Origin of the sequence: Pedobacter caeni, from assembly GCF_900129215.1 — a bacterium.
Taxonomy (GTDB): Bacteria; Bacteroidota; Bacteroidia; order Sphingobacteriales; family Sphingobacteriaceae; genus Pedobacter; species Pedobacter caeni.
Map to the genome: position 1 here is coordinate 980,413 of NZ_FQUQ01000004.1, position 57,671 is coordinate 1,038,083.

52 protein-coding genes (2 of these 52 only partly in view) are annotated in these 57,671 nt (G+C 41.6%); 29 read left to right on the top strand and 23 right to left on the bottom strand.

Going from position 1 to position 57,671, the window contains the following annotated elements:
- The 8 genes from ispG to BUC20_RS23665 all read right to left on the bottom strand — a co-directional run.
- Nucleotides 1-1,187: the 5' portion of a (E)-4-hydroxy-3-methylbut-2-enyl-diphosphate synthase gene (gene ispG / locus BUC20_RS23630; protein ID WP_073233705.1), read on the bottom strand. 757 nt of this gene lie to the left of the window's left edge; 1,187 of the gene's 1,944 nt are visible here — the first part of the coding sequence; it begins with the start codon at nucleotides 1,185-1,187; its stop codon lies off the left edge, out of view.
- A 27-nt stretch (nucleotides 1,188-1,214) separates the two neighbouring features.
- Nucleotides 1,215-2,186, bottom strand: coding sequence for a polyprenyl synthetase family protein (locus BUC20_RS23635; protein WP_073233707.1), 972 nt, complete (start codon nucleotides 2,184-2,186; stop codon nucleotides 1,215-1,217).
- Nucleotides 2,187-2,585: 399 nt separating this feature from the next.
- Nucleotides 2,586-3,596, bottom strand: coding sequence for an NAD(P)/FAD-dependent oxidoreductase (locus BUC20_RS23640; RefSeq protein ID WP_073233709.1), 1,011 nt, complete (start codon nucleotides 3,594-3,596; stop codon nucleotides 2,586-2,588).
- 181 nt (nucleotides 3,597-3,777) lie between these two features.
- Nucleotides 3,778-4,410: a peroxiredoxin-like family protein gene (locus tag BUC20_RS23645; protein ID WP_200800993.1), complete on the bottom strand. Its 633-nt coding sequence runs from the start codon at nucleotides 4,408-4,410 to the stop codon at nucleotides 3,778-3,780.
- A 3-nt stretch (nucleotides 4,411-4,413) separates the two neighbouring features.
- A complete protein-coding gene (locus BUC20_RS23650) occupies nucleotides 4,414-5,685 on the bottom strand; it encodes a spondin domain-containing protein (protein WP_073233711.1) in 1,272 nt (423 codons plus the stop codon).
- Nucleotides 5,686-5,768: 83 nt separating this feature from the next.
- Nucleotides 5,769-6,617 (bottom strand): helix-turn-helix domain-containing protein, encoded by an 849-nt coding sequence (locus tag BUC20_RS23655; RefSeq protein ID WP_073233713.1) that lies wholly within the window; start codon nucleotides 6,615-6,617, stop codon nucleotides 5,769-5,771.
- Nucleotides 6,618-6,758: 141 nt separating this feature from the next.
- Nucleotides 6,759-7,832 carry a hypothetical protein gene (locus BUC20_RS23660; protein ID WP_073233715.1) on the bottom strand — a complete coding sequence of 358 codons (1,074 nt, stop codon included), beginning with the start codon at nucleotides 7,830-7,832 and terminating at the stop codon, nucleotides 6,759-6,761.
- Between the two features lie 22 nt (nucleotides 7,833-7,854).
- Entirely contained in the window at nucleotides 7,855-9,654 is a 1,800-nt protein-coding gene (locus tag BUC20_RS23665; RefSeq protein ID WP_073233717.1) for a serine hydrolase, read from the bottom strand.
- Between the two features lie 171 nt (nucleotides 9,655-9,825).
- Here BUC20_RS23665 and BUC20_RS23670 point away from each other — a divergent pair, with 171 nt between their 5' ends.
- The 5 genes from BUC20_RS23670 (at nucleotide 9,826) to BUC20_RS23690 (ending at nucleotide 18,644) form a co-directional block, all read left to right on the top strand.
- Nucleotides 9,826-10,416, top strand: a complete 591-nt coding sequence (locus tag BUC20_RS23670; RefSeq protein ID WP_073233719.1) for an RNA polymerase sigma factor — start codon at nucleotides 9,826-9,828, stop codon at nucleotides 10,414-10,416.
- A 106-nt stretch (nucleotides 10,417-10,522) separates the two neighbouring features.
- Nucleotides 10,523-11,680, top strand: a complete 1,158-nt coding sequence (locus BUC20_RS23675; RefSeq protein ID WP_084529204.1) for a FecR family protein — start codon at nucleotides 10,523-10,525, stop codon at nucleotides 11,678-11,680.
- 230 nt (nucleotides 11,681-11,910) lie between these two features.
- Nucleotides 11,911-15,267 carry a TonB-dependent receptor gene (locus BUC20_RS23680; RefSeq protein ID WP_159441153.1) on the top strand — a complete coding sequence of 1,119 codons (3,357 nt, stop codon included), beginning with the start codon at nucleotides 11,911-11,913 and terminating at the stop codon, nucleotides 15,265-15,267.
- A gap of 10 nt (nucleotides 15,268-15,277) precedes the next feature.
- Nucleotides 15,278-16,936: a RagB/SusD family nutrient uptake outer membrane protein gene (locus tag BUC20_RS23685; RefSeq protein WP_073233722.1), complete on the top strand. Its 1,659-nt coding sequence runs from the start codon at nucleotides 15,278-15,280 to the stop codon at nucleotides 16,934-16,936.
- A gap of 142 nt (nucleotides 16,937-17,078) precedes the next feature.
- Nucleotides 17,079-18,644 carry a discoidin domain-containing protein gene (locus BUC20_RS23690; RefSeq protein WP_073233725.1) on the top strand — a complete coding sequence of 522 codons (1,566 nt, stop codon included), beginning with the start codon at nucleotides 17,079-17,081 and terminating at the stop codon, nucleotides 18,642-18,644.
- Nucleotides 18,645-18,740: 96 nt separating this feature from the next.
- Here BUC20_RS23690 and BUC20_RS23695 read toward each other — a convergent pair whose 3' ends face one another.
- Nucleotides 18,741-20,420, bottom strand: coding sequence for a PNGase F N-terminal domain-containing protein (locus tag BUC20_RS23695; protein WP_073233726.1), 1,680 nt, complete (start codon nucleotides 20,418-20,420; stop codon nucleotides 18,741-18,743).
- A gap of 30 nt (nucleotides 20,421-20,450) precedes the next feature.
- Nucleotides 20,451-21,275 carry a DUF6266 family protein gene (locus tag BUC20_RS23700; protein WP_073233727.1) on the bottom strand — a complete coding sequence of 275 codons (825 nt, stop codon included), beginning with the start codon at nucleotides 21,273-21,275 and terminating at the stop codon, nucleotides 20,451-20,453.
- A 349-nt stretch (nucleotides 21,276-21,624) separates the two neighbouring features.
- Here BUC20_RS23700 and BUC20_RS23705 point away from each other — a divergent pair, with 349 nt between their 5' ends.
- From BUC20_RS23705 to BUC20_RS23730, 6 genes are all read left to right on the top strand, one after another.
- Nucleotides 21,625-22,275: a phosphatase PAP2 family protein gene (locus tag BUC20_RS23705; RefSeq protein ID WP_073233728.1), complete on the top strand. Its 651-nt coding sequence runs from the start codon at nucleotides 21,625-21,627 to the stop codon at nucleotides 22,273-22,275.
- Nucleotides 22,276-22,468: 193 nt separating this feature from the next.
- Nucleotides 22,469-22,789 (top strand): ArsR/SmtB family transcription factor, encoded by a 321-nt coding sequence (locus BUC20_RS23710; protein ID WP_073233729.1) that lies wholly within the window; start codon nucleotides 22,469-22,471, stop codon nucleotides 22,787-22,789.
- A gap of 1 nt (nucleotide 22,790) precedes the next feature.
- Nucleotides 22,791-23,258: an SRPBCC family protein gene (locus tag BUC20_RS23715; protein WP_073233730.1), complete on the top strand. Its 468-nt coding sequence runs from the start codon at nucleotides 22,791-22,793 to the stop codon at nucleotides 23,256-23,258.
- 6 nt (nucleotides 23,259-23,264) lie between these two features.
- Nucleotides 23,265-23,633 carry a DoxX family protein gene (locus BUC20_RS23720; RefSeq protein WP_073233731.1) on the top strand — a complete coding sequence of 123 codons (369 nt, stop codon included), beginning with the start codon at nucleotides 23,265-23,267 and terminating at the stop codon, nucleotides 23,631-23,633.
- An 87-nt stretch (nucleotides 23,634-23,720) separates the two neighbouring features.
- Nucleotides 23,721-24,287: a DUF4256 domain-containing protein gene (locus tag BUC20_RS23725; RefSeq protein ID WP_073233733.1), complete on the top strand. Its 567-nt coding sequence runs from the start codon at nucleotides 23,721-23,723 to the stop codon at nucleotides 24,285-24,287.
- A gap of 23 nt (nucleotides 24,288-24,310) precedes the next feature.
- Nucleotides 24,311-24,907: a YdeI/OmpD-associated family protein gene (locus BUC20_RS23730; protein WP_234994584.1), complete on the top strand. Its 597-nt coding sequence runs from the start codon at nucleotides 24,311-24,313 to the stop codon at nucleotides 24,905-24,907.
- Here the strand turns inward: BUC20_RS23730 and BUC20_RS23735 are convergent.
- On the bottom strand, nucleotides 24,871-25,713 hold the full coding sequence (locus BUC20_RS23735; RefSeq protein WP_073233737.1) for a helix-turn-helix domain-containing protein: 843 nt from the start codon (nucleotides 25,711-25,713) through the stop codon (nucleotides 24,871-24,873). The two genes, BUC20_RS23730 and BUC20_RS23735, sit on opposite strands and share 37 nt — an antisense overlap.
- A gap of 250 nt (nucleotides 25,714-25,963) precedes the next feature.
- On the opposite strand from BUC20_RS23735, the gene lat reads away from it, so the two are divergent.
- Nucleotides 25,964-27,295 (top strand): L-lysine 6-transaminase, encoded by a 1,332-nt coding sequence (gene lat, locus BUC20_RS23740; protein ID WP_073233739.1) that lies wholly within the window; start codon nucleotides 25,964-25,966, stop codon nucleotides 27,293-27,295.
- A complete protein-coding gene (locus BUC20_RS23745; protein ID WP_073233741.1) occupies nucleotides 27,296-27,700 on the top strand; it encodes a hypothetical protein in 405 nt (134 codons plus the stop codon).
- A gap of 1 nt (nucleotide 27,701) precedes the next feature.
- Here the strand turns inward: BUC20_RS23745 and cysC are convergent, their stop codons facing one another.
- The 5 genes from cysC to BUC20_RS23770 form a co-directional block, all read right to left on the bottom strand.
- Nucleotides 27,702-28,229 (bottom strand): adenylyl-sulfate kinase, encoded by a 528-nt coding sequence (gene cysC, locus BUC20_RS23750; RefSeq protein ID WP_073233743.1) that lies wholly within the window; start codon nucleotides 28,227-28,229, stop codon nucleotides 27,702-27,704.
- Between the two features lie 89 nt (nucleotides 28,230-28,318).
- Entirely contained in the window at nucleotides 28,319-29,680 is a 1,362-nt protein-coding gene (locus BUC20_RS23755; protein ID WP_073233745.1) for an acyl-CoA dehydrogenase family protein, read from the bottom strand.
- 75 nt (nucleotides 29,681-29,755) lie between these two features.
- Complete coding sequence (bshB1, locus tag BUC20_RS23760) at nucleotides 29,756-30,472, bottom strand: bacillithiol biosynthesis deacetylase BshB1 (protein ID WP_073234076.1); 717 nt, start codon at nucleotides 30,470-30,472, stop codon at nucleotides 29,756-29,758.
- A gap of 25 nt (nucleotides 30,473-30,497) precedes the next feature.
- Nucleotides 30,498-30,995 carry a glutathione peroxidase gene (locus BUC20_RS23765; protein WP_073233747.1) on the bottom strand — a complete coding sequence of 166 codons (498 nt, stop codon included), beginning with the start codon at nucleotides 30,993-30,995 and terminating at the stop codon, nucleotides 30,498-30,500.
- A gap of 3 nt (nucleotides 30,996-30,998) precedes the next feature.
- Entirely contained in the window at nucleotides 30,999-31,616 is a 618-nt protein-coding gene (locus BUC20_RS23770) for a DUF4294 domain-containing protein (protein WP_073233749.1), read from the bottom strand.
- A 314-nt stretch (nucleotides 31,617-31,930) separates the two neighbouring features.
- Here BUC20_RS23770 and BUC20_RS23775 point away from each other — a divergent pair, with 314 nt between their 5' ends.
- The 3 genes from BUC20_RS23775 (at nucleotide 31,931) to BUC20_RS23785 (ending at nucleotide 36,015) form a co-directional block, all read left to right on the top strand.
- Nucleotides 31,931-34,141, top strand: a complete 2,211-nt coding sequence (locus BUC20_RS23775) for a RelA/SpoT family protein (RefSeq protein ID WP_073233750.1) — start codon at nucleotides 31,931-31,933, stop codon at nucleotides 34,139-34,141.
- A gap of 63 nt (nucleotides 34,142-34,204) precedes the next feature.
- Nucleotides 34,205-34,696 carry a Fur family transcriptional regulator gene (locus tag BUC20_RS23780; RefSeq protein ID WP_073233751.1) on the top strand — a complete coding sequence of 164 codons (492 nt, stop codon included), beginning with the start codon at nucleotides 34,205-34,207 and terminating at the stop codon, nucleotides 34,694-34,696.
- A gap of 41 nt (nucleotides 34,697-34,737) precedes the next feature.
- Nucleotides 34,738-36,015 carry an adenylosuccinate synthase gene (locus tag BUC20_RS23785; protein ID WP_073233753.1) on the top strand — a complete coding sequence of 426 codons (1,278 nt, stop codon included), beginning with the start codon at nucleotides 34,738-34,740 and terminating at the stop codon, nucleotides 36,013-36,015.
- Between the two features lie 81 nt (nucleotides 36,016-36,096).
- Here the strand turns inward: BUC20_RS23785 and BUC20_RS23790 are convergent, their stop codons facing one another.
- On the bottom strand, nucleotides 36,097-37,413 hold the full coding sequence (locus BUC20_RS23790; RefSeq protein ID WP_073233755.1) for an MATE family efflux transporter: 1,317 nt from the start codon (nucleotides 37,411-37,413) through the stop codon (nucleotides 36,097-36,099).
- 134 nt (nucleotides 37,414-37,547) lie between these two features.
- Between BUC20_RS23790 and BUC20_RS23795 the strand changes: the two genes are divergently transcribed.
- On the top strand, nucleotides 37,548-38,801 hold the full coding sequence (locus BUC20_RS23795; RefSeq protein WP_073233757.1) for an anthranilate synthase component I family protein: 1,254 nt from the start codon (nucleotides 37,548-37,550) through the stop codon (nucleotides 38,799-38,801).
- A 40-nt stretch (nucleotides 38,802-38,841) separates the two neighbouring features.
- On the opposite strand, the gene BUC20_RS23800 is transcribed toward BUC20_RS23795, so the two are convergent.
- The 4 genes from BUC20_RS23800 to BUC20_RS23815 are packed head-to-tail and all read right to left on the bottom strand — an operon-like array spanning nucleotide 38,842 to nucleotide 41,656.
- Nucleotides 38,842-39,672, bottom strand: coding sequence for a M48 family metallopeptidase (locus tag BUC20_RS23800; protein WP_073233759.1), 831 nt, complete (start codon nucleotides 39,670-39,672; stop codon nucleotides 38,842-38,844).
- Nucleotides 39,673-39,684: 12 nt separating this feature from the next.
- On the bottom strand, nucleotides 39,685-40,332 hold the full coding sequence (gene plsY / locus BUC20_RS23805; RefSeq protein WP_073233761.1) for a glycerol-3-phosphate 1-O-acyltransferase PlsY: 648 nt from the start codon (nucleotides 40,330-40,332) through the stop codon (nucleotides 39,685-39,687).
- A 52-nt stretch (nucleotides 40,333-40,384) separates the two neighbouring features.
- The gene (gene nadC / locus BUC20_RS23810; protein ID WP_073233763.1) at nucleotides 40,385-41,227 is read right to left on the bottom strand and encodes a carboxylating nicotinate-nucleotide diphosphorylase; all 843 of its coding nucleotides are present in this window, start codon (nucleotides 41,225-41,227) and stop codon (nucleotides 40,385-40,387) included.
- 36 nt (nucleotides 41,228-41,263) lie between these two features.
- Nucleotides 41,264-41,656: a DUF4783 domain-containing protein gene (locus BUC20_RS23815; RefSeq protein ID WP_073233765.1), complete on the bottom strand. Its 393-nt coding sequence runs from the start codon at nucleotides 41,654-41,656 to the stop codon at nucleotides 41,264-41,266.
- 151 nt (nucleotides 41,657-41,807) lie between these two features.
- Here BUC20_RS23815 and gpmI point away from each other — a divergent pair, with 151 nt between their 5' ends.
- The 4 genes from gpmI (at nucleotide 41,808) to BUC20_RS23835 (ending at nucleotide 45,840) form a co-directional block, all read left to right on the top strand.
- Nucleotides 41,808-43,328 (top strand): 2,3-bisphosphoglycerate-independent phosphoglycerate mutase, encoded by a 1,521-nt coding sequence (gene gpmI / locus BUC20_RS23820; protein ID WP_073233767.1) that lies wholly within the window; start codon nucleotides 41,808-41,810, stop codon nucleotides 43,326-43,328.
- A complete protein-coding gene (locus tag BUC20_RS23825) occupies nucleotides 43,328-43,861 on the top strand; it encodes a hypothetical protein (protein WP_073233769.1) in 534 nt (177 codons plus the stop codon). The genes gpmI and BUC20_RS23825 overlap by 1 nt, the downstream gene beginning before the upstream one ends.
- 303 nt (nucleotides 43,862-44,164) lie before the next feature.
- Complete coding sequence (locus BUC20_RS23830; protein WP_073233771.1) at nucleotides 44,165-45,394, top strand: PAS domain S-box protein; 1,230 nt, start codon at nucleotides 44,165-44,167, stop codon at nucleotides 45,392-45,394.
- A 62-nt stretch (nucleotides 45,395-45,456) separates the two neighbouring features.
- The gene (locus BUC20_RS23835; protein WP_073233773.1) at nucleotides 45,457-45,840 is read left to right on the top strand and encodes a response regulator; all 384 of its coding nucleotides are present in this window, start codon (nucleotides 45,457-45,459) and stop codon (nucleotides 45,838-45,840) included.
- 65 nt (nucleotides 45,841-45,905) lie between these two features.
- Here the strand turns inward: BUC20_RS23835 and BUC20_RS23840 are convergent, their stop codons facing one another.
- Nucleotides 45,906-46,532 carry a tetratricopeptide repeat protein gene (locus BUC20_RS23840; RefSeq protein ID WP_073233775.1) on the bottom strand — a complete coding sequence of 209 codons (627 nt, stop codon included), beginning with the start codon at nucleotides 46,530-46,532 and terminating at the stop codon, nucleotides 45,906-45,908.
- A 380-nt stretch (nucleotides 46,533-46,912) separates the two neighbouring features.
- On the opposite strand from BUC20_RS23840, the gene lon reads away from it, so the two are divergent.
- The 3 genes from lon (at nucleotide 46,913) to BUC20_RS23855 (ending at nucleotide 50,959) form a co-directional block, all read left to right on the top strand.
- Nucleotides 46,913-49,384, top strand: coding sequence for an endopeptidase La (lon, locus tag BUC20_RS23845; RefSeq protein WP_073233777.1), 2,472 nt, complete (start codon nucleotides 46,913-46,915; stop codon nucleotides 49,382-49,384).
- A gap of 40 nt (nucleotides 49,385-49,424) precedes the next feature.
- The gene (locus tag BUC20_RS23850; protein ID WP_073233781.1) at nucleotides 49,425-49,934 is read left to right on the top strand and encodes a hypothetical protein; all 510 of its coding nucleotides are present in this window, start codon (nucleotides 49,425-49,427) and stop codon (nucleotides 49,932-49,934) included.
- Between the two features lie 62 nt (nucleotides 49,935-49,996).
- Complete coding sequence (locus tag BUC20_RS23855; protein ID WP_073234079.1) at nucleotides 49,997-50,959, top strand: lipid A deacylase LpxR family protein; 963 nt, start codon at nucleotides 49,997-49,999, stop codon at nucleotides 50,957-50,959.
- Nucleotides 50,960-50,974: 15 nt separating this feature from the next.
- Here the strand turns inward: BUC20_RS23855 and arfB are convergent, their stop codons facing one another.
- A complete protein-coding gene (gene arfB, locus BUC20_RS23860; RefSeq protein WP_073233784.1) occupies nucleotides 50,975-51,385 on the bottom strand; it encodes an alternative ribosome rescue aminoacyl-tRNA hydrolase ArfB in 411 nt (136 codons plus the stop codon).
- Between the two features lie 81 nt (nucleotides 51,386-51,466).
- Here arfB and cmk point away from each other — a divergent pair, with 81 nt between their 5' ends.
- From cmk to BUC20_RS23885, 5 genes are all read left to right on the top strand, one after another.
- The gene (gene cmk / locus BUC20_RS23865) at nucleotides 51,467-52,147 is read left to right on the top strand and encodes a (d)CMP kinase (RefSeq protein WP_073233787.1); all 681 of its coding nucleotides are present in this window, start codon (nucleotides 51,467-51,469) and stop codon (nucleotides 52,145-52,147) included.
- Nucleotides 52,148-52,420: 273 nt separating this feature from the next.
- The gene (locus BUC20_RS23870; RefSeq protein ID WP_073233790.1) at nucleotides 52,421-53,008 is read left to right on the top strand and encodes a TetR/AcrR family transcriptional regulator; all 588 of its coding nucleotides are present in this window, start codon (nucleotides 52,421-52,423) and stop codon (nucleotides 53,006-53,008) included.
- Between the two features lie 29 nt (nucleotides 53,009-53,037).
- Nucleotides 53,038-54,198, top strand: a complete 1,161-nt coding sequence (locus BUC20_RS23875; protein WP_073233793.1) for an efflux RND transporter periplasmic adaptor subunit — start codon at nucleotides 53,038-53,040, stop codon at nucleotides 54,196-54,198.
- Nucleotides 54,199-54,207: 9 nt separating this feature from the next.
- Nucleotides 54,208-57,384, top strand: coding sequence for an efflux RND transporter permease subunit (locus BUC20_RS23880; RefSeq protein WP_073233796.1), 3,177 nt, complete (start codon nucleotides 54,208-54,210; stop codon nucleotides 57,382-57,384).
- Between the two features lie 22 nt (nucleotides 57,385-57,406).
- Nucleotides 57,407-57,671, top strand: partial view of an efflux transporter outer membrane subunit gene (locus BUC20_RS23885; protein WP_073233799.1) — the 5' portion only. The gene runs 1,142 nt beyond the window's last position; 265 of the gene's 1,407 nt are visible here — the first part of the coding sequence; it begins with the start codon at nucleotides 57,407-57,409; its stop codon lies beyond the right edge, outside the window.

A 57,671-nucleotide genomic window follows, 5' to 3' on the forward strand; every position in this document is an offset into this window, starting at 1 on the left:
CACACCTGAAATGGCAAAATCATGCCCATCATTCCTGGGGGAGAAAAAGACAAAGGGCGGTCAAGAAAAATATAATCCGCAGCGGCATGGCCGATATTCCATTTATCGGTAAGCTCATTATAGCCATATCCGATCGCTGCAAAATCAGCACTGCTGATCTCTTCTATTCCTGAAAAATCAGCCACTACAATTGGTGGACGATCTGCCCCGATATTTAAAATTTTAGCAGTGGAAACCCGGTCCTGACGAAAACTATGGTTCAATTTTTCTTCAGGAGATCGGGTGGCTGAACCTGATCGGGGGCTATACCTTTGCACAATGCTGCGGCAAACGGGCAGCTCAAATTCCGGAGCTTCCGTAAGTGATACCCTGATGGTATCGCCGATCCCGCTTTCCAGTAAAGTCCCTATTCCAATTGCAGATTTAATCCTGCCTTGTTCGGTATCTCCTGCCTCAGTAACTCCCAGATGTAAGGGATAACAATGTTTCAGTTCCTGTTGCATGTTCTCAACGAGCAAATGATAGGCACCGATCATCACCAATGGATTACTGGATTTCATGCTCAATACGATGTTGTAAAAATTGAGGTCTTCAGCAATGCGGAGAAATTCCATGGCACTCTCCACCATTCCGATTGGAGAATCCCCATATCTGCTCATGATCCGGTCGCTTAGGGAGCCATGGTTTGTACCGATACGGAGTGCGGTGCCATATTCCTTGCAAATCTTAATCAATGGAACAAACCTGCTTCGGATTCTGTCCAGCTCATACTGATAAGCATCATCGTTGTAATCAATGGATTCAAACTTCTTTTTATCGGCATAATTACCAGGATTGATCCTTACTTTTTCTACAATTCTCGCTGCCGCTTCCGCTGCGTTAGGGGTAAAATGAATGTCTGCAACAAGCGGGACAAAACATCCGTTTTTACGTAAACTCTGCTGAATATTTAACAAGTTTTCTGCGTCACGCAGACCAGGTGCTGTGATCCGGACCAGATCGGCCCCTGCATCGACACACTTCATCACCTGATCAACAGTAGCAATCGTATCCATGGTATCGGTGGTGGTCATGGTTTGAAGCCTGATAGGAAAAGAGCTTCCTAAAAGCAAATTTCCGGCTTTCACGTCAACGGTGGTTAGTCTGTTAGATGGCCTGGCATCTAAACTCAAAACTTCAGATTGCATATCGATTTCAGATAAAAAGGTGAGTTTTTAAGATTGACGGACCAACAGGGAATTAGCTAATTCTGCTAATTTTTCTTTCTTGTATACCGGTATATCGATCAGGTCAAGGCTTTTAAAAGCAATTTCGGTATAGTGTAAAATGGCAGTACTGGCCCATTCATCTACTTTCAGATTTTTATACAGTCCAATAACTGTATGAATCCTTTCTTCTCCGATGAGCAGCATTGCTGCTTTCAGTTCCATCTTCTGTAATGGATCTGCCAATTCAAAAGCCTTTAACAGGAGTGCTGTTTTTTTATTCTCCAGAATATCGCTACCTACCTGTTTCCCTGTGATGGAAACATCTCCGAAAGCATCCAGAAAATCATCCTGGATCTGAAAAGCAATTCCTATGTTTTCACCAAAATCATAAATGTTATTTTGCTGTTGAGGGTTTGCTAAGCCAATAATGGCCCCGATCTGAGCTGCAGTACCTAGTAAAACAGATGTTTTGAAGGTGATCATCCTGAGGTAGTCCGTATATTTCAGCGTTTCAATTTCCCGCTTTTCAAAATCAATATCCATTTGTTGTCCTTCACAGATCCGGCAGGCCATTTCTGAAAATAAATGAGTAATCTGCTCACGGTAAGAGATGTTGATTTTATTCAGCTGCATGTAAGCATGGATCAACAGGATATCGCCGGCTAAAATGGCTGTATTTTCCCCATACTTCAGGTGTAGAGTGGGACGGCCCCTGCGTAAAACGGAATGATCCATAATGTCGTCATGAACTAGCGAAAAGTTATGAAACAACTCGACCGCATTGGCAACATGATAAGCGTCGGCATGGACTTCCTTAAAAAGTTCATTACTCATAAGACATAAAACCGGCCTTATTTTCTTGCCTGGACTACGCAGGAAATAGGTAATTGATCCGTATAAATTTTCCGGTTGGACAGGAAAAATGATTGAATCTGTTTGAGTCTGGTAGGACTCAAATATTTCTGAGAAAGAGCGCATATGTTTATGATTAAGTAAACAAAAGGGATTGGATTACAATAAAGACAACTACATAGATAAAATTTTAAACAAACAAATAAGACTGCCACACAAATGTAAAGGGCTGCAGCTCAAAATACATTCATTCATTTTATTCCTTATTGCTCTATTTTGGCATAAACCGACTTAATCCATTAAAAAGACGCATTACCTCATTTACAAACAGTCATCACCAATCAGTGACATTTTTTTTCAAAAACCTCATTCATTCTATTCACAATTAATGAACAACCCGAAACGAAGTCTTAAACCAGGTTTAAAGCAGTATTTCACACAAACAGCGTAAAAAGAATAAAATCGACAAAATGAATAAATTGTACACAGAAAAATGAATAAACAAAAAGGAAATCAAATTTTCAACTAAAACTCAGTAACCCCATTTACAGTCGTGTACTTCATCGTATATTTCACACCGGGGTTAATGTACTGGTAAGCGCTATGGCTCATCAGTGCTGCTTCATGAAACCCGCAAAGAATAAGCTTAAGTTTATTCTTATAGGTATTAATGTCACCAATCGCATAAATACCTGGAATGTTTGTAGAATAATCCTCTGTATTGACCTCAATTGCGCTCTTGTTGATGTTCAGGTTCCAGGCTTCGATAGGTCCTAGTTTTGGACTTAAACCATACAGAGGAATCAAATGGTTTGTGGCCACACTGATTACCTCATTACTCTCATTGTGGATGAGTTCGACATTTTCAAGCCGGTCATACCCTGAAATAGAATGCAGGTTACTGTTCAGTGCAAGGTTTATTTTTCCGCTCCCTGCAAGTTCCATAACCTTATTAACGGAGTCCGGAGCCCCGCGGAAATTCTCACTTCTATGAACCAGCGTTAATTCTTCTACAATATCAGATAAAAAAATAGTCCAGTCTAAAGCAGAATCCCCGCCTCCGGCAATGACCATTTTTTGTCCGTTATATTGTTCAGGATTGAGGATCATATAGTTTACTCCCCCTCCGTTTTCAAATCGTTCAATCCCCGACAACACGGGTTTACGCGGTTCAAAACAACCTAAGCCTCCGGCAATTACGATCACCTTAGCCGAGATCACTGTCCCCATGTTCGTTGTCAGGATAAAATCAGCTTCTCCCCGTTTTTCGAGCATTTCAACCCGTTCCCCCATGGTAAAACCCGGATGAAAAGGCTTTGCCTGCTCCAGAAGATTCTCCACCAGGTCCTGGGCAAGAATACTTGGATACCCCGGAATGTCATAGATGGGCTTCTTAGGATACAATTCGGACAGTTGTCCTCCAACCTTAGGCAGGTAATCAATTAAATGGCAACGCATTTTGAGCAAACCTGCTTCAAAAATGGCAAACAGCCCAACGGGGCCTGCCCCGATAATGGCTAAATCAGTTGAAATCATAGCGCGTTAATTTTTATTTTATTAAAATTAACACATAGACTATCAGAATTACCAATTCATTTCATTCATCCCGTTTTGCAGGAAAATTCAAGCTGAACAGCAACGATCAGGCAAAATATTAAAAAAAAAACAGCCTGAAATATCAGCAAAAAAACAGCTGTAAGAGGTTCTATGCAAAAGCTCAATTGCTTTTTGCATAGAATTCTGCTACCACTTTCACCAGATCTGCAGGTATCCTTTTACTATAATCAGGGTTTATATATTCAAATAAGATCTCTCCCGACCTGCTCACAATAAATAAGGAGGGTACAGGTAAAAAGTCTTTATTGAGCCCACCGGACGATTTACTGATCAAAGACTTGTACTTCTCCGGTGATTGATAAGCAATGCCCACCGCCCTGGAGAGCAAACCTTGGCTATCAGAATAAAGCCCATATCCGAGTTTGTCTTTTATTGTTGCCGCTTTTAACTCCGCAGCAGCATCCGGGCTAATGGCCAGCACCTGATATCCCATTGATTTCAAGTGCGCTTCAATCGTTGCCAGTTCAGAAAGGTGTTTGTTACAATACGGGCACCAACCTCCCCTGTAAAAGATCAGAATCGTTGGCTTGTCTTTAAATAATTCCTTTGTATTCACAGTTCTTCCCTCCTTATCGGTCAGGTTTGTTTCCGGTATTTTTTGTCCCGTCAATAGCGGTTTAATGCCTGTTGCCTGTTCCGGAAGCTGTGCAAATGCTCCACCGGCCAGCATGACCAGCACGGTGGTTAACATCGTGAACACCAACAACAGCAATGTTTTTTGAATGGTTTTCATCTCTTACTTAGTAATGCTGACTTTAATGATATCTTTTGCCTGGAGTACCGGATATTTATTTCCAACTTCTTTGATTGCCTGTGCTTCAGGAGCCTTCTGATTCGGATTAAACTGAGGCTGGTTATTTCCTGCACCAGGATACTCATCAATTTCGGTTCCGTTATCCATCAGCTTAATCAAGCTGCTCAGATCGCCATTCAGGGCATTATAACTGATTCCTTTATCCTCAAAGGAATAGAACCAGTCATTGGAACTCCCAAACATAGATACAAAGGTCAGTTTATCACCAGGACCGATTTCGATCTTAGCTGAAGCACTTCCTCCCGGAACAATCGCTTTGGTTTGCGGTGCTTCGATCACATAGACTTGTTTAACCCCTTTCATTCCTTTCAACGCGGCAGCTAATGCAGTTGCATCTCCCTCCTGCGCAACCGAAGAAAGACCATTTCCCCTATCGTTTTCTCCGCCTGTAAATATCGGATTGGTATCCCCATTATACACCACTACCAATGCAGGGGATAAACCAGTGGTAATCCCTGTATTCGCTTTGGTATAATCCGCAAGGGGTTGATTATTTCCCATCTCTGCCAAAGGCTGAAGGCCATTTGCCGTTTTTTGTCCGACGGTAAACAAAGGATTTTCGTTCAATAGTTTTCCACCGAGGAAACCTGAGACCGTCCATACACCAGGGCTAAAAGGAGTCGCATTTGTGGTTCCACCTGAGATGTTCTCCAGCGTAATGGTAAATATAGAATTGCCATTGTACTTTAAGGTAGTGCGCATCAGCTGATCAGCCGAAAGGTAGCTGAACCCTTCCGCGTCTTTACCTTTAACTTCTGTAATCACTCCATTTTGAACTGCTCCGTTATGAGGATTTGTCATACCTGGTTGCTGATTGACCATACTCCCATTATCCCAGAGCTTTATTTGTGAAGAAACATCTCCCTCCACAGGTTTACCCGCTCCATCGTATAAAGCGATGCCCGGATTTGCCGGTGCAAAAAATAAATCATTGGACCAGCCATACATGGTTGCAAAGGAAATCGCCTGCCCTTTTCCTGCAGAAAAGCTGAAGCTGATTTTGCTGCCCGGCAGGATTACTGGTGGCGTCCCTTCCCCTTTAAAAGTTCCTGATTGAACAAAGGGTTTGGCTACAGAAATGTTTTCAATTTTAAAAGTAAGTTTAGCGGGATCAGGATCCGGCATGTTGTTTTTGTCTTTCTTGCAGGCAGCGAATGCTGTCAATGCGATAAAAGCACCGAGTAATTTTTTCATAAGCTTGATTTTTATTCCTTAAGGTGTAGGAACAAAGCTCATGAACGCCGCCCGTTTTATGCTTACCCTTATTTCCCCGGGTATTACCAATTTTCCCCGGGTTTTCTCAAACGTGCCTGGGTTCTGAAATCAAGTGGAGAAATCCCCAGGCATTTCTTGAAAAATCTGCTGAAATGAGCAGGCTCTTCAAAGCCCAGTTCATGCGTAATTTCTTTGGCCGATTTATCCGTATAATACAACAGGCTTCGTGCTTCCTGGATCAACCGGTCGTGAATGACTTTTAATGGAGTAGTTTTATGGTAGCGATTGAACAAATGAGCGATCGTTTTCGGCGATTTATGCAAGCTTACTGCATAAAATGAGACCTGATGTTGTGTCCTGAAATTCGTCTCTACCAGCATCCGGTAAGCACGGATCTCATTATAGGGGTCGTCTTCAATCCCATTTTCAAAATACTGTTGCCTGCCTAAACGGGTACAGGTAATAATGAAACGCTTGAGCAACATCCTCAGCATTTCCCCCTGTATATGGTCACGGTTGTCGAACTCATCCAGCATCACCTGGTACATGCCCGTAAATTTAGTAGTATCTTCTGCCTGCAGTTTCAGAATTAATGGATAACTGGTGCCATAAAAAAGAAAACCACTACAGGCAACTTCCGCATCGTGTAGTTCCAGACAATAAAACTCCCTGTTAAAGACCAGTGAAGACCAGGTAGAATCGCCGGCAATGCTGACCCGGCATTCCGGCCCGATACAAACGATTTGTTCTTTTTCCAGTATCACCGGAATTCCATCGATGATGATCTCCATTGACATCCCATGATGCCATAAAATTTTATAATGTGCTTTGATACATTCAAAGTCAGCTTTCTCCTGTTCAGATAACAAAAGAAAACTCGCCTGAATATTTGATTGTACAAATTGCTTCATTTTTCAATATGCAGATTAACTTTTTAAATCTACAATAATCGAAAGAAACCAATTATTATTGTAAAGTCATTATTTGCAAACAGAAACATTGTTTCAGTAACAAGACGCTACTTCCAGGTTGTTTCTTCAACAGATCTGGAATCAGGAAAGCCATTCAGGTAAATCATACCACTTTATACTGCCAGAGGTATGTTTAATCAGGAGTTGATGGTTTTTACTGAGTTTAACATCCAGAATTTCACCTTCATAATCAAATACCTCATCAGGATTATTCGTCAGTTTACCCGATTTATTATAAGCGTTAATCTGACATCCCTCAGGCAATAGCTCCCCTATACATTGCATCGTTTCCCTTTCCAACAGCAACAGGCGGTGGTATCGGGTAAAAACGAGCAGATAATGATCATTAAGGTAAAATACCTGATAATTCAGGCTATCCTCATCTTCTTCCGAAGGATACTCTTCTTGCCTTCCATCAAAAATAGCCTCCTGTTCAACTGATGCGACTTTTTCTATGACAGGAAAAGAAAAAATTTCAACACCTTCATCATAATGAGGAGCGGTAACAAACTCCTTCCCACCAGGTGCAAATGAACCCATTATTCTGTCGTTACATTGCGCAAGTTCACCCAGTTCTATTTTTCCATCTTTAATCTTTAGCAAAAGAATTTTCCCCTCATCCTGACCTGCAGCAGCATCAAGGATTACCGCATCATGATTTGGCGTGGGGCAAAAATTATAGATGTACTCATCTTCTGCTTTCAGGTGTTCGGAGGCAAGAACAGTAAAGCTACTGCGATCAAGAACATGTACCTGATCCCCCTTTTCAAAATCCGGAGCAATCAGCCAAATCAAATGATTATCATTTGAAAAATAGGAATCAGCTTCCTGATAAGGCGACAAACCGGTCAGTTTAAGTTCATAAAGCAAGTTCCCATCCAGGTCGATAATTCTAAACTCCTGATCATAAATTAGTCCAAGAAGCAGACCATCCGGACTTATGGTCAGTTTGTATCGCTCGGAAGTTGGAATATAATTCCCAAGATCTTTACGCCAGACTTCCTTTAGATCAGGATCAAGACGGGCGAATACGGGACTTGATTTAAATTGAAGTAAATAACCACTGTCTCCAATTTCATGAACATCAAGGGGGTTCAAGTCAGGGGTAATTTCTCTGGTTAGCCTCAGCCTGATTTGTTCAAAGGAATGTTTCATGTTTTAAAGTTGCGCTGGTTTGTTATTTTTTGCGGGTTGCTTTAAAATTACCATTAGGTTGTATAAATGTCAAAGATTCTGCTTTATTTCCGGTCATGTCAAACTTCACACTAAAGCCTTTTAAATTTTTGAGTTCAAAAGAATTCTCTTCTAAAAAAGTCGTTTCAAATTCCGGCTGTCCGGCGATGGATACAAAAAGGATTTTATCCTTAAGATACACTTTGACTGCAGTCTTAGCCAGATCATAGTCGCCTGTATAACGTGCTAACATTTCCTTCGTTAAAACCACTTTTTTTGGAAGAAAGGCAAAAGCAACATTCTTTCCATCCAAAGGCACACTCATGCTTTCCATCTTCCCATCTATTCCTGAGTTGAAACTGATTCTGAAAGTGTTTATTGCCGTATCAATTACTCCTTTTTTGTCAATGTCCCTTAGCTCAAAAACATCATAATGGTAATGCTTCAGGAAAATCCTGTTTTTTCCCAATACCGCAAACAGGGAATCGCCTTTTTGAGAGACATCAATTGTGCCTGCGATAGGGTTATGATAAAAGCCAACATAGTCTTTCGCCGGGTGTGAAGGTTTTGTATTTAAAACCTGTACCAGATCTTTTGATTGTTCCATTTTTTTATTTTTCAGGGCTTCTTCTTTCTTTTCATTTTGCCGGCCATTCCAATCTATATTGGCCAGCTTAAAGATCCTGTCGGCAATGCTGTTTCGCACCAAGCCGGGAACAGCAGAACCGTTCTGATTGGTTAAAACGACTATTCCAATCTTATCAACAGGAAAGAAAGCCGCATTTGCAGAAAAACCATCAATGTTTCCACCATGTTCTACCAGATAATGCCCACGATAAGAACTGATCATCCAGCCAAAGCCATAACTGGCCGAATAAATATCTTTAAACTCTCCTGGTAATGCGCCTTCCATCACCATTTGTGCCGATACAGCCTGTCCGACATAAGATGGAGGAAGGATTTCTTTTTTATGGTAGTAGCCACCAGTCATCCAAACCTGCAACCAATTGGCCATTTCGTTGACACTGCTATTGATAGATCCTGCTGGTCCCATACCGGAAATATCATAATAATCCACCTTTTTAATGATGCTGTCCTTTTCCAGGGTGTAAGGCAAAGAGGCATCTGCATCCTTCTGCATCTCATAGATACTGGTATTTGAGCGGGTCATCTCCAACGGAGTGAAAAACTTTTCCTTTATGTTCTGTTCCCAGGTTTTTCCTGTTAATTTTTCAGCAATCATCCCCTGAGCAAGAAACATGTAATTGTTGTATTGCCATTTCTCTCTTAAGCCTGCATTAGGCTCCATATACTTCACACGCTGGATGATGCTATCCCTGTTTGGGGTATTAAAGAGATACCAGGAATAATCATAACGGGACAATCCGGTACGGTGGCACATCATGTCGCGAATGGTGATCTGGTTATTCATGTTGTCATTGAAAAACTTCAACTGTGGCAGGTAAGTAGTGGCTTTGCCATCTAATGATAATTTCCCTTCTTTTTCCAGTTGGCCAAGCAATGCTGAAGTAAAAGCTTTCGAGCTGGAACCAATGGCAAAAAGCGTATTGGGGGTAACCGGTTTTTTATGTTCTACATCACGGTAACCAAATCCTTTACTATAAATCACCTTGTCTCCTTCTACTACAGCAACGGCGAAACCAGCTACCTTCTGATCTTTTAACACTTTATTCAATAACACATCCAGGTCTGCCAGCCGGCTATCTGGAACTGTTTTATTTTGCTGCGCAACTGCCGATAACACAAAAAAGGAAAGGAAAAGACAGGTAACTATTTTTTTCATATGGCTTAAGATTTGATGATCTGACTTCTAATTTAAAGGATATGTTACAAAAATATTCCAATCTCCTGATTTATCTTTTACCATCAGACCTTATTCAATTTTAGATCATCATGACACATAAACCTATTTTTTCATAAAAAATATACTAGTTTAGTAACTCGAACGTTACAAATGAAGCTAAACAGACAAAAAGGCCTATCTGATGAGGAGCTTCTAAAGGCAATTCAAAACGATGACCGTTCTGCTTTTGAGAGCTTATATCATAAATACTGGCAGAAACTCTACCTCTCTGCTTACCACATTCTTAAAGATATTCATGCTGCTGAAGATATCATTCAGGAAATCTTTGCACAATTGTGGTTAAAACGGAATCAGGTTTCTATAGATAATTTAGCTGCCTATTTATATACTGCAGTTCGTTTTCAAGTATTTAAAGCCATCCGTGATGGGAAAGCCAGAGTAGATTTATCCGGTCAGGCGGATGAATTTTTTGATAAGAACAGCATTGAAGATACCCTTCATGAAAAGGAACTGGACAAGCGTTTAGAGGAAAGCATTGCGACGCTGCCGGAAAAGTGTAAAGAAATTTTCATCCTGAGCCGTAAAGAGCACCTGAGTGTTAAAGAAATTGCTGCACGTCTCCAGATCTCTCCAAAAACTGTCGAAAATCAAATCACCATTGCATTAAGAAAACTTCGTACCCAAATGGGAGACCTCCTGTTCTGGGGGCTGATCCTGCTCCGGGTAATCACAAGACATTAGCCGGTTAAAATTTTCAGACCTAAACATATATTTTATTTTTTTTCAATTCTTTGGGGGATCGCAGCTCCTTATGGTACATACCTAAAAAGCAACAATTTTGAAAGAAGTGGAATTCAAGCATTTAATAGAAAAATATCTGGACGGAAAAGCCAGTAAAGCTGAACAGGTATTGCTATTTAACTTCTATGACCAATTACAGGAAGAAGAAGTGGAATGGGATCCCTCAGTGATGGGTGATGCGGAAGAGGTAGAACGGGTTATTTTGGGAAGGATCAATGTAAATGTCGATGCAAACGAGGTAAGGCCACTGATTAAAAGATTCCCATGGTGGTCAGTTGCTGCATCTTTATTGATTCTGTTAAATCTGGGCCTGTACTTCTACAGTTCGCAAGAAGCCCCTCACAAAGCAACTGAAGAGGCTATATCAAAGATTAAAGCAGGGGGAGACAAAGCTTTTTTAATTCTTGCAAATGGAACAAGGTTGAGCTTAACTGATGCAGATACCGGAAAAATCGCGGAGCAGATGGGACTAAAGATTTCAAAATCTGCGGATGGACAGCTGATTTATACAGTATCAGATACAAAATCATCCTTACAAACGACGAAACCTGTTTACAACAAAATTGAAACCCCTTTGGGTGGAAAATACCAGATTAACCTTCCTGATGGAACAAAAGTATGGCTGAATGCAGCTTCCTCTTTACGTTACCCTGTGGTGTTTACCGGCACAGAACGGAGGGTAGAACTTACCGGAGAAGGGTATTTTGAGGTCTCCAAAGATAAAAACAAAAGATTTATCGTGAGTACTGAAGGGCAGGAACTGAGTGTATTTGGCACTCATTTTAACATCAATGCCTATGCGGATGAGCCTGCTATAAAAACAACCTTACTGGAAGGCAGTGTCAAAGTAAGTCAAACCAACCAATCAGCCCAAGGTCAACCTGCCCTATCCCGTTTTCTTAACCCCGGCCAGCAATCGATCTTAAATGCAAAGACCTTTGAAGTGAAGAAGGTAGATACAGAAAGCGCGGTAGACTGGAAAAACGGACGGTTTATATTTAACAATGAAGACATTCAAAGCGCGATGCGCAAACTGTCAAGATGGTATAGTATTAAAGTTTCTTATGAAGGGAATTTTAAGAACATCAATTTTGGCGGTTCCTTTTCAAGATCGAATCACCTTGCAGACATTATAAAAATCTTAGAGGCCACAAATGAGTTTAAATTTGAAGTAGAAGGAAGGGAGGTGAAGATTGTAAAATAAACCTTTACTCAGCAGCAGCCCAAAATAAAACCGGAAGTGTTGACTCCACTCCCGGCAGTAATAGTTTTGGGATTGCCATTCCAAGAATCGATATTTTTTAATCAACCAAATAACAGCACATGAATGTCATGCGATGTCTGTTGTTGAAACCAAAACTAACCAAATGTATGAAAAATTATACTTTTAATTTATATGGCTCCTGCTGTATAAAAAATAAGTTATTCGTTACCATGAAATTTACAGTACTCTTAATTATTTCTGCTTTTATGCAGGTAAGTGCTGCCAGCTTCGCTCAGAAAAACATCTCCTTATCCGAAAAGAACAGCTCTTTAAAACAGGTATTAAAATCTATTGAAGCCCAAAGCGGATACAGTGTCTTTTTTATCGAGAAAATTATTGATAAAGCGCTTCCGGTAACGATAGAGGTAAAAGATGTTCCGCTAAAAGAGGCCCTGGACAAATGTTTTGAACATCAACCCATCAGTTATTCCATCCGGGCAAACACAATCGTGATCAAAGAAAAGGAGCAAAAAGTCCTTAAAGTCAATATCAGTACCAATGCACAGGATGTAACGGGAACTGTAGTTGACGAAAATGGCCTCGGGATTCCGGGCGCAAACGTCAGGATCAAAGGAACTGAACGCGGAGGTGTCACAGATTCCAGCGGACAATTTAAACTAAGCAATGTACCGGAAGGAGCTGTCTTAGTCGTTTCTTATGTGGGCTATTTTACACAGGAGGTGAACATCGGTACAAACAGCCGGATCACGGTTAAAATGGAGGTACAACCCAGCGACCTGACCGAGGTTGTGGTAGTGGGTTATGGGGCACAAAAGAAGGCCAATCTATCCGGATCTGTAGCCACCATCACTTCTGCTCAGTTGAAAGACCGCCCTGTAACTTCGATGCAAAACGCCTTGCAGGGATTAACGCCAGGATTAACTATTATACAACGTCCGGGAGATGTGACTACAGTCGGTACAGTAACTTTAAGAGGACGTACCAATCTCGGCTCCGCCAGTCCGATGTACATCATCGACGGGATACCCGCTACCAGTACCCAGTTTGCCTCCCTGAATCCAAATGATGTAGAAAGCATTTCCGTATTAAAAGATGCTGCAGCTGCCTCAATTTATGGATCAAGAGCAGCCAATGGCGTATTGGTGATCAATACGAAAAGAGGTAAAGGAGAGGACAAAGGAACGATAGAGTTCAATACCACTTATGGTTTGCAATCGCCTACCAGGTTACCTAAATATACCAATGCTACAGATTATGCAACGCTGTTGAACGAGGCATTGACCAATGCAGGAAGAGCCGCTCTGTACACTCCAGAACAAATACAGAAATTTGGCAATGGCAGTGATCCGGACAACTATGCCAATACAGACTGGTATAAACTGGCACTGAGGAAAAATCCGGCACAAAGCAACTCCACCATCAGCATCAGCAGCGCAGGAAAAGCTACGAACTACTACTTAAGTGCTTCTTACTTAAACCAGCAATCTCTCGTTCCTAATAAAGACCAGAACAGGTATACCCTGAACTTAAATGCAGATACCAAAATAAATTCAATCTTAAAACTGGGAACGAACATTTCCTATTACCGTCAGAACTACGATATCGCTGGTGGCGACCTGAGCTGGGTATCCTTAAACAGGTTAACGCCTGTCCTTGCCGCCCGTCAGTCTGATGGTTCCTGGGGAACAATTGCCGGAGGGGCCTTATCTACCACACTTGCTGCAGATAACGTATTGAGAAGAATGGAAGAATCAGGGAAAAGCTACAACAGGAACAACTACCTGCAAACTGCTGCAACCGCTGTACTGACACCGGTAAAGGGCTTATCCATCAATGGTCTTGCTTCCTTAAAAACAACGAACACCAACTCCTGGGCATTTACCAATACCATGAGCCCACTGATTAATTTCCTGACCAAAGCACCGATCACTTCAACCGCAGTAACCGTAAATGAGCTGAAAGAAAAATGGGGAAAAACACAAAACTTTCTGGTACAAGGTTATGCAGATTATGAATACAAGACTGAGCAACACACTGCCAAAATTATGGTGGGTGCTTCTCAGGAAAGTAACATTGCCAGATCTGCTTATTTAGGGAGAAAGAACTTCCCGAATAATGACATGACGACCATCGTTTCGGGTTCTTCAGCCATTGAAGACGTAAGTACGTTAAAAGATGATCTGGATCAGGATATTTTAGGGAACAGTACTTCAGACCTGGAATGGGCGATGCGCTCTTTCTTTGGAAGGTTTAATTACAGCTTTAAGGACAAATATCTTCTGGAAGCAAATTTAAGAATGGACTATTCTTCCCGCTTTCATCCGGACGTAAGAAGAGCAGTATTTCCTTCTTTTTCAGCAGCATGGAGGTTATCACAGGAAGGCTTTATGAAAAATATAACCTGGATCAGCGACCTTAAACTACGTGGATCCTGGGGGATGTTGGGAAATCAGGATGCAGTTCCGCTGGGCAATTACTTTTCATTGCTTAAATCAGGTTACTCTTATAGCTTTGATGGGGTTCCGTACGATGGGGTATGGCAGGCTGCCGGTGTAGAACCTTCAGCCACCTGGGAGAAAGTACGCATGAGCAATTTTGGATTGGACTTTTCTTTACTTAAAGGTAAACTAAGGGTTAATGCAGATTATTACATTAAAAATTCCACTGACATTCTCATTCAACGTAATGCACTTGCACCTTATGCGCTTACCCCACCAGCCAGAAATTCAGGATCTGTAAAAAACACAGGGATTGAACTTAACCTGAGCTATAATGATGTCATAGGCACAGATTTCAGGTATTCAATTAGTGCTAACTTATCTAAAATCAACAATAAAATCACTGGCCTTGGAGGAGACAACAACCGGATCACTGGCACCTATTTTATAGAAAAACTAGGGGAATCTGTAGGCTCATTTTATGGATATGAGGCAGAAGGTTTGTTTGTTGATGCCGCAGATGTTGCAGGCCATGCTTTTCAATCAGCCGCAACAGCTCCTGGTGACATCAAGTATAAAGATCTGAACGGCGACAAAAAGATTGATGCCGCAGACCGTAAAGTGATCGGTAATGATGTCCCTTTTTTAAATTATGGTTTATCACTGAATCTGGCTTATAAAAATTTCAATCTGGAAGTGTTGACCTATGGTGTAGCCGGGGTAAAAACTTACCTGGAAAGCGAAGCCGGATCTCCTTTCTTTAACAGTGCCGGTGTAAAAGAGGCCTTTAAAAACAGATGGACTAAGGAAAATCCTGATCCAAATGCAGATTTCCCAAGACTATTGCGCAGTCAGGATGGCCCGCAAAATGCACAGATTTCTTCTTTCTGGTTGTTTAGTGGATCCTATTTTAGAGTGAGAGGGCTTACACTGGGTTATACCCTGCCTGCATTGCTCACTCAAAAATTAAAAGCTCAGGGCATTCGCTTCTACATTACAGCAAACAATCCATTTACCTATATGGCCGATAAACGGCTGGCCGATTACGATCCCGAAACAGGTTCAGGACGTGGAGGAAATGGTCCGGGATTAAAAACCTGGTCAATAGGTGCTAACATTAAATTTTAAGCAGAACAAGATGAAAAAGAATATTTATATCAAATGGATTGGTGCTTTTGTGATGTTACTATCCATCGCTTCCTGTAAAAAAGATTTTTTAAACAGACCACCGCAGGACAAGCTGTCGGATGCAACTTTCTGGAAAACAGAGAATGACCTGTTTTCAGCATTAAACGATACCTATAGCTCTACCCTTCCCGGCGAAGGCGGGACCATTTATGATGATGCAAAAACGGATAATGCCTATGGCCAATATCCATGGGAAAGTACGGCAACCGTAATTTCAGCAGGTGATATTACTTCTACCAATGATGCAGGATGGAGTTTTGGCGCCATCAGAAGTGCCAACCTCCTGCTGGAAAATGCAGATAAGGTACAAATGGATGCCACCAGAAAAGAAAGGTACAAAGCCGAAGCCCGGTTCTTAAGGGCTTTTTCTTACTTAGACCTGCTCAATAAATTCGGAGATGTTCCATTGGTGACAAAGCCTCTCCAGTTTTCAGAAGTAGACCTGAAAAGAACGCCTAAAGCAGAAGTTTATAAATTCATTATGGATGAGCTGACTGCGGTAGCCCAGATATTGCCTCAAACTTATTCAGGAGGTAAATACAACGACAAAGGCAGGGTTACTAAAGGTGCTGCAATTGCCCTTAAAGCCAGAGCGGCCTTATACAATGCAGATTGGAAAGTGGCAACAGATGCCAGTAAAGAAGTCATGGCATTGGGCTACTCCCTGTTTAAGGTCAGTGCGGAAACCGGTGATGATTTAGGTGATGACTATAGCAAATGGGCAACCTTCAGCAATGCTGCAGAGGAAAAAAAGTTCCGTCTGGGCATCAGGAGCTATGAACAGATCTTTTGGGCAAAGAATAAACAAAACACTGAAATCATCCTGGACAGACAATACATCCAGCAAAAAGACGCCAACACACTCAACACTTTTCTACCCTCTGCCAACCTTGGAGGATGGTCTTCTGTAACCCCTACCCAGGAATTGGTAAACGATTACCTGAATTATAAAACAGGAGAAGCTGTACCAGCAACAGACCCTGCCGTACGTGCCAATCTGTTTAAAACCAATGACCCTGCATTTGCCAACGAATATAAAAACCGTGATCCCAGATTTTATGCAACTGTTCAATTTGTAGGTAGCCCCTGGAACAACATAGAAAAAGAATATGAGTTTAGCTGGAATGGCGGAGGAAACAACAACTCTTCTACGGGATATAATTTCAGAAAAATGGTTGATCCGGAAATCTATAAAGCACAGCTGGACAACTATTCAAATGTGATTCTAATCCGTTACGCAGAAATTCTGCTGAGCTATGCTGAGGCACAAAACGAACTGACGGGTCCTGATGCTTCAGTTTATCAGGCACTTAACGACATCAGAGACAGAGCGGGTATGCCGCCTGTAGATGCAGCTAAATACAGTGATAAAGCATCTTTACGTGACCTGATCCGCAGGGAGAGAAGAATAGAACTTGCTCTTGAAGGGCAGCGTTATATGGACATCCGCAGATGGAAAATTGCGCCACAGGTGATGAAAAACATTACGGATATCAGGAATACACTGGCTCAAAAAAGAGTATGGACGGATAAGCTATACCTGATGCCTGTACCTCAGAACCAAATGGATTTATCGAGTGGTATACTCACACAAAACACGGGTTACTAGATTCTGCCACATGGGTGATTGTGGTTAACACCCGGCAAATCTCAAACCGGGCATCCGCAATGCGGTGTCCGGTTCCGTTAAATCATATTTTTTATCCCTAAAAACTACTTAATCATCAATCAATACATCTAAACCAAACAAAATGAAAAAATCATCCCTTTCCCTGATCTGCTTAGCCGGATTATTTCTAATTGCCCTGGGCTGTAAAAAATTACCTGGTATCCCCACAGAGGAGACCGTAGCCGTTGATGCGAATTCCGGTCTTCATAGCGGAACCTACAACCTCAATATCGTTTACTTTATCCCTTCCAACCTTGACACTGTTGCCAGGTATCAGCAAAGACTAAACGGAGTAATGCTCCATACCCAAAGGTTCATTACCAAATGGATGGCACAATGGGGTTACAGCAATAAAACCATTGGTTTACCCCTGGACGCAAACGGAAAATTAAAAATGTCGGTCATCAGAGGCAGCCAGCCAAAAGAATCCTACCCTTACGAAGGCGGTGCCGGTGCAATGATGACTGAAATCAATGCTTATTTCGCTGCGAACCCTGGTGCTAAAACCAGCGACCACACCTTAGTGATCACCCCTACCTATTCCTATGGAAGCAATGGAGACCCAAGTGGCGGTCCGTTTTATGGCATTGGCCGATGGTGCTTTGCACTGGATTACACCGGACTGGATACCCTGAACCTGGGTAAACCTGATGATAAATTCTCTACCAAGTGGATTGGCGGCCTGGCTCATGAGCTTGGACATGGAATCAATCTGCCGCATAACGGCGGTGCACAATCTCAAAACCTCCTTTACGGCACCTCATTAATGGGCACCGGGAATGGTACTTATGGTAAAGCACCTACCTATTTAACCCCTGCAGATGTTGCCATACTGGCAAATGGACAATTATTCAGCAATGCAACCAGAACAGATTGGTACAGTACCCCAAATTGCAAAATCAAAAAGATCTATGCCAAATACGAAAACAACAGCATCATTGTTTCCGGTAAATACAGTTCAGATAAAGTGGTAAAAGACATTGCTTTCTACCATAGAAATACCGCTACAGACAATGGAGGATATGCCTCTGTGACTTTTGCTGCCAAACCTATTGGAACAGATAGTTTTCATGTGAGCATGCCACTTAGTGATTTCCGTGATAAGGCCAATACCAATTATGAGTTTACCATTCGTTTGGTTCATGAAAACGGAAGCATTACAGGTGTACCTCTTAGTTATTCCTTTGTTAATGGAACCCCGGTACTCACTTTTGGAGACAAGAGAGTTTACAACAAAGCCAACTGGAGCATTACTTCCTTCAGCTCGCAGGAAACCGCAGAAGAAGATGGTGCAGCAGTTAATGTGATTGACGATGCGATCAATACTTACTGGCATTCCAGGTGGTCTTCCAGCTCTCAGAGTTATCCTCACACGCTGGTCATCAATATGGGTGCACAACTGGATGTAAACAGGTTTACGCTCAGACAGAGGGATTCCAGAAGAGTCAAAGTGGTAGAGATCCTGACCAGCAACAACAACAATACCTGGACGAGTCTTGGAGATTTCACCCTTTTAAATACTACAGATTCACAGGACATCATATTGTCCCAGGTAAAGAATTTCAGGTATTTTAAACTCAACATGAAATCTTCTTATGATGGGGAGGCATTTGCAGCGCTATCAGAAGTAGGTACCTACAAAGATTAAAGCGCTCATTTTAAGCCATAAATGATAAGGGCTGGTATTCAAATCAATAAAATTTGAAATACCAGCCCTTATTGCTGATAAACAACTGCTCCTCTGTTATTCCCTTTCTCCGATCAGCACACCAGATACATTCCAGGCACTGAAACTTGTTCCTTCCGGTTTACCCAATGGGATTGCCACCTTAAAGGTGTGCTTACCCGGTTTAAGATCCGGCAAAGGAATTTCTACAGGAAGTGTGATGGTTCCCGGACACCAGTTTGAGCGGCTCAGATCAGAAGAAGACAAACCATTGCCAAAATTACCTGAAGCAGGGTTTAGCATGCGGTAAGTTGCACAGTCTTCTCTCCATGGAATAAAATGATACACCCTTTTTCCATCAACAAAGATTTCGTTTTGCTTGGGAACGAACTCATCCCCATTTCCCCAGCCCCCATGTCCGGTAGTCAGGTACCTTAGACGCAGGTTTTTAAGTCCTGCCGGTACATCTACCGAAACACTAAGCGAATCTTTGTCGAACATGGTCGCATATTCCTGTCCTGACATTTCCATCAGATTTGTCGTGTTAAATGCCGGAAGCATCCAATCCTTTTTCTGATTGCCACCTTCTCCTTCATCTCCAGGATAATATTTGAAATACAAGCTGGCTTTATGCCCTCCTTTATCATAATTACCAATAAAAACACCGATCCAGACCTCTCCTTGCAAACTCGGCAATAAAGCGGTGATGTCTTGTTTGTACACTACAGAATCCGCCCAGTTGTATCCCTTTATTTTCGCTTGTTCGTTAAAATGCCCCACTCCGAAAGAGGTAAAAAAGCGCATCAGTTCCAGGGGTGGCAGGTATTCATCTGTAGCCGTTACACCCTGGTATTTTTTACCGTTACGACCATTATATACCGGAAGTACCTGTACTCCGTTCTGAAGTGCCTGTAAAAAAGATACTTTTTTATCTACCGGAATCATAAACACAGATCCGGTACGGTCGTAAGCATCTCCGTTGGAACGTTGCACCAGTTCGGCAAACAAATGCTGTCCTGCTGAAGTTTCCGGAAGCTTTACTTTTTTCAGAATAACCGTGCCACCCGAAAAGTGATAAGTAAGGTTGGCTTGCTCTCCGGCAGGATTATCTATTTTACGGCCAAAGTTGATCTGTTCATCATTGAAGATCTGTACCGTTTGATACCTGCTTTCGATGATTTGGCGCTGGTAAGCCGGTTCATCCAACAGATTGCTCCATTTAGAAGGCCAGTTGAGTTCTTCAGCTTTTATTTTCCGGTAATCTATATTTGTTGCGATCGTCTCAGAATTGCCATTACGGATCATCTTTAACACCAAGCCCATTCCCGGAGCAATGGTGATCATCGGTGTTCCTTTAATCTTCAAATCGTTGTTATACCAGATCTCAATGGTATTGGAACGGATAAAAAGTTTTGCTTTTTTGCAGGGAACTCCGGCAATTGTATCTATTCCAGGCAGCATTTCGGCCTTTACATAATCAGAAAATGGTTTTTTAAGGGTATAAGAAACTCCACTACTGTTCAGTACCTGATAGGTTGCTCCTTCCTTGAATTGCAAAAACTGTTGTTCTGTCTGCGCTCCTTGTCTGGCGATACGTGCCTGGGTTCCATTCGTAAATAATTTCAATTCTCCTCCAAGGTCTTTTCCATTGCTACGAAATTTGTAGGTAACAACGGCCTGGGAAACATCAGTATTTTTCTGTGCGAGTAATGATGTGCTCATAAAAAACAATACACATCCGGTTAATAAGACTTTCATGGAGGGTAAAGTTAGCATATCGCCCGAAATTTAGCCGGGTTTTCCCGGAAGGTGTTCCAGTTTATTCTTCAATACCTGATATTCCTTTGCCAGATTCCGGAAAGCCTTGCTATCGACGGGATTCCCCCTGTTGTTTTTCATTTGTAATAAGTAATCTGCCTCAACCACATCAAAACGCTGTTTTACTTCAGCATATTTCTTTTTCTGGCTGATCTGCTCCTCAGTTTCTGCTTCTCCGTTCAGATTTCCTAAATACGCACTGTCTGAAATTTCCTTGCCATCAGCAGCTCTGAAGCAGATATAGGCTTCAATCGGCTCATCGAGGAATCCATCGTGATGCAATTCAATAAAGCAGGTTCCTGCATCTCTCCGGCTGGCATTAATGAGGGAAGTAGCTTTTCTTCTCAAAGGATGACAAAGCAAAATCATCACGATATCATCATAACGTCCCTCGGTATTCCAACTGATCTGTACTCCTTTTTCCTTTTTTTCCAATTTCAGGTCTCTGGCCCCTTCTAAAGTACCATGACTCAGCTCCACCTTACTGTAATCCACAGAAAGGTTAGGGTACTGCCCCTTTAAAGCCTTCTTTTTAATATAAGAAGTAGCCAGATTATGTGCGTTTTTAACTGTTCCCTGAGCTTCCAGGTCAAAACTGACACTGATAAATTCTCTGATGGACTTCACCAGACGCATCGTTACCGACATCTCCTGGCGGTTGGCCAGCTGATTGATGCTTGGTTTACCCGGATCGCCTATCGTACGACAAACATGTTGCCCGTTTAGCACATAAAATACCAGGTTGTGTAATTTTCCGTTTAAGGTCCCTAATGGACCATTTGCTGCTTTCGCCATATTTAATGGATTAATTGTTAAATCATAAAAGTTAATCTACTTATACTTACCAGTACTAATATAAGTAATAAATTTTATTAAAGTCAATACACTCGTCGTATACTGACCTCATTTACTTCTAATTTAGAATTAATTTTCATCAGACAACAATAGGGCTTGACAGGGCTATAAGCCCTACAGGGCCCTACCAACCTCCCATCAAAAAAGAAGCAAATATGCAGCAAGTAAAGACTTGATACGAAGAGATCTTAAACCATAATGCCAGTTTATTTAGACGATTGTCAGCTTAATTAAGAAAAACTCAGGTTCAATTCCTATTTTAGAATTAAATTGACCATATCCTTAGAAAATGAATGAAAAAAGAAAACTGATTTTAACTTATTTGTTGGCTTTAGTCGCCCTGAGCTTTATCCTGTTAACAGTTTCAATTGTGTATCTGCCTCTGCCCACCGTAGATAAAAGTTTCTCACATGCTATTCAAAGCTATCAAAGTCAATCTCTGGACCCCATTATGAGGTTCATCAGTTTAATCGGAGTGATGCCCTATTCCCTGATTATGGTATTGCTGACTGCCTTATTGTTTTTCCTGTTTAAGTTAAAGCGGGAAGCCATATTTACACTGAGTACCCTCCTGGCAGGTGTAGCCAGTACCATTGTCAAAATTATTGTGGACAGGCCCAGACCAGCTGCACCATTTGTACATGTTCTCGAAAAAACGGTTCAACAGAGTTTCCCAAGTGGCCATGTGAATTTCTATGTGGTGTTTTTTGGATTCTTAATCGTCATGATGTACCATGTCAAAACCATACCTTTCATTTTAAGAGCATTGGTCATTACGATTTGTGCACTGCTGATTTTCTTCATTCCCATATCAAGGGTCTATCAGGGCGCCCATTGGTTTACGGATGTAATTGGGGGAAGTTTATTGGGAGTGTTACTCTTGTCTGCCAATAGCTATTTTTATTTAGGCTTAGCCAGAATATCCGATAAATCCGCTTAAAAGATTTTGGAAACAATGATCTAGGGTCAAACTGGTTATTGTTTTCCTATAAAACAGCGCGTTATTCAAACTGACAAATAACCTCATTTAAACCTATAACAACCCACAAACAAGCACATTTTGTAAAAATAAATTCAAAAACATTTGCGTAGTTAAATAACTACACTTAAATTAGTAGTCAAATGACTACATAATGAATTTAAGAAGAGACGTATTTCAAGCCATCGCAGATCCGACCAGAAGGGCTATACTGATATTAGTCGCCACACAATCCATGACTGCGGGTGCGATAGCCGCGAATTTTGACACCGCAAGACCAACAGTATCTAAACATCTGCAAATCCTCACTGAATGCGAATTGCTAAAACAAGAGCAAAACGGCAGGGAAGTTCACTATCATCTAAATGCAAAGAAAATGAAAGAAGTAGCCGACTTCATAGAGCCCTTTCGTCAAATGTGGGAAGAGCGGTTCAACAAACTAGAAACCATAATGAAAAACTATAAAAAAAAATAACATGGAACGAAAAACAAAACTCAATGCCGAAGAGGGCAAGCAGGATCTTGTGATCACAAGGGAGTTTGATTTGCCTTTAGAACTACTCTTTAAAGCCTATGAAGAACCCGAAATTGTGGAGCAATGGATGGGAACCAAAGTGCTGAAGCTTGAAAACAAAAAGCATGGTGGTTGGCAATTTGAAACATCCGATGCCCAGGGAAACGTGGTATTCCGGGCCAATGGAGTCATCCATGAGTTTGTTCCTAACCAGAAAATCACGAGAACATTTGAAATGGAGAACTCCCCTTTTGAAGCTCAGATTGAGTTCTTTGAATTTGAAAAAATTACGGAAGAAACCAGCAGACTCATCATGCACATCGTCTATCGCTCTGTCTCCCTCAGAGATCAAATGATGAAAATGGGCTTTGCTCCAGGCTTAAATATGGCGCACAACAGATTACAAAACGTCGTTAACAAACTAAAATAACAAATCATGTCAAAGACCTCAAAAATCATTTATTGGATTTCTACTGCCTGGCTTGCATTAGGAATGTTATCCACTGGAATTGTCCAGTTATTAAAAGTAAAAACGGAAGTAGATCTCATCACAAATTTGGGTTATCCAGTCTATTTCTTAACCCTATTGGGGATCTGGAAAATTCTGGGAGTGATCACCGTACTGGTTCCTAAATTTCCATTGCTAAAGGAATGGGCTTATGCAGGCTTTTTCTTCTCTATGTCAGGAGCAATATTTTCACATCTTGTATCCGGCAAACCAACCGAAATATTCCCCTCTTTATTGCTTCTAGTCCTGACTGTGATCTCCTGGTATTTCAGACCTGCAGAGCGGAAACTTATCTAAGAACGAGTTTTAATCAATCCCTGGGTTGATGTATATTTAAGGAAGGCAAGATTGACAAAACAAACCATCACATAAATTATAAACCAAATGAAAAGCAATAAAAAAGAATTATCTGCAACACAACGTGAAGAATTACTTAAAACGCTGAAGAATCGTTTTGAAAAAAACATGATCCGTCATAAAGGCATAGAATGGGCTAAAGTACAGACAAGGCTGGAAGCACATCCTGAAAAATTATGGTCACTGGATGATATGGAAATTACCGGTGGTGAACCGGATGTGGTCGCTCATGATCCAAAGACCGGAGCCTACATTTTTTATGATTGCTCAGCGGAAAGCCCTAAAGGCCGCAGAAGTACTGCTTACGATCTTGAAGGGGTAGAGTCAAGGAAAGAACATAAACCGGAAAACAATGCAATAGACATGGCTACTGCTATGGGCATTGAGCTTTTAACAGTAGAACAATACCGGGAATTACAGCAGTTTGGGAATTTCGATACAAAGACATCAAGCTGGTTGAAGACACCCGATGACATCAGAGCACTCGGCGGTGCACTATTTGGCGACCGTCGCTATGATACCGTATTCGTCTACCATAATGGCGCACAATCTTATTATGCAGCAAGAGCCTTCCGTGGCGCACTATCGGTATAAGTCTGACCTAAATCCCTAAAATCATGATAAACAACCACATGAATCCAAAAGTTGATTTTTATTTCAATAAAGAAAAAAAATGGCAGGAAGAATTGGAACGGTTGAGGACAATTGTTCTGGACTGTGGATTAACTGAAGAGCTGAAATGGGGTTCTCCCTGTTATACTTATCAGAACGATAACATTGTTTTACTCCATGTCTTTAAAGAATACTGTGCAGTTTTATTCTTTAAGGGTTCCTTACTAAACGACAGCGAAGGTATTCTGGTCGAGCAATCGAAAAACACCCAGGCCACACGTCAGATCCGGTTCCGAAATGTGCTGGAAATCGTAGCAATCGAATCTATTCTAAAAACCTATATTCATGAAGCTGTGGAAGTGGAAAAAGCGGGTTTAAAAGTGGCTTTTAAAACGACCGGAGAATTTCCTGTTGCTCCGGAGTTTCAAAGTAAATTAGATATGATCCCGGCTTTGAAAACAGCCTTTGAAGCATTGACCCCTGGCCGGCAAAGGGGATACCTGCTTTATTTTTCTGCAGCCAAACAATCCAAAACCCGGGAGTCGAGGGTGGAAAAATACATGCCTCAGATCCTTAACGGCAAGGGACTCGATGATGAATAGCCCGGAAACTGCCGCTGATGCCATTGAGAGGGTGTACAGCCATAGAAATTTTTAAATTCTTTAATAAAATGATTCTGATCAAAGAAGCCAAAAGTGTACACCAGTTCCTGCCAGTTCACCGCATGATGTTTACTGATGTAATTATTGATCTCATTAAAGCGGACAATGCGGCTAAATGTTTTAGGGCTGAGACCAATCTTTTCGCGAAACTGATCGCCAAGGGTCGTGGTAGACATCCGCATACTTCGTGAAAGACTATCGATACGGATGAACCCTTTGGCATGTTGAATTTGCTGACAGGCATAAGCCACATGATCCACGTCTGCTTTTGCAGAGAGCAACAATCGCTTCAAAAGCCAGTTTTCTAATAGCAAAATAGCTTCGCTGGGTTGATCTGCCAGGTGTTTGAGTTGTTCGGACAGGCTATCCATTCCCGGAAATAACAACCTCATGTCTGTTCCTTCGTTAGAGAAATGACGTTGAGGAATACCAAATAGCTTAAATGCACCATAGGGCTTAAACACCACCTGAATAATGGTTTTGGGAAAACTGTCGAAAGAACGCCCACGGTCTAGTAAACCGACAAAACAAAGCGGGTAGCTGGAATAAACTTCCGTTCCGATCTCGTGGAAAACATGGTGCTCGTCCAGCACAAATGACATTTGGGTATTCTCTACCGGATAAATATCCAGACAGCCAGGTTTTTCCGCAAATGCACCATCCTCAATATACCAATACCAGTGCACATAAGGCTGTAGTGCCTGATGAGGAATGAACATATTCTGATGGTGGATATCAGCAAACATATCTTAAAGCTACAGAAAAAATTAACTCGACAAACGTATAATATAAGAGTTGATCTTCCTGTTTTTCAACAAATATGTCTAAATCGCGTCAGGAAAATTCTCCACATTTGTGGGGATTAAATTTATTTTTCTCTAAAATCATACTTTAAACTGTTTAAACCTACTTTTTGACTTTTCAAGTCCAAAAAGTGCCCGCATTTGTTATTTTGGCACTTTTTGTTACATTTGGCTACACCAAAATATAGATTTTATGTATCAACTAACTGTAGCTCCGGATCAGGTAAACGAAACTTTAAGCAAACACATTTTAGCCGATGGTTTCGATCTTACTTATGATATGGAACAAAGCCAGGGGGCTTATATTTATGATTCAAAATATAAGCGGAACTTACTGGATTTCTTTACTTGTTTTGCGTCTGTCCCATTGGGATACAATCACCCGAAAATGGTCAATGACGAAGCCTTTAAAAAGAACCTTTTACTGGCCGCATTATCCAACCCTTCTAACTCTGATGTTTATACCCAACAATATGCGCAGTTTGTAGATACCTTCTCTAAAGTCGGCATTCCATCATACCTGCCACATGCTTTTTTCATTGCAGGCGGCTCACTGGCTGTTGAAAATGCAATTAAAGTAGCGATGGACTGGAAAGTTCAGAAAAACTTTGCCAAAGGAATTAAAGAAGAAAAAGGATTTAAAGTCCTGCATTTTGAAAAAGCTTTTCACGGCAGATCAGGATATACCTTAAGCTTAACCAATACCCTTCCTGATAAAACGAAGTGGTTTGCAAAGTTCGACTGGCCAAGGGTCTCTGTACCTACGGTTAAATTCCCTTTGCAGGACGAAAACTTAAAAAAGGCCATTGATACAGAAGAAGCTTCTATTGCGCAGATCAAACAGGCTTTTGCGGATAACAAAGATGAAATCTGTGCCATTATTGTGGAGCCGATTCAATCGGAGGGGGGAGACAACCACTTACGTGAAGAGTTTCTGATCCAGCTGAAGACCCTTGCGGATGAAAATGATGCCTTTTTAATTTATGATGAGGTTCAAACTGGTGTGGGCCTCACTGGTAAATTCTGGTGTCATCAACATTACAGCGAAAAAGCACGTCCTGATATCGTTGCTTTTGGTAAAAAAATGCAGGTATGTGGTATTTTGGTTGGCGATAAAGTAGATCAGATAGAAGGCAACGTGTTCAGGGTTCCTTCAAGGATCAACTCTACATGGGGTGGTAACCTGGTAGACATGGTTCGTTCTACTCAGATCTTACAGATTCTTCATGACGACAAACTGTGCGACAATGCAACAACGGTAGGTCAGTATCTGAAAGAAAACCTGGAGCAGCTTGCTCAGAAACATGATAAAATCAGCAATGTAAGAGGTAAGGGCCTGCTTTGTGCATTCGATTTCCCAAATAAAGACATGCGCAATGCCTTTATTCAGAAAGGAATGGAGCACAATGTGATGTTCTTAGGCTGTGGAAACCAAACAATCCGTTTCAGACCGGCACTTTGCATTGAGAAAAAACATATTGACGAAGGATTAGCCGCAATGGAGAAAATTTTACCTGCTTTATAAATGGGTAAAAAGAAGGTTAATATTTTCCTGGGTGTACTGGTGGTAATACTGGTTGGCTGGATGATGAAAGGTACTTTTAGCCAACCGGGTATTGATGACCTGAAAGGGGAATTTACAGAAGTTGCCCATTATCGGAACGACAACAATACCGGACCAATACAGCATGTATTTACAGTAACGGTAAAGGATACCCTCTGGTCTGAAATGGAGACTTATGGTAATTTCAAACCTCATCACAAAGGCGGAAATACCAAGGTGTATTTTTTCATCAAAGGCAGTCCGGTTCCAAATCAGCTAGCTCCAGGCAAACAAAACTTCGATCCTTCATTTAACAATACTTGTATTGCCCTTTACGAAAAAAGCGCAATGGGCAATACAAGTATTACCAGGTATCCTTTTAGGTAGGTTATTTTTGGATAACAATTCTATTTATTATGCTTTCAAAGGATTCCTGAGTGGTCTGTTCGTGTGTATTTACCATAAGATCTGAATCATTAGGTTCTTGATATTCAGACGAAATGCCCGTGAAGTTTTTAATTATGCCCAGATTTGCCTTTAAATACAAACCTTTTGGGTCTCTTGTTATACAGATATCCAAAGGGCAATAAACAAAAATCTGAAAGAAGTCCTGAGCTCCAAGAATTTCTCTGATCATTGACCGATCTTCCTGATATGGGGCAATAATAGGAATGATAGGAATGATACCGTTATTACAAAATAACTTCGCTACTTCTGCAATTCTTCGGGCATTTTCTTTCCTATGTTCGCGGGTAAAATTTAAATCACTATTCAGTCCCTTCCGGAGAACATCTCCATCCAGTATGGTACAGGGCAGATTAGATAACTCAAAAAAATCTGACAACATATTTGCAAGGGTAGTTTTTCCAGCACCAGACAACCCGGTAAGCAGAATAGATTTAACAGTTAACTTCATATTTGGAGCGCAAAATTAATTTTTCATTGAACATGACTAAACTAATAATTAATTTCGCCTTTAACTATTGATTCTTGTTTTCTTGTTCTTTATACGAAAGAAGAGAAGCCGGTAATGGCCCTGCCCACAATCAGCGTATTGATTTCTTTCGTGCCTTCATAGGAATAAATGGCTTCTGCATCGGCTACAAAACGGGCAACATCATACTCCAGAAGGATCCCGTTTCCACCCATCACCTCCCTTGCCCTACTCACCACATCCCTGGTTTTCATAGAACAGAACACCTTAGCCAGTGAAGCATGTTCGTCGGTTAACAGGTTCTGATCCTGAAGCTGGGATAAACGGAAACAGAGTGTCTGCATGGCCGTCAGGTTAGAGAGCATTTCCACAAGGTGATTTTGAATCAGCTGGAAAGAGGCAATCGGTTTTCCGAACTGTTTTCTGGTCCGAGTATAATGCAAAGCACTTTCATATGCTCCCCTGGCGCAGCCTACGGCCTGCCAGGCTACTCCTGCCCTGGTCATCTTTAATACTTTTGCCGTATCCTTGAAAGAGTTGGCATTCTGCAGACGGTCTTCTTCTTCCACCTCGCAATTGGTCAGGGTGATCAATCCATTCTGAACAATCCGTAAAGCCATTTTATCTTCCATCTTCTCTACGGCAAACCCCTTGGTTCCCTTTCTTACCAAAAAGCCTTTTACTTCCTGATCATCCAGATCTCTTGCCCAGATAATGGTCACATCGGAAAACGTAGAATTACCAATCCACTTTTTCTGTCCGTTCAGGATCCATTTACTGCCCACACGTTTTGCGGTAGTGGTTAAACCTCCGGCAACACCCGAACCCACTTCAGGTTCGGTTAAGCCAAATGCACCAATGAGTTTCAGCTTTTGCATATCAGGCAGCCATTCCTGTTTCTGAGCTTCAGAGCCAAGCAGGTAAATTGAGCCCATGGCCAAACCGCTTTGTACCCCAAAAAAAGTAGACATAGAGGTATCCACCCTGGCCATTTCCATTGCCAGCATGCCTTCCATCAGATTTGATTTATTGGGACAGCCATAACCTTCGTAGGTAAGGCCACAGATATTGAGTTCTGCAATTCCGGGAATAAGTTCAAAAGGGAATTCCGCCTTCAGCCAGTATTTATTGACTACAGGTTTCACTTCCTTTTTCAGAAATGCCCTTACATTTAGTTGTAAAGCACGGTCTTCGTCGCTTAATGCCTCATCTCCCAGGTGATAAAAATCGCCTTCTATCGGAGGCAGTTCTCTCTTTTTATGCGGAGTACCCATCATCTTCATCAAACCCTGTAACTGGGTTTCATCAAGATTGGATACTGAGTCTACGATCTTAGTGAGGTCTACCTTTTTAGAAAGCGCTTCCAGTTTCTGAAAATCGACAGTTTTAAAAAGGGTGTATGCGTTTTTTAAAGAAGAAAAGATATTGGCCATGATTTGCTGTTTCCTTTAAAAACAGCAAATCAGGCAATTTGTTGGATGAGTGGCCGATAAAGATCGTTAATTGGCTTAGCTCAGGTTAAAAAGGTCGTTTACCCCTAACAACTTACGGCAAGTAAAGCCTTCCCCATAGGTTGTGCCGATTGATTTTCCGAATTCACGGGCACGGCCGATGACGCTATCAAAAAACTCCGGTGAGGAGATATAAGTTTCCGCTTCTTCATGGTCAGGATTGAAGAACTGTGTTTTAAAAGCCTTAATTGAATCGATTTTAGTCTGGATATAAGGCGTAATGTCGATAATAATATCAGGTTCAATATAACGGTCCTGAATGTATTGAAGCACCAGCCGTGGCCTCCAGGCCTCCTGTTCCTCTCCGTCAAGACTGGTCTGAATTTTGGACAATCCGGATAAGAAACAGGCATCATTGGCCAGATCTCCGGCTCTGCCATGATCCGGATGCCTGTCGTGCAGGGCATTGGTTAAGATGATTTCCGGTTGATATTTCCTGATCATTCTGATCACTGCAAGCTGATGCGCTTCATCATTGGCAAAAAAACCGTCTTTGAACCGCAGGTTTTCGCGGGCATGAAGCCCTAAAATCTTTGCAGAATCCGCTGCTTCGGTATCTCTGATTTCTGCGGAACCTCTGGTTCCAAGTTCTCCCCGGGTAAAGTCTACAATTCCGACTTTCTTTCCCATGGCTATATGTTTGGCAATAGTTCCTGAGCATCCTAATTCTGCATCGTCCGGATGAACGGCAAGGACTAATATATCTAACTTCATCATCTGCATTAAAAATGTATTGGGCTTAGCCCAGGCGTTGTATTTTTTTCTTCACTTTTGTGGATAAAGGTTTGGTGAAAGGGAAGAAATAATCCACCACTTCACCTTTTTTATTCACCAGGTATTTGTGAAAGTTCCACCTTGGGGTGGAAGTTAGTTTTCCATTGAGTTTTTTATCTCCAAGGAACTTGAATAAAGGATGTGCCTGCTCTCCCCTGACCATGATTTTCTCAAAAACAGGGAACTGAACACCATAATTCTGTTCACAGAAAGCATGGATTGCTTCTCCTTCCAGAGGCTCCTGTCTTCCAAAGTCGTTGGAGGGAAAAGCAAGGACTTCAAAGTCCTCAGATTTAAGCTCTTCCCGAAGCTGTTGCAACTCCTTTAACTGGGGAGCAAAGCCGCATGCAGAAGCAATGTTTACAATTAATAAGTTTTTGTTTTTATAGTCAGAAAGTTTCTTTTCTGTTCCATTGATCAATTTTACCTTAAACTGGTGTACACTTTTTGAGTTATCAGACATATTTTATTGGTAAAACCCGGAAGAAAGAATGATGGACTCGATGTCCCTCTCTTCCGATGCGTTATATTTACTTTTGAGATTGTGGCCAACTACTCTGGCCACGGATTGATATAAAAATGCGGTGATACCGCCTTTGGTTTCCTTAACGATGTCGTAGGTAGTCCTGCCCAGCTCCCTGTCGATCAGCTTTGTTAAAATCTGTCCCTGGGAAATGGTCAGTTCTTTAATTTCCCGGTTAAACATGTCTTTAATTTCTTTATCACATTGTTTAACCAGTTTCTTTTGCAGCTTTTTATCTTCGGCTACTGCCAGGTCCTTTTCCAGTTGTTCATACCTTCGTTTTGCATAAAGTGCATAAGGCATTACTTTCATCACATTGTACCTTAAGCGGTTATAGGCAGCCCGTTCTTCCGGGCTTTTAAAAATCCGGTAACCGTAGATCACCACCTCCTTTAGTGGCATCCAGGGGATCATTTCTCCGTCTTCATTGGTAGAGGCTACCCGAATCGTGTCATTCTTTCCCAATACAGGAAATTTCACGCTCACAGTGCTCTGCTGCGCTTTGGCAGAAGCACCTGTAATAATGACAATTGACAGAAAAAATAACCTGTAAAATTTCATAAATTTATACCTCTTCCATTTAAGGCTAAAATAATAAATTAGTTTTATTTCATGTCTAAGATAATCTTTTAGCAACAAATCGTTATCATCCTGACGTAAATAATACAAATGAAACCAACCTTCGGCTAACCTATTATGACAAACACAAAATTGGAAGAATTATTGCATATACTAACATGATCTTTACAAAAAGCTTATATTAACAAAAGTATCCGGTAATGGTCTGGTAAATGCGTAAATTCGTATGTTCCTTTGCCATTTCTGGAAGAACAACCGACAAAATAGCAGATTAAGAAAAAACACGAGATATATTGATGAAGAACACGTTAGTGATTGATTTAGAAGCAGAGAAGCAAGAGATATTAAAGCGTTACCGTGCGCTTTTGCGTGCCTGTAAGCCAACACTTCAAAGGGGGGATAAGAAAGAGATCCGTAAAGCATTCGATATGGCACTGGAAAGCCATAAAAATATGCGTAGGAAATCGGGCGAACCTTACATTTACCACCCTATTGCTGTTGCGCAGATTGCCGCGGAAGAAATCGGATTGGGAACCACCTCAATTGTATGTGCTTTATTGCATGATGTAGTAGAAGATACCGACATCACACTGGAGGATATTGAGCGGGAATTTGGAAAGAAAACAGCTAAGATCATCGACGGTCTGACCAAGATATCCGGTGTTTTTGATTATAACAGTTCATTACAGGCAGAGAATTTCCGGAAAATGTTGCTCACGCTGGCAGATGATGTAAGGGTAATCCTGATCAAACTTGCCGACCGTCTGCACAACATGCGGACGATGGATTTTATGCCGAGACAAAAGCAGTTAAAGATTGCTTCGGAAACGATTTATCTCTACGCTCCCCTGGCCCACCGTCTGGGTTTATATGCCATTAAATCTGAGCTGGAAGATCTTTCTATGAAATATCTGGAGCCGGACACGTATAAATACATTGCCACTCAGCTGAACGAGAAAAAAGCAGAGCGGACCTTATTCATTAAAAGATTTGTAGAGCCAATCAATGAGATTCTGGCGGAACAGGGGCTGACCGCCAATATTTATGGCCGTCCGAAATCCATCCATTCCATCTGGAATAAAATGAAGAGCAAGAACATTCCTTTTGATGAAGTATATGATCTTTTTGCCATCAGAATTATTCTGGACAGCAGTCCTGAGCATGAAAAAGCGGATTGTTGGAAGGCCTATTCTATTGTCACGGATCTTTACCGCCCTAATCCTGATCGTCTGCGCGACTGGGTATCTTCTCCGAAAGGAAACGGATATGAGTCATTGCATACCACAGTAATGGGTCCTAAAGGACAGTGGGTAGAGGTTCAGATCCGGACACAACGGATGAATGAGATTGCGGAGAAAGGTTTTGCGGCGCATTGGAAGTATAAAGAATCGAGTAATGACAACGGTCTTGACCAGTGGATCATGAAAGTGAGAGAGATGCTGAACAATCCCGAAGCCAATGCTTTAGACTTCCTGGATGATTTTAAAATGAACCTCTTCTCTGATGAGATTTTCATTTTTACACCTAAGGGAGCGTTACTGCAATTGCCATTGGGTGCAACAGCTTTAGACTTTGCGTTCGAGATCCATACTGATGTAGGCGCAAAATGTATTGGAGCCAAAGTAAACCACAAGCTCGTTCCTTTATCCTATAAATTGCAGAATGGGGATCAGGTGGAGATCATCACCTCGAGTAAACAAACCCCTAAAGAGGATTGGCTGAACATTGTGGTGACAGCGAAAGCCAAATCAAAGATCAAGTCGTCTTTAAAAGAAGAGAAAAGGAAAATTGCGGAACAGGGTAAAGAAACCCTGGAACGCAAGCTGAAATCTTTGAAGATCACCTACAATACGGATAACCTGAATAAGCTGACTTACTTTTTTAAACTCCCTTCTACTCAGGAGCTGTTCATTCACATTGCCAATGGCAAGATTGAACTAAAAGACCTGAAAGATTACCTGGCGAGTGAGAAAGAGATTGAGAACAGGGGTTCTTCTGAAAAGAGCGACAATCAAAAGATCGAAGCCTTACTCAGTCGGGTGAAAGGGCCGGAATCTGATATTTTACTGATCGGGGAAGACCTTCAGAAGATCGATTACACCCTTGCTGCATGCTGTAATCCGATTCCGGGTGATGATGTGTTTGGATTTGTGACCGTGAACGAAGGGATTAAGATCCACCGTACCAATTGTCCGAATGCAGCACAACTGATGGCCAACTATGGATACCGGGTGGTGAAAGCCAAATGGAACCGTCAGCAGGAACTCACGTTCTTAACAGGATTGCACATTATCGGGATTGATGATGTAGGTTTGATCAATAACATTACGAAAGTAATTTCGGGAGATTTCAAGGTAAACATGCGTTCTATTACTGTCGACACAGATAATGGTATATTTGACGGGTCGATTATGATCTTTGTAAATGATAAAGAGCACTTAGACAACCTGATTAAAAATCTGCTGGAAGTAAAAGGAGTAACAGGTGTCACCCGTTTTGATGCCTAAAAAAACGAATAAAACATACAGGTTTATATAAAAATTGGTACCTTTGAAAGGAGTTTAAAAACTATGTCTACAAACCACAACAGCGAGTTAGTAAGAAAAATATTCGAAGCTTATCTCGAAAATAAAAGTCTGAGAAAAACACCGGAACGTTTTGCCATCTTAGAAGAAATCTATTCCAGAGATGACCATTTCGATGTAGAGACCCTCTATATCCACATGAAAAACCAAAAGTATCGTGTAAGCAGGGCTACTGTATACAACACTTTAGAGTTATTAGTTTCATGTGATCTGGTTACCAAACACCAGTTTGGTAAAAATATGGCCCAGTTTGAGAAATCATACGGCTATCATCAGCATGACCATATCATTTGTATTGACTGCGGTAAAGTAGTGGAATTCTGCGACCCTCGTATTCATCAGATACAAAGCATGGTTGGTGATTTATTAAAGTTTGAGATCAAACATCACTCTCTTAATCTTTATGGCAGTTGCTTTGACTGTTCTGCAAAACATGCAATGAACAATCAGAATGCTGACATTAAACATGCAAGTTAACATATCCAATTTATAATAATATCTATTCTTAAATTTAAATAATGACGCAAGTAGACGTGCTTCTGGGCCTGCAATGGGGCGATGAAGGCAAGGGAAAAATTGTTGATGTTCTAAGTCCGCAATATGATTTGATAGCTCGTTTTCAAGGCGGTCCGAATGCCGGACATACTTTAGAGTTTGATGGTAAAAAATTTGTTTTAAACACCATTCCATCCGGTATTTTCAACGAAAAAACGATGAACTTAATTGGAAATGGTGTGGTGATTGACCCTATCATTCTGAAAAGAGAGTTAGACAACCTTAAAGCAGCCGGCCATGATCCTGTAGCAAAAGGGAAATTGGTGATTGCCCGTAAAGCACATTTGATTCTGCCAACACACCAGTTACTGGATGCGGCAAATGAACAAAAAATGGGTAAGGACAAAATCGGTTCTACGTTAAAAGGTATTGGTCCGACGTATATGGACAAAACCGGACGTAACGGATTAAGAGTTGGTGATACTACCCTTCCTGATTTCAAAGACCGTTATAACAAACTGGTAGAGAAACACAAGGACATGCTTTCTCATTATAATTTTGAATATGATTTAACGGAAAAAGAAGCTGCATTTTTTGAGGCGATCGAATTCCTGAAAAGCATTCCTCATGTAGATAGTGAGCATTATGTAAATGGATTCCTTAAAGAAGGAAAAACAGTATTGGCAGAAGGTGCACAGGGAACATTACTGGACGTAGATTTCGGATCTTATCCATTTGTAACTTCCTCAAACACGACTACCGCAGGTGCATGTACCGGTTTAGGAATTGCGCCTAACAGAATCGGTCATGTATATGGTATTTTCAAAGCTTATTGTACCCGTGTTGGTGGTGGTCCTTTCCCTACTGAGCTGGACAATGAAATTGGAGAGAACCTTCGTCAGGTTGGACATGAATTCGGTGCAACTACCGGCCGTGCCCGTCGTTGCGGATGGATTGACCTTCCTGCATTGAAATATGCCATCATGTTAAATGGAGTAACCGAGCTGATCATGATGAAAGCAGATGTATTGGATGGTTTTGATACCATTTATGCCTGTACACATTATGAGCACAATGGCGAAACCATTGACTATATGCCATACGACATCATTTCAGTAAAACCTACTCCGGTATTAAAAGCGATTGAAGGTTGGAAAACTGATGTAACCAAAGTAAATAAAGTAGCAGAGATTCCTTCGAAACTGACAGACTATATCGCTTTCTTAGAGAAAGAGCTGGAAGTACCTGTAAAATACCTTTCAGTTGGACCAGACAGGGTTCAGACTTTAGAATTGAACTAGAAGTACATCATATTCTACATATAGAGTATATATAATATAGAAACCGCCTCGTAACCAGTTTACGAGGCGGTTTTTTTGTTTTTAGCCTTTAACCAGCTTCTTTTTCAACCTGAGCACCAATAGTATTGAGGAGATACTCAGTCCGATGACAAAGCCAACCCAGATCCCGGTAGGCCCCATCTCTAACTGGAAGCCTAGAAAATACCCAACCGGTAAGCCGATGACCCAATAGGCAATGGCAATTAAACCTGTCGGAATGTTTACATCTTTAATTCCCCTGAGCAACCCTGCAGCGATGGTTTGCATCGCATCCGGGATTTGAAATACAGCGGCATATAGCACCAACACTCCTGCCAGCGACAAAACAGCCGCATTTTCGGTGAACAATACCGGAATAAATTGTCTGATTCCCAATAATGCTACAGCACAAACGGCGCCCAGGATCAGGCCCACCAGCAACGCCCCTTTAGCAATACTTTTCCCCTTTTTCCAGTTTAAACCACCGTAAGCATTGCTAATCCTGATGGAGGCCGCCTCTCCCAATCCGAGGAAAAAGATAAAAGTAAAAGAAACGCAGCTTAACGCGATCTGATGGGCAGCCAACTGCATTGGCCCCATCGTTCCGATCAAAATGGCTGATACAGCAAAAGCACCAGATTCCATCCCGATCTGTATACCGGCAGGAATCCCCAGACCGAGCAACTCTTTAATCGTGTCCCATTTTAACCGCCATTGCTTTTTCCAGACGATGAGGTAACGTTTATAGAAAGGGTCAATCCAAATCACTGCTACCATTGCAATAAATACAAGGATACGGGTAATAAAAGTCCCCCATGCTGCGCCCATCAGGCCCAGCTCCGGAAAACCGAGGCTCCCGAATATAAGCAGCCAGTTAAAAAAGATATTTAACGGCAGCGCCATTAAAGAAATCAGCATTGCCGTACGGGTTTTCTCTAAGCCGTCTGTAAATTGCTGAAGCCCTATGAACAGCAGCATTGGGATGGTAGAATAACACATGACCCGCATAAAAGGAAGTGCCATACCAGCGATCTCCTGATCCTGCCCAAGATGCAAAAGGATACCGCTACCCAGCTCCAATCCGGTGCAAATCAGAATACCAGTGATCAGACAGAGCATAAATCCATTGAATAAATAATGGGCTATTTTTTGGCCATCATGACTACCATTGGCATTAGATACCATCTGCGCAATCGACATTGCGATTCCAATCCCTATGATAAAAGGGATATTAATAACGTTCATCACCAGGGATGCAGCCGCCAGGTGTTTATAGCTCAACCGGCCCACCATTGCCATATCTATAATGTGTAATACGATTTGAGAAAGTTCTCCGATAATGAGTGGTATGGCCAGCTTTATTGTTTTCTGGGTTTCCATTTTTTGTTTTATGAAGACAAAAATACCCAATCACCTCTCCGTGACAGATTTGAACTGACCGAGACGTCGAAAATGGGTACTGAACAAGCAAAAAGCTAACATCAACTCATTACTTTTTTTAACTTTGTCAGCAAATGAGTCACAGGGATATACCGTTATTTAAAAGCAAGGCACTTCAATGGGCCAATTCCTTCGACATCTGCTGCTGTCTGGATTCCAACAGTTACACTGATCCTTTTGGAAAGTTCGATTTCATCATTGCTGCCGGGGCAACACAGGTTTTGAATACCCCTGCAGGGCATGCTTTTGAAGCACTTCAATCCTTTTATGAATTGCATAAAACCTGGATGTTCGGCTTGTTGAGTTATGACCTGAAGAATGAACAGGAGCAATTAAAGTCCAATAATCCGGATGGCCTCCATTTTCCGGAGCTCTTCTTTTTTGTTCCTCAATACCTGATTACTGTAAAGGACAACAAGATTGAGGTGGTTATGGGAGATCAGCAAATATTGCAGGAGATCGGAGGAACCGAACTGCTTGATCCTGTTCCCGGAAAGCCTCTTGACATTAAACATAAGCTGGATAAAGCTGCTTATCTGAAAAAAATATCAGAGTTACAACAGCACATCAGCAGGGGGGATATCTACGAAGTTACTTATTGTCAGGAGTTCTTTGCCACACCTGCGGAAATCAACCCCTTACAGGTGTTTAATCAATTAAATACCGTATCCCCCACTCCATTTGCAGGATACTTCAAGATTTACGACCAATATATCCTTTCTGCAAGTCCGGAACGCTTTCTATGTAAACGTGAAGACAAGCTCATTTCCCAACCCATTAAAGGCACCGCCAAAAGAGATCCGGACGGCATCATTGATGAACAGGTGAAACTCGAATTGAGCAATAACATCAAGGAACAGGCAGAAAATGTCATGATCGTAGACCTGGTTAGGAATGACCTGACCAAAAGCGCCTTAAAGGGCAGTGTTAAGGTAGAAGAGTTATTTGGCATCTATAGCTTCCCTCAGGTACACCAGATGATCTCCACGATCAGCTGCCGCCTGAATCCTGAATTGCATTTTATCAAGGCCATAAAAAATACCTTTCCAATGGGCTCTATGACCGGTGCTCCCAAGATCAGTGCAATGGAATTGATTGAATCTCATGAATTGAGTAAACGTGGTGCTTATTCGGGTTCTATAGGTTACATCAGTCCGGAAGAAGAGTTTGACTTTAACGTCATCATCCGCAGTATCCTGTATCAGGAAACCGAAAAGTATTTATCCTTCCAGGTTGGCGGAGCGATCACTTACGCTTCAAACCCCGAGGGAGAATATGAAGAATGTATGGTCAAGGCATCAGCAATTATCCAGACTTTAGCGCAATAAAAAAGGCCGTTATTGCTAACGGCCTCTTGTTTTTCCATGACTATCTGATCGGTTTCCCGGTAGTAGAGTTATAATATCTTTGTGCCTGTGGCAATAACCTTTGAATTTGTGCGATACGTGTATCATCCGCAGGGTGTGTGCTCAGGAATTCAGGTGGTTTTTGTGATCCTCTGCTTGCATTTGCCATCCTTTGCCAGAAGGTCACTGCCGTTGCCGGGTCATATCCTGCAATGGCCATAAAGGTAAGGCCTAAATTATCTGCTTCCAGCTCTTGCTTTCTGGAGTTTGGCAACAAGACAAAGCCTTGTGCACCCAATCCATATGCTTTGGCGATCATATCCTGGGTTGCGCCGGATTTACCTGCTGTAGCCACCCCAATGATACCACTACCCGCTTGCGCCAGTGCAGCCTGCGAAGCACGTTCCGAAGAGTGCTGTGCAATGGCATGAGCAATTTCATGTCCCATTACTGTGGCCAGGCCTGCATCGTCTTTTGCCACAGGTAAAAGTCCGGTATAAACGGCTACTTTACCCCCTGGCATACACCATGCATTCACTTCTTTACTATCTATAAGGTTAAATTCCCAGGCGAATCCCTGAATCTGACTGGCATAACCATTGGCATTCATGTATTTGGTGATCGCAGCCTGAATCCGCTGTCCAACACGCTTTACCCTTTGGGCATCGGCATTGTTAAGGACTTTAGTGGATGGGTCTCTGAGCATTTTACTGTATTCCAGTGAGGCTGCCCCCCTCATTTCACTTTCACTGATCAAGCTCAGCCTGCTGCGCCCGGTTAACGGAACCGTAGAGCAGGAGGATATGGTAAACATCGCTGCCGCAGCAATGACCGTTAAATTTAAAGCTTTCATGAATTTTCTGTTTTAGTTGTTTTTCTTTTTAAACAGGTAAACTTTGGATTCTTTGCCTTTGAGGAGTCGTTCGAGGTTTTTCTGGTGAGTGACCAAAATCAGGACACATACGCACATCCCATATAAAACCTCTGACCTGACCGAAGAATGAAATAAGAATACAATGCTCAAAGGGAAGGTAAAACCTGCACATATAGAGCCAAGGGAAACATATTTGGTGGTCAGTAAAACAACTACAAAAACAAGAACGCAAAGCATCGCTGCCGGAAAGTTAACTGCCAAAATCATTCCAAAAAGTGTGGCCACTCCCTTCCCGCCTCTGAACCCCGCAAATATGGGGAACAAATGGCCCATTACGGCAGTCACCCCAAGGGCAAGCTCGTAGTTGATAAACTGAGATGAATTCTGTGGACCCGTAACGGATAGACCTATAAAGTAGGCAAGTTTTGTAGCTGTATAACCTTTGGCGATATCTATCGTCATTACGGCAAGGCCGGCCCGTTTTCCAAGAACGCGGAAAGTGTTGGTTGCTCCTGCATTTCCACTTCCATATTCCCTAACGTCGACCCCGTAAAATGCCTGTCCGAGCCATACCGCTGTCGGTATAGACCCAAATAGATAGGCTAAAATTACTGCTGATATAGAATAGACCGAAATCATTAACTACAATTATAGTAAAAAAACAGAATCAAATTCTGGTGAATTATGGTTTTTAGCATGCCTTTAAGCTCATGTCTAAACTTTTGACAGAATGGGTTAAGGCTCCCATAGAGATAAAATCTACGCCACATGCTGCATACCCGGCTACGTTTTCTTCGGTGATTCCACCAGAAGCTTCAGTCACGAATCGGCCATCAATCAGCGCTACCGCTGCTTTCAGGTCGGCAAAGCTGAAATTATCCAGCATGATCCGGTCTACGCCTCCTGTAGCTAAAACATCATTTAGCTCAGAAAGGTTTCTGACTTCGATTTCTATTTGTAATTCTTTTCCTTTATCCTCCAGGTATTGGTTTGCTGCTTTAATCGCATTCGCAATTCCACCTGCATAATCCACATGGTTATCTTTGATGAGGATCATATCATATAAACCGATGCGGTGGTTCACACCACCACCGATACGAACGGCCCACTTTTCCAGGTATCTTAATCCCGGTGTGGTTTTACGTGTATCCAGCAATTGAGTAGGGTAAGCAGCGAGCTGGCTCACGATGCGGTTGGTTTTAGTCGCAATTCCACTCATGCGTTGCATACAGTTTAAAACCAGACGCTCTGCGAGTAGAATAGAATGTGTACTTCCGGAAACCGTGAGTGCAATATCACCATATTTAACTTCCGCCCCATCGGCAATCATGACCTCTGTGACCAGCTTGGCATCTATATAATTGAAAATTTCCACTGCAAGTTCCACTCCTGCCAGGATTCCATCCTCCTTAATCAGCAATTTTGCTTTGCCTTGCGCATTGGCAGGAATGGTTGAAAGAGAGGTATGATCTCCATCGCCTAAATCTTCGGCAACAGCGTTCTTTATGAATTGATCTATGATTTGCTTATCCAAAACTTATAATTAAACCCAAAAATAGCATTTTTACTATTATTTATCCGGCTCTATTCTCAATTCTGTAATAAAAAAAGCATTGTTAGACTTTTTCATCGTTATAGAAACCCTGAATTTTCCGTTTTTGGTGTGTAGAGAAAGAATGCCAAACCTGAAATTAGGGTTCGCATTAATGAGGTGAATGACTGATGATTTTACCGGAGGATATTTGGTAAAAAAATTTCTTAGGATTTGTTCTGCCTGTGCTTTAGAATAGACATCCTCCTCATCAATTATGATTAATTCAACAGAAGAAGAGAAATATCCCGCCACATCTTTCGAACTTCCACTTTTAAAGTTAGCCGATAAATTGTCAATAATATCGCTCTGCATAGCAATAGAAGAGGAAAGGGAGGTAAAAAGAATCGTCAAAAAAAGTAAGGGCTTCATATTCTCTATATAGCTAATGTATCACCTACACATAAATTATGCCATTAATAGCTGCTAAAAAAAACAAAGATACTACAGAGGAATTACAATTTGGCTCAAAAAAAACACACAATAGGCTTATATTTGTGTATATATTAAAAGAAATTCACTGATGAATCATAAAAAATTAGTCCTGCTTATACTTGATGGCTGGGGATATGGAAAACAAGACAGTTCCGATGCTGCATATGCCGCCAACACTCCTTTCTTTGACTCTTTAATCAGGAATTATCCAAATTCCAAACTGGAAGCTTCGGGTGAAGCGGTAGGACTACCTGCCGGACAAATGGGCAACTCTGAAGTTGGCCATATGAACCTGGGTGCTGGAAGAATAGTGTACCAGGAACTGGGCAGAATCAATAAAGCGATTACAGACAGAACACTTCATCAGAACCAGGTATTGCTGGATGCCTTCAATTACGCGAAGCAAAATAATAAAGCTGTTCATTTCATCGGATTGGTTTCTGATGGAGGGGTACATGCACATATCAATCACCTGAAAGCATTATGTGATGCTGCGGGAGAGCAGGGATTAAAAGACGTATTCGTTCATGCTTTTCTTGATGGCAGGGATACCGATCCGAATTCAGGCTTAAATTTCATTAAAGACCTTGACCATCACCTGCAAAGCACTCCTGCTAAGCTGGCGAGTTTAATTGGCCGCTATTATGCAATGGACAGGGATTCCCGCTGGGAAAGGGTGAAACTGGCTTATGACCTTTTAACTAAAGGCATCGGACAAGCGACCAATAATCCCGAAATGGCCATTGAGCAATCGTATAGCGAAGGCATCACCGATGAGTTTATCAAACCTATTGTAGTGACTCAGGCAGATGGCAGCCCTGTAGCAACCATCCAGCCAGACGATGTCGTGATCTGTTTCAATTACAGAACAGACAGGGGCAGAGAAATCACTGCAGTGCTGAGTCAGAACGACTATCCGGATTTCCAGATGCACAAGTTTCCATTGTATTATGTGACCATGACCACATATGATGAAAACTTCGAGAATGTGAAAGTAATCTTTACCAAAGATGATCTTTCAGAAACACTGGGAGAAATACTGGAAAAAAACCATAAGAATCAGATCCGCATTGCGGAGACCGAAAAATATCCACACGTAACCTTCTTTTTCTCCGGTGGAAGAGAAGCAGTATTTGAAAATGAGAAAAGAATTCTGATTCCTTCACCTAAAGTAGCTACTTACGACCTGCAACCGGAAATGAGTGCTGCCGGAATCACCGAAGCCATCAGTAAAGAACTGGAAACAGGCTGGGCTGACTTTGTGTGTCTGAATTTTGCCAACCCTGATATGGTAGGCCATACAGGTGTTTTTGAGGCGGTTATTAAAGCGGTAGAAACTGCCGACAGCTGTGCAGAAATTGTGGTAAACAAGGGAATTGAAAACGGATATTCCTTTATCATTCTTGCAGATCACGGGAATTCAGAATACATGCTGAATGCGGATGGTTCTGTAAATACGGCACATACGACAAACCTGGTTCCCTGCATTTTGATCGACAAGGATTATAAAACCGTAGCAGATGGAAAACTTGGTGATATCGCCCCTACTATTTTAAAAATAATGGGTATTCCGGCACCCGCTATTATGACTGGAAATTGCCTGGTATAATGAAATACAATCTTTTAATATGTGGCCTTCTTTTGCTGCTGTGCTATGGCTGTGGAGACTCCACAGTGGCCAGCCAAAAGAATGCCCATACTTATTTCGATCTGAAAGGCTTTTTCGAAAAGGAGCGCGCAAGGCTCAGCCAGTCGAACCCTCTGATCCTGAAAACAGTGATGGTGAACGATTCTTCTGAAAGTAAACAGCTCAGGATCGCTGACTGGAAAAAAGAATTGTCTGCCTTTTCTGATGCTGATATGAACAGGGCTGCATGGAAAGGCTTGTTTCAGATCAGGAAAACGACATCAGGAGTAGCCTATACCACTGACTCTAAAAAAGTACCTGTAAAAGAAGTACTGGTGATGGAACGCAATGGAAAGCTTTACGGCCTTCAGATTCTGATCAGAAATTCCACTACCCTGTACACCTCATCTGATACCCTCAGCTATTATCCGGACAGCTTATATGAGGTAAAAAAGAGCCAGAACATCAGGCTCCTTTCTGAAAAAAATTACCGGATTACCGGAAAGTTTAAGTAAAGGGAGAACTCTTCCCCTTTACCATCTGATCTCTTTATCAGCCATTCGTTTTCATCCCGCCTGTTACAGCGCCGGATGAAGGCGAGGTATGGCATGATAATAGGCCTCTTTATGTAGATAAATATTGATTGCCATGCGTTCAAAATGCCTAATCAGCATGAAAACGTATCTTTTATGATCTGCAACGAATTGGGATGATGATGAACCGATAACTGTTTAAACAGATATCGGGAAATATATTCCTCATTTAATGTATTCATATCAGCGGCATATCAAAATTCACAGAAATAAATCTCTAAAAAAATGAGAGGAGTTAATTCATACTGGAATAAATACAGGAAGGCATTTGAACATGTTATTCCTGATGAAAATCAGTTTACGCTCTTCCGGATCAGCAGTTGGCGGATCAACCTGTTCAGGAATACCATGATGTATACTATTCCTGTTACCCTGGTTGGACTTGTTCTTTTTCTGGTCCATGAATTCATGACGGGAAGAATATTCTTCCCTGTATTTATGGTCATCATGATGATGTTGCTTATGGGTTTTGTACTAAATAGAAAAATTGAGCTGGATTACAGGATGGTCATTGTGGTCCTCCTCCTTTACCTTGTTGCGGTAATTTACCTCATTTTCGTAGGATCTGATGGCCCTGGTGCACTATACCTGTTGATCATTACTTTTTTTACGGCTATGATTTTTCCGCCAAAAGCTACTTATATTCCATTGGTCATCAATATCCTGATCTGCTTTGGAATTGGCCTGGTGATTAAATTTAAGATCTTCCCTACCCCATTATCAGACACCTATGACCTGACCTTATGGACTGCTTACTCAGGAAACCTGATTTTCATCAGTTTTGTAAGTGTACTCATGATCAGCAGTATTCTGAATGGATTTGAGCGGACGAGAATAAAAGAGGTGATGTTGTTAAAAAAACTGGATGCCTCAGAACGTTATTACCGGAATGTTTTTGATTCTAATCCTGTTCCCATGTACATCTTTGAATTAAATACCGGTAATTTTTTAAAGGTCAATGACGCTGCAGTCAAAAAATACGGGTATTCGAAAGAAGAGTTTCTATCGATGAACATTACCAAAATACGGCCTGCTTCGGAGATCAGTAAGCTGATGGATATTTTCAGCACCATTAAAACCAGGGCATACTCAGGCATATTGACACATATGAACAAAAAAGGCCATACTTTCCCTGTGGAGATCGACACCAATATCGTCAGTTTAGATGGCGTTGATGCGCGGCTGGTCCTGGCAACAGATGTATCTGAACGGGTCAGTTATATACAGATGATTGAGAAGCAGAATCAGGATTTCAAGGAAATTGCCTGGATTCAGAGCCATAAAGTGAGGGCGCCGTTAACGAATATTATGAGTCTCACAGATTTAATGCTTCAAAATCCTCACGGAGATCATGTTGATGTACTTTATATGCTGAAGGAGTCTACGGCACGCTTAAATGAAGCCATTGAATCTATCGTCCATCAGGCAGAAGACAACCAGATCCCACCAGAATGAATAACAGCCATACCCCGGAAATTACAAAAAAATAAAGACCAAGAACCCATAAATATATTCCAATGAAAAGATTTTATCTGATAGATGACGACTCCATATTCGTTTTTCTGACCAGAAAGACATTACAAGTTGCCAATCTCAACACCGACCTTACTGTCTTTGAAGATGGTGAAAAAGCTTTGTTCGATTTATCAACAAATGCAAATCAGCCAGGATTGTTGCCTGACATTATATTTCTGGACCTTAATATGCCGGTATTGGACGGATGGGGTTTTCTGGAAAAATTCCTATTGCTGGAACCAAGTATCAGTAAGAAAATCGACATTTATATTGTCTCTTCTTCGATTTCTCCTTCAGAATTGGAACGTTCGCAAGGTATTCCTGTGGTTACAGACTTCCTGACCAAGCCACTTAGCCGATCAAAGTTTGTGGAAATTTTTGAATAGGCATATCATGAAAATGGCTGCTTTTGCATTCACAAAAGCAGCCATTTTCTGATGTCAGAATTTCTTTATTTTAAGCTCGATATCTGTGCTTTAACATAATCGATTAAAGAAATGATATCTTTCCTTAAAGGCTGAACAACCAGTACCTTTTCAAAATCGGTAATAGAGTTTTTAAATAGCGCCACTACTGCAGCTTTTTCAGCAGATTTCTTGATCTTATAAGATTTATAGATCGCATAATCCTTATAGGCCAATGCTCTGTTCTGCAACAACTGGGTATCTTCTTCCCCGTTAAGTTCAATTCCTTTGGTAAAATCTCTGATGGCAGAGAGGTAGAAATTCTCTCTCATTTGATTTAGGGATTCTTTAGGATCATTTGCGATATTTTGTCTGGCCTTACCTCTATAGTAATAAGCAGAATTATCTGAGGGTTTCAAGGCAATTAAGCGGCTGTAAGTCGCAATTGAATTTTCAAAATCCCCGCACTGGAAATAAGAATACCCTAACATCTTCAATACCACTGCATTATTAGGGCTTTTCGTATCTGCCTTCTCTAATTGTCCTACCGCACCTTTATAATCGCCTTTCATCATGGCTTGCATGCCCAATTTATCATAATTGCTATTTTGAGCAATGCTGACTTGAGTAGAAAAGACAAATAATAATAAGATGGTTTGCTTGAAATAGTTCATTAAGTTTTATTTAAAAAAAATAAATATATTTAGATTTAGTTCAATACCCTAATAAAATTTTCAAAACAAATTTATCAGGAGATATTGGGATAAAGATATTTCTAGGCAACTATCATACCATTTACAAATATTCCTCTTAAACGCTAAATAAATGAAAATATGATGAGCGGGAAAATTATTATGATTATTTCACAAAAAACATCAGACAATCAGACCTGTTTTTAAGTTGGAAAGGGAATGTTCCTGACTTTTTAACATGGAAAAGAAGGGATCAGTGTTTTGGCACAAGAGTTGAAAATATGGATAGTTCAATATAATTAATAATTTCGTAAACGACATGCTGTCAGATTGTCGTTTTTATTTTAGAAAGACTTACTTAAATGAGTAAACAAGATCATTTTGATTTTAGCAATGCACTACCCATCATAAATGAAGATACAGAATTCTTTCCCCTGATGTCTCAACAAGACGAAGATGAAATGAATAATGAAGAGACTCCTGAAGTATTGGCCATCCTTCCTTTAAGGAATACCGTACTTTTTCCGGGAGTTGTGATTCCAATTACTGTTGGCAGAGATAAATCTATAAAGCTGATCAAAGAGGCATACAAAGGTGATAAGATCATCGGTGTTGTTTCTCAGCGCGATGTTTCTATTGAAGATCCTACGTTTGAGCAATTGAACAGTGTAGGAACCGTGGCCCACATCATCAAGATGCTGCAGATGCCCGATGGAAATACGACTGTGATCATTCAGGGGAAACAACGTTTCCGTTTAATTGAAGAAGTTCAGTCAGAACCTTATATTAAGGTAACGATCAGCAAATTTGAGGAAGGCAAACATAAGGCCGACAAAGAATTTAAAGCGATGGTGGCTTCCATTAAGGAAATGTCATCGCAAATCATCCAGTTGTCACCAAATATTCCAAGTGAAGCAGGCATCGCACTCAAGAACATTGAGAGTACTTCCTTTCTGATCAATTTCATCTCTTCCAATATGAATGCAGATGTTTCTGATAAGCAAAAGATGCTGGAGATGGCCAATCAGCGTGACCGTGCGATGATGGTGATGGAACTGCTGACTTTAGAACTTCAAATGCTGGAGTTAAAGAATCAGATTCAATCCAAAGTACGCACCGATCTGGATAAACAACAAAGGGATTATTTTCTGAATCAGCAGCTGAAAACCATACAGGAAGAACTGGGTGGCAATTCATCTGACCTGGAGTACGAGGCTTTACAGATTCGTGCCAAGAAGAAGAAATGGTCTGATCCTGTAAAAGAACATTTCAGTAAGGAACTGGACAAACTGGGGAGAATGAACCCTGCTGCGCCGGATTATTCGGTACAGATCAACTACCTGGAACTGTTGTTAGACCTTCCATGGAACGATTTCACTAAAGATAATTTTGATCTGAAACGTGCGCAACGTGTATTGGATAAGGATCATTTTGGTCTGGAAAAAGTAAAACAACGTATTATAGAGTACCTGGCAGTTCTGAAGCTGAAACGCGACATGAAAGCCCCTATCATCTGTCTGGTAGGCCCTCCGGGAGTTGGTAAAACCTCGTTGGGTAAATCCATTGCAAAGGCGCTGAACCGTAAATATGTACGTATGGCACTGGGAGGTATCAGAGATGAGGCCGAAATCCGTGGCCATAGAAAGACTTATATCGGCGCGATGCCGGGCCGCATCATTCAGTCGATTAAAAAGGCTGGTGCAGCAAATCCGGTATTTGTACTGGATGAAATTGATAAAGTTGGTTCTGACTTCAGGGGTGATCCTTCTTCTGCCTTACTCGAGGTTCTCGATCCGGAGCAAAACAGTGCTTTTAATGACCATTATGTAGAGGCCGATTATGACCTTTCCAATGTGCTTTTCATTGCAACAGCAAATTCATTGAGCAGCATCCAGCCGGCATTATTAGACCGTATGGAGATCATTGAAGTGAATGGTTATACCATAGAAGAAAAAATAGAGATCGCAAAGAAATACCTCTTGCCTAAGCAAAAGGAACAACATGGCATCAAAACAAAAGACATCAACCTGAAAAGTTCTTTAATTGAAAAAGTGATTGAAGACTATACCAGGGAATCCGGTGTCCGTGGACTGGAAAAAAAAATAGGTTCACTGGTACGTGGTGTGGCTACAAAAATTGCCATGGAAGAGGCGTATGAACCTAACCTGACCAATGAGGATGTGGAAAGGATTTTGGGAGCTCCGATATACGACAAAGACCTTTATGAAGGGAATGAAGTTGCCGGTGTGGTTACAGGTCTGGCCTGGACACAGGTAGGTGGCGACATTTTATTCATTGAGGCCAGCTTAAGTCCTGGTAAAGGAAAACTAACGCTGACAGGAAACCTGGGAGAAGTCATGAAAGAGTCGGCAGTGATCGCATTGGCTTATTTACGCGCCCATGCAGATTTGTTTAATATCGACTACGCTTTGTTTGACAACTGGGATATCCATGTGCACGTTCCTGCGGGAGCAACACCAAAAGACGGACCATCAGCAGGAATCACGATGCTAACGGCACTGACTTCGGCATTTACCCAGCGTAAAGTAAAATCTAACCTGGCGATGACGGGTGAGATTACGTTAAGGGGCAAAGTATTGCCTGTTGGAGGGATCAAGGAAAAAATCCTCGCCGCCAAACGTGCAAACATTAAAGACATCATTTTATGTAAATCCAATAAAAAGGACATTCTGGAGATCAAGGAAAGCTATATCAAAGATTTAAACTTTCATTATGTTGCTGAAATGAAGGAAGTGATTGAGCTGGCTTTAACGAAGGAAAAAGTAAAGAACGCACAGGACCTTAGTGTAAAAATTAAGCCGATTGCAAACTAGGTTGTTTTTTTCTTAATATTGCGCCACCAAACAAACAAAAATGAGAAAATTAACCTTAGTTTTTAGTCTGCTGTTAGCAGTGCTAAGTGTACAGACCCTTTTCGCACAGCAGAGCACCACACCTGCGCCTGTTGCGGCAAGGGCACAGAATATCTTCATTGAACTTGGTGGTCAGGGTTTAACTTTTACGGCAAACTATGACTCCCGTTTTTCCAATAAGAGAGATGGATTAGGCGGAAGAGCCGGTATTGGTTATTTCTCCGTTGATGGAGATAAGGTCATGACCCTTCCACTTTCCTTAAACTACCTGTTGGGAAAAGGAAACAAATTCTTCGAACTTGGCCTTGGTGCTACTTATATTTCTACCAGTGGCAGTTCCGAAGTGTTGTTCAATAAGAATGAAAGTAATGTCATCGGAACGATGAGTTTCTTCTACCGGGTTCAACCGGAAGATAGCGGTTTTGCTTTCAGAATCGGTTTAAGTCCGGTGTTCAGTAAGGATTTCTTTTTACCTTATTACGGTGGTCTGAGTCTTGGCTATACTTTTTAAGAATAAAAATACGATATTCAACTCCGGCAAATCTGCCGGAGTTTTTTTTTAGAAAAATGAAAATGAAACCATTAAGTAAAGTACTTCTCCTCCTCTCTCTGATCTATCTGCTCACTGTAAATCCGGTAAAGGCACAAACCTTTAAAAACGAGTTTGGCTTTAGCAGCGATAACGATTCCTATTTACTTCAAGGTTCGGATAAATACTATACCAATGGCTTGTTCATTAATTTTCGTCATGCACTGGACCAGCAGAAACTTGCTGAAAAGCTGGAAAAGAAAACTTATGAAATTGCTGTTGGTCAAAAGATGTTCAATCCTTATTCAGGTGCAGCACCAGATCCGGCAAAGCAAGACCGCCCATTTGCAGGTTACCTGTATGCAGAAGGAGCCATGAATTGGTTTTATAAAAATGAAAGTATTTTAAAGACCAGTGTACAAATTGGGGTAACCGGTCCGGCATCACTGGCAGAGAAGGGTCAGGAACTCCTTCACAATACCGTTGGCTTCTATGAATTGGAAGGCTGGGATTATCAGATCAGAGAGGAAATGCAGGTTAACCTTTCTGCAAAATACACCAGATTATTACACCGTTTGGATAGCAAAGCAGCAGATTTCTCTTTTGAGGGTTATGCGAATGTAGGGACTACTTTTAGTGGTGCCGGTGCAGGGATTTTATTCAGGGCTGGCCGCATCAATCAGCTGTTCAATTCTGCTTATACCAATTCGATGATTGGCAACAATTCAAAAACAAAGGGCCTGGTAAATAGTGAATTGTTCTTTTATGCAAAGCCACAGCTGAATGTGGTAGCCTATGATGCCACCATACAGGGAAGTATGTTTAACGATAAGAGTCCGGTAACTTTTGGCGTAAAACCAGTGGTTTTTGCACAACAATTAGGGGTTAACTACAGCAGTCAGCGTTTTACCTTTGATTTTGGGATATTGTTTAAAACCAAGGAGGTAAAAAGCAGTGCTAAGGCCCATCAATATGGCACCATCAGTATGTTTTACCGTTTTAACTAACGCTGGCACTATGGTTTAATCTAAAGAAGGGCGCTTACGAAATTCCTTTTTTGCGGATACGGACTGTTTATCTGCCAGTCTTTTTCTGATCACTGATTTAGGCGTTTTCGTAGGCTTTCTTTTTTTCTGGATATGCAGGGCTGATTTCAGCAAGGCAATCAGTTTGATAATGGTCCGCTCTTTATTCATCAGCTGACTTCTGTCTTCCTGTGACACAATGTGCAGGTTTCCTTCCTGATCCAGGCGGTGTGCAAGCCGTTCATGTAAAAGTACACGCTCTTCTTCCGTAAAGATCCCTGCGGAGTCAATATGAAGGATCAGCTCCACTTTACTGGAAACCTTATTTACATTTTGTCCGCCTTTCCCCCCACTTCTTGAGGTTTTAAAGGTCACTACTTTAACGATATCTTCTTTCACAGGTAACATAGCTGCAAAAGTAACAAAGAAAACTGGGCACAGATAAAAAATGATTTAAAACAATTCAGTAAAATAGTAACTTTGCCCTATATGAGAAAAAATCTGGTTGTAGCTATAGATGGCTACTCATCTTGCGGAAAGAGTACATTGGCGAAAGCATTAGCAAAAAAACTAGGTTTCATATATATAGACAGCGGTGCGATGTACCGTGCAGTGACGCTTTATTTCATCCGTAATCAGGTGGACATGACGGATACCGAAGCGGTCAAAGATGCCCTTCAGCATATTGAATTGAATTTCCATTCCAGAGATTACCAGTCGCACATCACTTTAAACGGAGAAGAAGTTTCAGAGGAAATCAGGCAGATGCCCGTTTCTGAAAACGTGAGCGAAGTTGCAGCAAACAAGTTTGTCCGCAAAGATATGGTGAAGCAGCAGCAACGCATGGGAAAATCAAAAAACATTGTGATGGATGGCCGCGACATCGGCACTACAGTGTTCCCGGATGCGCAGGTGAAATTCTTCATGACCGCAGACCCAAAAATCCGTGCAGAACGCCGTTTCAAAGAATTGCAAAGTAAAGGGGATACGACAACCACTATGGAAGACGTTTTTGAAAATATCGCGCACCGCGATTTTTTAGATACGACCCGTGCAGAGAGTCCATTAACCCGCGCAGAAGATGCTGTCATCTTAGACAATACAGAGATTACGGAACAGGAACAACTTGATTTTGCAATTGAACAAGTGAAGCTCCACTTTCCGGAGTAAGTAGTTTTACCGTTTTCCTTGTGCCCTGTTTTTCCTTTTTTTTCTATAAAACTTTCTAAAAAGACTGCTTTGTCTGAGCATTCTATTTCGATGCATTAAGTAAATTTTACTACTTCTGCCATTTCTTTTTTTTCTATCAAAGCCTTTTATCGCTGTATTTTTGTCAATATTCAGTTACAAAAGGGCTGTTTATCCAAACATTACAATTCGATGTTTTAAGTAAAATATACGATTGATACTTTTGTTTAACAATTTTGTCAAACTCAAAAGTATATGTCTACCCGAGATACAGGTACAGAACAATTAATTAAAGACACGGCCAAACATCTGTTTTTTGCTGAGGGCAAATTACACGCCACCACGCAAGAGATTGCAGATGCAGCCGGAGTAAACCGAACGCTGGTAAATTATTATTTCCGTTCACGCGATATCCTCTTCGACCAGGTATTTAATGAAGCTCAGGATGTGTTTTCCACTACACTCGACGAAGTGTTTGAATCGAATATACCATTCAAAGAGAAGATCAGAAATCTGATCAACGCATTTACTGAAGAAACCAAAGAATATCCCTACCGCCAGCTCTTCATTATCACAGAAATGAACAGAGATCTGGTCCTCTACTCCAAGAGGTCCAGGGTGAATAAGGTAAAAGAATTTATTGATGAAATCCAGGTAGAAATGGACAATGGAGAACTCCGGAAAATGGACCCTAGACAGTTCATTATCAATCTGTTTTCCCTAATGGCCCACCCACTGATTACCGCCCCGTTGCAGAAGGCTATTTTTGGCATGAATGATGACGAATACGCAAAACTGATGGAAGAAAGAAAAGAATTAATTTTTGAAACCATTTTCAGATAAACAAAAGCAAACCCTCCAATATCATAACAATGAAACATACAATTCAATCACTATTATTACTTCCGGCAGTTCTGATCCTTAGTTCTTGCGGAGGTGGCGGCCCTCAAAAAGGCGGTGCACCTGGCGATCAGGTAAAAGAATTTAAAGTATTAGAGCTTCAACCGCGTGCTGCGGTACTGAACACAGATTATCCGGCCAGCGTTCAGGGACAGGAAAACATAGAAATCAGACCCAGAGTAGATGGATATGTAGAGAAAATTTTTGTGGATGAAGGTTCTGTAGTCAAGAAAGGACAACTGCTCTTTAAAATCAACGCTCCTCAGTATGAGCAGGAAGTACGTACCGCAACAGCAAGTATAAAAAGTGCTGAGGCCGAAGTAAGTTCTGCGAATATGGCTGTAAATAAAGTAAAACCTTTGGTGGAGAAGGATATTGTCAGCAAATACGAATTAGAATCTGCTCAATATACTTATCAGGCAAAAGTTGCAGCACTGGCACAAGCTAAAGCTGCCCTTTCCAACGCCAGAACAAACCTTGGTTATACTTCAGTAACCAGTCCGGTAAACGGCGTAGTGGGCGCCATTCCTTTCCGTTTGGGAAGTTTGGTGAGCGGCAACAATACCGAGCCCTTAACAACTGTATCCAGCACTGGTAATGTATATGCTTACTTTGCATTCAACGAAAAATTGTTGCTGAACTTCTCCAAAGAAGGCGAAGGCAGCAGTCTCTCCCAGCAATTAGCAAAACTACCTCCGGTTTCCTTATTGTTATCTGATGGTACTTTATACGATGTAAAAGGACGTATTCAAACCATCACCGGACAAATCAATACCGCTACAGGTTCTGCAAATGTACGCGCTACCTTCCCTAACCCTAAAGGACTGATCCGCAGCGGATCAAGTGCTACTGTCAGGATTCCTAATGAGATCAAAGAAGGTTTACTTATTCCACAAAGTGCGACTTACGAATTACAGGATAAACGTTTCGCTGTGGTTGTAGATAAAGACGGTAAGACTAAAAACGTAGCCATTACCGTATTGCAAAATACAGCAGGTAATTTCTATGTGATTCAGGATGGATTAAAAGCAGGCGATAAGATTGTCCTGGAAGGAGTTGCCACGCTTAAAGACGGCACACCAATCAAAGCAACTGCGACAAGCGCAGAAACTGTTTACGCAGACCTAAAATAAGAAACAGATATGTTTAAGCAATTTATACAGCGACCAGTGCTGTCGACCGTGATCTCCGTGATCATCGTCATACTGGGACTTTTAGGGTTACTTGCGTTACCCATTTCACAATACCCTGATATTGCGCCTCCAACAGTTCAGGTTTCTGCTTCTTATACCGGAGCAAATGCCGACGTTGTACTTAAGAGTGTGATTATCCCGCTCGAAGAGCAGATCAACGGGGTGGAGAACATGACTTACATGACCTCTACCGCTACGAATGAAGGATCAGCGAGTATCAATATCTTTTTCAAAGTAGGTACTGATCCCGATTTAGCTGCAGTAAACGTACAGAACAGGGTGTCCAGAGCAACAAGCTTACTCCCACAGGAAGTTACACAAGCCGGGGTTACGGTAACGAAAAGTCAAAGTAGTAACCTTTTGATTGTGTCTCTGAACAGTGAGAACAAAGCTTATGACCAGACTTTCCTTCAGAATTACATTAAAATCAACCTTGTTCCCCAGATTCAAAGGGTAACCGGTGTTGGTAACGTGAACGTATTCGGTTCAAAAGATTACTCGATGAGGATCTGGTTAAAACCGGATGTGATGGCACAATACAGCCTGATTCCTGCCGATATTTCTGCTGCATTGGCAGAACAGAACATCGAAGCAGCACCGGGTAAATTCGGTGAGAATGGAAATGAATCTTTTCAATATGTAATTAAGTTTAAAGGAAGGCTGACAAAAGCCACTGAGTTTGAGAATATCATCGTTAAATCTGCCGGAAACGGACAATTACTGAGACTGAAAGATGTTGCCCGCGTAGAGCTGGGTTCATTAACCTATTCTTCCAATATTGTAACCAATGGTTTGCCATCGGTAGCCTTTGCCGTGAGTCAGACTCCGGGATCAAATGCAAGAGACGTAATCAACGAATCTAAAAAGATCCTTGATGCGGCAGCCAAAGACTTTCCTAAAGGAATTAAACACATTTACCTGGTGGATGTGAATGAAAACCTTGATGCTTCCATTGAAAAAGTAATTCATACCCTGATAGAGGCCTTTATTCTGGTATTTATTGTGGTATTTATTTTCCTTCAGGATTTCCGTTCCACTTTAATCCCGGCAATTTCAGTTCCGGTGGCGATTGTGGGAACGTTCTTCTTCCTGAATTTGTTTGGGTTTACGATCAACTTACTGACGCTCTTTGCCCTCGTCCTCGCGATTGGTATTGTGGTGGATGATGCGATTGTGGTCGTCGAGGCCGTCCATGCGAAATTAGATCAGGGTTATAAATCCGCCAGAAGAGCAACTGTTGATGCCATGGGAGAAATCTCAGGTGCGATCATTTCGATTACACTGGTAATGGCAGCAGTATTTATTCCGGTAACCTTTATCACCGGATCTACCGGGGTATTCTATAAACAATTCGGATTAACCCTTGCTGTTGCGATTATCTTATCTGCGATCAACGCCCTGACTTTAAGTCCGGCTTTATGTGCGATCCTGTTAAAACCACATGCAGATGATCATAAACACAGCAGCTTTATCCAACGTTTCTACACCGCATTTAACGTTGCATTTGACAATGTAACCAGCAAATACAAACGTTCTATTCAGTTCTTTTCTGTAAAGAAATGGATCATCATTGCTTCGATCGCTTTCTTCGGAATCGGACTTGCTTATATGATGAAAACAACCCCTTCTTCTTTCGTTCCTTCGGAAGATCAGGGAACTATCTTTGCCAATATCAGCTTGCCTCCATCTGCATCGATGGAAAGATCTGAAGTGGTGACTAAATATGTAGACAGTCTTGCGAACTCTATTCCTGAGGTAAAAAATACCCTGAGAATTGTAGGTCAAAACTTTACTGCTGGTCAGGGTAGTGCGTATAGTATGGTAATTTTGAAGCTAAAAACATGGTCTGACCGTAACCGGAGTGTGGACCAGGTGATCGGTGAGCTTTTTGCGAAGACCTCAGGGATTCGCGATGCGAAGATCTTCTTTATCGCCCCTCCTACCATCCAGGGATTCGGACAAAGTGGTGGATTTGAGTTCCAGCTTCAGGATAAAGGCGGACACAGCATTCAGGAATTATTTAAAGTAAATACTGAATTTCTTGCCGCACTATCAAAACGTCCGGAAATTCAATATGCCCAGACTTCCTTCAACCCTAATTTCCCGCAATATATGCTGGACATTAATCTGGAGAAATGTAAAGAAGCAGGAATTACTGTAAACTCTGTGTTGAATACTTTACAAGGTTATTACGGAGGATTATACGCTTCGAACTTTAACCAGTTTGGAAAGCAATACCGTGTAATGATTCAGGCAGACGCCAATTACCGTAAAAACCCGGAAGGATTGAATAAGATCTTTGTCAGGAATAGTAAAGGTACAATGGCCCCTATTACGGAATTTATTCACTTAACAAGGGTATATGGTCCGGAATCAATCACAAGGTTTAACCTTTTCAGTTCCATTGCCATCACGGGAGCACCAAATCCAGGTTTCAGTTCGGGAGATGCGATCAAAGCCATCCAGGAAGTTGCTGCAGAATCATTACCTGCGGGTTATGGATATGACTTTTCTGGTCTGACCAGGGAAGAGCTTGCTTCGGGTAGCCAGACTGCATTTATCTTTATCTTATGTCTGGTATTCGTTTACTTCCTGTTAAGTGCGCAGTATGAGAGTTATATCCTGCCATTTGCCGTATTGCTTTCTGTGCCATTCGGTTTAGCAGGTGCCTATATTTTCTCTATCATCTTTGGCCTGAACAATAGTATTTACCTTCAGATATCACTCATCATGCTCATTGGTTTATTGGCCAAGAACGGGATTTTGATTGTGGAGTTTGCTTTGGAGCGAAGACGTCATGGACTTCCTGTTGTACAAGCAGCTGTTGAAGGAGCTGTTGCACGTCTGAGACCAATTCTGATGACCTCCTTTGCCTTTATCTTTGGACTCGCTCCATTGATGATCGCTACCGGAGCAGGTGCAGTAGGTAATAAATCTATCGGTACAGGTGCTGTAGGCGGGATGCTGATCGGAACAATTCTGGGGGTATTTGTGATCCCTGTATTGTTCATTATCTTCCAGAATTTACAGGAAAAAGTGAGTGGTCCTCCGCATTTGAAAAAGCATGATGACGATGATTCAGATCCGATCGACCCGGCTTTAGCGAAAAAGCTCCCAGTGATTTAAGTTCATATATCAGAGAAAGACAATGATTCATACATATAAAAAACAGCTTTTCACCCTGGCAATTGCAGCTACAGTATTTGCATCCTGCAAGGTGACTAAGACTTACGAACGCCCCGCACTGAAAACAGCAGGATTGTTCCGTGAGCAGACAGCTACAGATACCACTACCCTGGCAAATACGCCATGGCAGACCCTCTTTGCCGACCCTCAATTGTCGGCATTGATCCAGGAAGGGCTGGATCAGAACCTGGATTTAAAGAATGCCATACAAAATATCGTACAGGCAC

Coding starts and splice junctions, on each gene's coding strand:
- lon (WP_073233777.1), top strand. CDS start 46,913: ATGAGTAAACAAGATCATTTTGATTTTAGCAATGCACTACCCATCATA.
- BUC20_RS23855 (WP_073234079.1), top strand. CDS start 49,997: ATGAAACCATTAAGTAAAGTACTTCTCCTCCTCTCTCTGATCTATCTG.
- cysC (WP_073233743.1), bottom strand. CDS start 28,229: ATGAAGTTAACTGTTAAATCTATTCTGCTTACCGGGTTGTCTGGTGCT.
- BUC20_RS23770 (WP_073233749.1), bottom strand. CDS start 31,616: ATGAAATTTTACAGGTTATTTTTTCTGTCAATTGTCATTATTACAGGT.
- BUC20_RS23775 (WP_073233750.1), top strand. CDS start 31,931: ATGAAGAACACGTTAGTGATTGATTTAGAAGCAGAGAAGCAAGAGATA.
- BUC20_RS23670 (WP_073233719.1), top strand. CDS start 9,826: ATGAAGCTAAACAGACAAAAAGGCCTATCTGATGAGGAGCTTCTAAAG.
- BUC20_RS23650 (WP_073233711.1), bottom strand. CDS start 5,685: ATGAAAAAATTACTCGGTGCTTTTATCGCATTGACAGCATTCGCTGCC.
- plsY (WP_073233761.1), bottom strand. CDS start 40,332: ATGATTTCGGTCTATTCTATATCAGCAGTAATTTTAGCCTATCTATTT.
- gpmI (WP_073233767.1), top strand. CDS start 41,808: ATGAATCATAAAAAATTAGTCCTGCTTATACTTGATGGCTGGGGATAT.
- BUC20_RS23840 (WP_073233775.1), bottom strand. CDS start 46,532: ATGAACTATTTCAAGCAAACCATCTTATTATTATTTGTCTTTTCTACT.
- BUC20_RS23815 (WP_073233765.1), bottom strand. CDS start 41,656: ATGAAGCCCTTACTTTTTTTGACGATTCTTTTTACCTCCCTTTCCTCT.
- BUC20_RS23715 (WP_073233730.1), top strand. CDS start 22,791: ATGGAACGAAAAACAAAACTCAATGCCGAAGAGGGCAAGCAGGATCTT.
- BUC20_RS23735 (WP_073233737.1), bottom strand. CDS start 25,713: ATGTTTGCTGATATCCACCATCAGAATATGTTCATTCCTCATCAGGCA.
- BUC20_RS23780 (WP_073233751.1), top strand. CDS start 34,205: ATGTCTACAAACCACAACAGCGAGTTAGTAAGAAAAATATTCGAAGCT.
- BUC20_RS23685 (WP_073233722.1), top strand. CDS start 15,278: ATGAAAAAGAATATTTATATCAAATGGATTGGTGCTTTTGTGATGTTA.
- BUC20_RS23765 (WP_073233747.1), bottom strand. CDS start 30,995: ATGTCTGATAACTCAAAAAGTGTACACCAGTTTAAGGTAAAATTGATC.
- bshB1 (WP_073234076.1), bottom strand. CDS start 30,472: ATGAAGTTAGATATATTAGTCCTTGCCGTTCATCCGGACGATGCAGAA.
- BUC20_RS23800 (WP_073233759.1), bottom strand. CDS start 39,672: ATGAAAGCTTTAAATTTAACGGTCATTGCTGCGGCAGCGATGTTTACC.
- BUC20_RS23660 (WP_073233715.1), bottom strand. CDS start 7,832: ATGAAACATTCCTTTGAACAAATCAGGCTGAGGCTAACCAGAGAAATT.
- BUC20_RS23695 (WP_073233726.1), bottom strand. CDS start 20,420: ATGAAAGTCTTATTAACCGGATGTGTATTGTTTTTTATGAGCACATCA.
- BUC20_RS23720 (WP_073233731.1), top strand. CDS start 23,265: ATGTCAAAGACCTCAAAAATCATTTATTGGATTTCTACTGCCTGGCTT.
- BUC20_RS23880 (WP_073233796.1), top strand. CDS start 54,208: ATGTTTAAGCAATTTATACAGCGACCAGTGCTGTCGACCGTGATCTCC.
- BUC20_RS23795 (WP_073233757.1), top strand. CDS start 37,548: ATGAGTCACAGGGATATACCGTTATTTAAAAGCAAGGCACTTCAATGG.
- BUC20_RS23875 (WP_073233793.1), top strand. CDS start 53,038: ATGAAACATACAATTCAATCACTATTATTACTTCCGGCAGTTCTGATC.
- lat (WP_073233739.1), top strand. CDS start 25,964: ATGTATCAACTAACTGTAGCTCCGGATCAGGTAAACGAAACTTTAAGC.
- BUC20_RS23690 (WP_073233725.1), top strand. CDS start 17,079: ATGAAAAAATCATCCCTTTCCCTGATCTGCTTAGCCGGATTATTTCTA.
- BUC20_RS23640 (WP_073233709.1), bottom strand. CDS start 3,596: ATGATTTCAACTGATTTAGCCATTATCGGGGCAGGCCCCGTTGGGCTG.
- BUC20_RS23655 (WP_073233713.1), bottom strand. CDS start 6,617: ATGAAGCAATTTGTACAATCAAATATTCAGGCGAGTTTTCTTTTGTTA.
- BUC20_RS23705 (WP_073233728.1), top strand. CDS start 21,625: ATGAATGAAAAAAGAAAACTGATTTTAACTTATTTGTTGGCTTTAGTC.
- BUC20_RS23745 (WP_073233741.1), top strand. CDS start 27,296: ATGGGTAAAAAGAAGGTTAATATTTTCCTGGGTGTACTGGTGGTAATA.
- BUC20_RS23635 (WP_073233707.1), bottom strand. CDS start 2,186: ATGCGCTCTTTCTCAGAAATATTTGAGTCCTACCAGACTCAAACAGAT.
- cmk (WP_073233787.1), top strand. CDS start 51,467: ATGAGAAAAAATCTGGTTGTAGCTATAGATGGCTACTCATCTTGCGGA.
- BUC20_RS23850 (WP_073233781.1), top strand. CDS start 49,425: ATGAGAAAATTAACCTTAGTTTTTAGTCTGCTGTTAGCAGTGCTAAGT.
- BUC20_RS23825 (WP_073233769.1), top strand. CDS start 43,328: ATGAAATACAATCTTTTAATATGTGGCCTTCTTTTGCTGCTGTGCTAT.
- BUC20_RS23870 (WP_073233790.1), top strand. CDS start 52,421: ATGTCTACCCGAGATACAGGTACAGAACAATTAATTAAAGACACGGCC.
- BUC20_RS23645 (WP_200800993.1), bottom strand. CDS start 4,410: ATGAAAACCATTCAAAAAACATTGCTGTTGTTGGTGTTCACGATGTTA.
- BUC20_RS23680 (WP_159441153.1), top strand. CDS start 11,911: ATGAAATTTACAGTACTCTTAATTATTTCTGCTTTTATGCAGGTAAGT.
- arfB (WP_073233784.1), bottom strand. CDS start 51,385: ATGTTACCTGTGAAAGAAGATATCGTTAAAGTAGTGACCTTTAAAACC.
- BUC20_RS23725 (WP_073233733.1), top strand. CDS start 23,721: ATGAAAAGCAATAAAAAAGAATTATCTGCAACACAACGTGAAGAATTA.
- BUC20_RS23700 (WP_073233727.1), bottom strand. CDS start 21,275: ATGGCGAAAGCAGCAAATGGTCCATTAGGGACCTTAAACGGAAAATTA.
- BUC20_RS23755 (WP_073233745.1), bottom strand. CDS start 29,680: ATGGCCAATATCTTTTCTTCTTTAAAAAACGCATACACCCTTTTTAAA.
- BUC20_RS23790 (WP_073233755.1), bottom strand. CDS start 37,413: ATGGAAACCCAGAAAACAATAAAGCTGGCCATACCACTCATTATCGGA.
- BUC20_RS23665 (WP_073233717.1), bottom strand. CDS start 9,654: ATGAAAAAAATAGTTACCTGTCTTTTCCTTTCCTTTTTTGTGTTATCG.
- BUC20_RS23730 (WP_234994584.1), top strand. CDS start 24,311: ATGATAAACAACCACATGAATCCAAAAGTTGATTTTTATTTCAATAAA.
- BUC20_RS23710 (WP_073233729.1), top strand. CDS start 22,469: ATGAATTTAAGAAGAGACGTATTTCAAGCCATCGCAGATCCGACCAGA.
- BUC20_RS23830 (WP_073233771.1), top strand. CDS start 44,165: ATGAGAGGAGTTAATTCATACTGGAATAAATACAGGAAGGCATTTGAA.
- BUC20_RS23835 (WP_073233773.1), top strand. CDS start 45,457: ATGAAAAGATTTTATCTGATAGATGACGACTCCATATTCGTTTTTCTG.
- BUC20_RS23785 (WP_073233753.1), top strand. CDS start 34,738: ATGACGCAAGTAGACGTGCTTCTGGGCCTGCAATGGGGCGATGAAGGC.